General features: G+C 70.0%; 52 protein-coding genes and 1 pseudogene (2 of these 53 running past the window's edge). 25 read left to right on the top strand and 28 right to left on the bottom strand.

Translation table 11 applies throughout. From position 1 onward, the window contains the following. The 3 genes in view from G6N64_RS04455 to G6N64_RS04445 are tightly spaced (at most 55 nt apart) and all read right to left on the bottom strand, a layout consistent with a single transcriptional unit that may run on beyond the window. Positions 1 to 823: the 5' portion of a methylenetetrahydrofolate reductase gene (locus G6N64_RS04455; protein ID WP_163795785.1), read on the bottom strand. 161 nt of this gene lie to the left of the window's left edge; only the first 823 of its 984 coding nucleotides appear in the window; it begins with the start codon at positions 821 to 823; the stop codon falls past the left edge of the window. A gap of 55 nt (positions 824 to 878) precedes the next feature. Beyond that, positions 879 to 2195 (bottom strand): DUF2252 domain-containing protein, encoded by a 1317-nt coding sequence (locus G6N64_RS04450; protein ID WP_163795784.1) that lies wholly within the window; start codon positions 2193 to 2195, stop codon positions 879 to 881. A 19-nt stretch (positions 2196 to 2214) separates the two neighbouring features. Next, on the bottom strand, positions 2215 to 3108 hold the full coding sequence (locus tag G6N64_RS04445; RefSeq protein ID WP_163795783.1) for a helix-turn-helix transcriptional regulator: 894 nt from the start codon (positions 3106 to 3108) through the stop codon (positions 2215 to 2217). A 101-nt stretch (positions 3109 to 3209) separates the two neighbouring features. Here G6N64_RS04445 and G6N64_RS04440 point away from each other — a divergent pair, with 101 nt between their 5' ends. The 3 genes from G6N64_RS04440 to G6N64_RS04430 all read left to right on the top strand — a co-directional run bounded on the left by G6N64_RS04440 (position 3210) and on the right by G6N64_RS04430 (position 6011). Continuing rightward, positions 3210 to 4094: an aldo/keto reductase gene (locus tag G6N64_RS04440; RefSeq protein ID WP_163795782.1), complete on the top strand. Its 885-nt coding sequence runs from the start codon at positions 3210 to 3212 to the stop codon at positions 4092 to 4094. Positions 4095 to 4096: 2 nt separating this feature from the next. Next, positions 4097 to 5083 (top strand): aldo/keto reductase, encoded by a 987-nt coding sequence (locus tag G6N64_RS04435; protein ID WP_163801434.1) that lies wholly within the window; start codon positions 4097 to 4099, stop codon positions 5081 to 5083. Between the two features lie 124 nt (positions 5084 to 5207). Then, the gene (locus G6N64_RS04430; protein ID WP_163801433.1) at positions 5208 to 6011 is read left to right on the top strand and encodes an MOSC domain-containing protein; all 804 of its coding nucleotides are present in this window, start codon (positions 5208 to 5210) and stop codon (positions 6009 to 6011) included. A 9-nt stretch (positions 6012 to 6020) separates the two neighbouring features. On the opposite strand, the gene G6N64_RS04425 is transcribed toward G6N64_RS04430, so the two are convergent. The 6 genes from G6N64_RS04425 to G6N64_RS04400 form a co-directional block, all read right to left on the bottom strand. Beyond that, positions 6021 to 6866, bottom strand: coding sequence for an SMP-30/gluconolactonase/LRE family protein (locus tag G6N64_RS04425; protein ID WP_163795781.1), 846 nt, complete (start codon positions 6864 to 6866; stop codon positions 6021 to 6023). 43 nt (positions 6867 to 6909) lie between these two features. Further along, positions 6910 to 7371, bottom strand: coding sequence for a GreA/GreB family elongation factor (locus G6N64_RS04420; RefSeq protein WP_163795780.1), 462 nt, complete (start codon positions 7369 to 7371; stop codon positions 6910 to 6912). Between the two features lie 83 nt (positions 7372 to 7454). Continuing rightward, entirely contained in the window at positions 7455 to 8708 is a 1254-nt protein-coding gene (locus G6N64_RS04415) for an NAD(P)/FAD-dependent oxidoreductase (protein WP_163801432.1), read from the bottom strand. 87 nt (positions 8709 to 8795) lie between these two features. Further along, positions 8796 to 10334, bottom strand: a complete 1539-nt coding sequence (locus tag G6N64_RS04410) for a PucR family transcriptional regulator (RefSeq protein ID WP_163795779.1) — start codon at positions 10332 to 10334, stop codon at positions 8796 to 8798. A 41-nt stretch (positions 10335 to 10375) separates the two neighbouring features. Next, on the bottom strand, positions 10376 to 10831 hold the full coding sequence (gene cynS, locus G6N64_RS04405; protein ID WP_163795778.1) for a cyanase: 456 nt from the start codon (positions 10829 to 10831) through the stop codon (positions 10376 to 10378). Beyond that, positions 10828 to 11685, bottom strand: coding sequence for a formate/nitrite transporter family protein (locus G6N64_RS04400; RefSeq protein WP_163795777.1), 858 nt, complete (start codon positions 11683 to 11685; stop codon positions 10828 to 10830). The genes cynS and G6N64_RS04400 overlap by 4 nt, the downstream gene beginning before the upstream one ends. Before the next feature lie 226 nt (positions 11686 to 11911). On the opposite strand from G6N64_RS04400, the gene G6N64_RS04395 reads away from it, so the two are divergent. Next, on the top strand, positions 11912 to 13474 hold the full coding sequence (locus G6N64_RS04395; protein WP_163795776.1) for an alanine/glycine:cation symporter family protein: 1563 nt from the start codon (positions 11912 to 11914) through the stop codon (positions 13472 to 13474). A gap of 76 nt (positions 13475 to 13550) precedes the next feature. Here G6N64_RS04395 and G6N64_RS04390 read toward each other — a convergent pair whose 3' ends face one another. From G6N64_RS04390 to G6N64_RS30455, 4 genes are all read right to left on the bottom strand, one after another. Next, positions 13551 to 16082, bottom strand: a complete 2532-nt coding sequence (locus G6N64_RS04390) for a DEAD/DEAH box helicase (RefSeq protein WP_163795775.1) — start codon at positions 16080 to 16082, stop codon at positions 13551 to 13553. Positions 16083 to 16128: 46 nt separating this feature from the next. Then, positions 16129 to 16290, bottom strand: a complete 162-nt coding sequence (locus G6N64_RS04385; RefSeq protein ID WP_163795774.1) for a hypothetical protein — start codon at positions 16288 to 16290, stop codon at positions 16129 to 16131. 133 nt (positions 16291 to 16423) lie between these two features. Continuing rightward, positions 16424 to 17350, bottom strand: coding sequence for an NAD(P)/FAD-dependent oxidoreductase (locus G6N64_RS04380; protein WP_163795773.1), 927 nt, complete (start codon positions 17348 to 17350; stop codon positions 16424 to 16426). A 99-nt stretch (positions 17351 to 17449) separates the two neighbouring features. Then, entirely contained in the window at positions 17450 to 17575 is a 126-nt protein-coding gene (locus tag G6N64_RS30455; RefSeq protein WP_264002166.1) for a hypothetical protein, read from the bottom strand. A gap of 86 nt (positions 17576 to 17661) precedes the next feature. Here G6N64_RS30455 and G6N64_RS04375 point away from each other — a divergent pair, with 86 nt between their 5' ends. The 4 genes from G6N64_RS04375 (at position 17662) to G6N64_RS04360 (ending at position 21219) form a co-directional block, all read left to right on the top strand. Continuing rightward, entirely contained in the window at positions 17662 to 18141 is a 480-nt protein-coding gene (locus G6N64_RS04375) for a DUF4383 domain-containing protein (RefSeq protein WP_163795772.1), read from the top strand. 19 nt (positions 18142 to 18160) lie between these two features. Beyond that, on the top strand, positions 18161 to 18877 hold the full coding sequence (locus tag G6N64_RS04370) for an NUDIX hydrolase (RefSeq protein ID WP_163795771.1): 717 nt from the start codon (positions 18161 to 18163) through the stop codon (positions 18875 to 18877). An 81-nt stretch (positions 18878 to 18958) separates the two neighbouring features. Next, positions 18959 to 19792 (top strand): cutinase family protein, encoded by an 834-nt coding sequence (locus G6N64_RS04365; protein ID WP_246230939.1) that lies wholly within the window; start codon positions 18959 to 18961, stop codon positions 19790 to 19792. 53 nt (positions 19793 to 19845) lie between these two features. Beyond that, entirely contained in the window at positions 19846 to 21219 is a 1374-nt protein-coding gene (locus tag G6N64_RS04360) for a type II NADH:quinone oxidoreductase Ndh (protein ID WP_163795770.1), read from the top strand. A 22-nt stretch (positions 21220 to 21241) separates the two neighbouring features. On the opposite strand, the gene G6N64_RS04355 is transcribed toward G6N64_RS04360, so the two are convergent. Both G6N64_RS04355 and G6N64_RS04350 read right to left on the bottom strand, forming a co-directional pair. Then, the gene (locus tag G6N64_RS04355; protein ID WP_163795769.1) at positions 21242 to 21790 is read right to left on the bottom strand and encodes a hypothetical protein; all 549 of its coding nucleotides are present in this window, start codon (positions 21788 to 21790) and stop codon (positions 21242 to 21244) included. An 85-nt stretch (positions 21791 to 21875) separates the two neighbouring features. Next, the gene (locus tag G6N64_RS04350; RefSeq protein ID WP_163795768.1) at positions 21876 to 22904 is read right to left on the bottom strand and encodes an NAD(P)H-dependent flavin oxidoreductase; all 1029 of its coding nucleotides are present in this window, start codon (positions 22902 to 22904) and stop codon (positions 21876 to 21878) included. 77 nt (positions 22905 to 22981) lie between these two features. Between G6N64_RS04350 and G6N64_RS04345 the strand changes: the two genes are divergently transcribed. Together G6N64_RS04345 and G6N64_RS04340 are read left to right on the top strand one after the other, a co-directional pair. Continuing rightward, positions 22982 to 23965, top strand: coding sequence for an AEC family transporter (locus tag G6N64_RS04345; protein ID WP_163795767.1), 984 nt, complete (start codon positions 22982 to 22984; stop codon positions 23963 to 23965). Positions 23966 to 24101: 136 nt separating this feature from the next. Continuing rightward, on the top strand, positions 24102 to 24752 hold the full coding sequence (locus G6N64_RS04340; protein WP_163801430.1) for a cutinase family protein: 651 nt from the start codon (positions 24102 to 24104) through the stop codon (positions 24750 to 24752). On the opposite strand, the gene G6N64_RS04335 is transcribed toward G6N64_RS04340, so the two are convergent. From G6N64_RS04335 to G6N64_RS04305, 7 genes are all read right to left on the bottom strand, one after another. Next, complete coding sequence (locus tag G6N64_RS04335; RefSeq protein WP_163795766.1) at positions 24749 to 25708, bottom strand: DNA polymerase domain-containing protein; 960 nt, start codon at positions 25706 to 25708, stop codon at positions 24749 to 24751. The two genes, G6N64_RS04340 and G6N64_RS04335, sit on opposite strands and share 4 nt — an antisense overlap. Positions 25709 to 25727: 19 nt before the next feature. Then, positions 25728 to 27488 carry a BCCT family transporter gene (locus G6N64_RS04330; protein WP_163795765.1) on the bottom strand — a complete coding sequence of 587 codons (1761 nt, stop codon included), beginning with the start codon at positions 27486 to 27488 and terminating at the stop codon, positions 25728 to 25730. A 145-nt stretch (positions 27489 to 27633) separates the two neighbouring features. Further along, positions 27634 to 28398: an IclR family transcriptional regulator gene (locus G6N64_RS04325; RefSeq protein ID WP_163795764.1), complete on the bottom strand. Its 765-nt coding sequence runs from the start codon at positions 28396 to 28398 to the stop codon at positions 27634 to 27636. A 60-nt stretch (positions 28399 to 28458) separates the two neighbouring features. After that, positions 28459 to 29625 (bottom strand): aromatic ring-hydroxylating oxygenase subunit alpha, encoded by a 1167-nt coding sequence (locus G6N64_RS04320; RefSeq protein ID WP_163795763.1) that lies wholly within the window; start codon positions 29623 to 29625, stop codon positions 28459 to 28461. After that, positions 29622 to 30764 (bottom strand): N-methyl-L-tryptophan oxidase, encoded by a 1143-nt coding sequence (gene solA, locus G6N64_RS04315; protein ID WP_163795762.1) that lies wholly within the window; start codon positions 30762 to 30764, stop codon positions 29622 to 29624. Before solA ends, G6N64_RS04320 begins: the two co-directional genes overlap by 4 nt. A 69-nt stretch (positions 30765 to 30833) precedes the next feature. After that, entirely contained in the window at positions 30834 to 33275 is a 2442-nt protein-coding gene (locus tag G6N64_RS04310; RefSeq protein WP_163795761.1) for a GcvT family protein, read from the bottom strand. 105 nt (positions 33276 to 33380) lie between these two features. After that, on the bottom strand, positions 33381 to 34097 hold the full coding sequence (locus tag G6N64_RS04305) for a TetR/AcrR family transcriptional regulator (RefSeq protein WP_163795760.1): 717 nt from the start codon (positions 34095 to 34097) through the stop codon (positions 33381 to 33383). Positions 34098 to 34170: 73 nt separating this feature from the next. Here G6N64_RS04305 and G6N64_RS04300 point away from each other — a divergent pair, with 73 nt between their 5' ends. Then, positions 34171 to 34431, top strand: a complete 261-nt coding sequence (locus tag G6N64_RS04300; RefSeq protein ID WP_163795759.1) for a hypothetical protein — start codon at positions 34171 to 34173, stop codon at positions 34429 to 34431. Here the strand turns inward: G6N64_RS04300 and G6N64_RS04295 are convergent. Then, a complete protein-coding gene (locus G6N64_RS04295; RefSeq protein ID WP_163795758.1) occupies positions 34403 to 35389 on the bottom strand; it encodes an aldo/keto reductase in 987 nt (328 codons plus the stop codon). The genes G6N64_RS04300 and G6N64_RS04295 overlap by 29 nt on opposite strands. A gap of 142 nt (positions 35390 to 35531) precedes the next feature. On the opposite strand from G6N64_RS04295, the gene G6N64_RS04290 reads away from it, so the two are divergent. Next, positions 35532 to 36626, top strand: coding sequence for an alpha/beta hydrolase fold domain-containing protein (locus G6N64_RS04290; protein ID WP_276017588.1), 1095 nt, complete (start codon positions 35532 to 35534; stop codon positions 36624 to 36626). Here G6N64_RS04290 and G6N64_RS04285 read toward each other — a convergent pair. Then, a complete protein-coding gene (locus tag G6N64_RS04285) occupies positions 36623 to 37075 on the bottom strand; it encodes a Rieske (2Fe-2S) protein (protein ID WP_163795757.1) in 453 nt (150 codons plus the stop codon). The genes G6N64_RS04290 and G6N64_RS04285 overlap by 4 nt on opposite strands. A 71-nt stretch (positions 37076 to 37146) precedes the next feature. Between G6N64_RS04285 and G6N64_RS04280 the strand changes: the two genes are divergently transcribed. Continuing rightward, a complete protein-coding gene (locus G6N64_RS04280) occupies positions 37147 to 38223 on the top strand; it encodes an NAD-dependent epimerase/dehydratase family protein (RefSeq protein WP_163795756.1) in 1077 nt (358 codons plus the stop codon). After that, positions 38224 to 39342, top strand: coding sequence for a flavin-containing monooxygenase (locus G6N64_RS04275; RefSeq protein ID WP_163795755.1), 1119 nt, complete (start codon positions 38224 to 38226; stop codon positions 39340 to 39342). On the opposite strand, the gene G6N64_RS04270 is transcribed toward G6N64_RS04275, so the two are convergent. After that, positions 39321 to 41546 carry an MMPL family transporter gene (locus G6N64_RS04270; protein WP_246230937.1) on the bottom strand — a complete coding sequence of 742 codons (2226 nt, stop codon included), beginning with the start codon at positions 41544 to 41546 and terminating at the stop codon, positions 39321 to 39323. The genes G6N64_RS04275 and G6N64_RS04270 overlap by 22 nt on opposite strands. Before the next feature lie 68 nt (positions 41547 to 41614). Here G6N64_RS04270 and G6N64_RS04265 point away from each other — a divergent pair, with 68 nt between their 5' ends. Genes G6N64_RS04265 through G6N64_RS04255 form a run of 3 tightly spaced genes read left to right on the top strand, consistent with a single transcriptional unit; the run spans position 41615 to position 43682 of the window. Continuing rightward, complete coding sequence (locus G6N64_RS04265; RefSeq protein WP_163795754.1) at positions 41615 to 42706, top strand: aldo/keto reductase; 1092 nt, start codon at positions 41615 to 41617, stop codon at positions 42704 to 42706. A 49-nt stretch (positions 42707 to 42755) separates the two neighbouring features. After that, a complete protein-coding gene (locus G6N64_RS04260) occupies positions 42756 to 43241 on the top strand; it encodes a MarR family winged helix-turn-helix transcriptional regulator (RefSeq protein WP_163795753.1) in 486 nt (161 codons plus the stop codon). 24 nt (positions 43242 to 43265) lie between these two features. Then, positions 43266 to 43682: a DUF5313 domain-containing protein gene (locus G6N64_RS04255; RefSeq protein ID WP_163795752.1), complete on the top strand. Its 417-nt coding sequence runs from the start codon at positions 43266 to 43268 to the stop codon at positions 43680 to 43682. A gap of 7 nt (positions 43683 to 43689) precedes the next feature. On the opposite strand, the gene G6N64_RS04250 is transcribed toward G6N64_RS04255, so the two are convergent. Together G6N64_RS04250 and G6N64_RS04245 are read right to left on the bottom strand one after the other, a co-directional pair. Then, the gene (locus G6N64_RS04250) at positions 43690 to 45255 is read right to left on the bottom strand and encodes an acyl-CoA carboxylase subunit beta (protein WP_163795751.1); all 1566 of its coding nucleotides are present in this window, start codon (positions 45253 to 45255) and stop codon (positions 43690 to 43692) included. A gap of 17 nt (positions 45256 to 45272) precedes the next feature. Further along, the gene (locus G6N64_RS04245) at positions 45273 to 46979 is read right to left on the bottom strand and encodes an HNH endonuclease signature motif containing protein (RefSeq protein WP_163795750.1); all 1707 of its coding nucleotides are present in this window, start codon (positions 46977 to 46979) and stop codon (positions 45273 to 45275) included. Between the two features lie 267 nt (positions 46980 to 47246). Between G6N64_RS04245 and G6N64_RS04240 the strand changes: the two are divergent. The 7 genes and pseudogenes from G6N64_RS04240 (at position 47247) to G6N64_RS04210 (ending at position 54604) form a co-directional block, all read left to right on the top strand. Further along, a pseudogene (locus tag G6N64_RS04240) lies at positions 47247 to 48528 on the top strand (integrase core domain-containing protein). Between the two features lie 339 nt (positions 48529 to 48867). Further along, complete coding sequence (locus tag G6N64_RS04235; RefSeq protein WP_163795749.1) at positions 48868 to 50079, top strand: metallophosphoesterase; 1212 nt, start codon at positions 48868 to 48870, stop codon at positions 50077 to 50079. 58 nt (positions 50080 to 50137) lie between these two features. Then, complete coding sequence (locus tag G6N64_RS04230; RefSeq protein WP_163795748.1) at positions 50138 to 50629, top strand: SRPBCC family protein; 492 nt, start codon at positions 50138 to 50140, stop codon at positions 50627 to 50629. Positions 50630 to 50640: 11 nt separating this feature from the next. Then, positions 50641 to 51807 carry a zinc-dependent alcohol dehydrogenase gene (locus tag G6N64_RS04225; protein ID WP_163795747.1) on the top strand — a complete coding sequence of 389 codons (1167 nt, stop codon included), beginning with the start codon at positions 50641 to 50643 and terminating at the stop codon, positions 51805 to 51807. Between the two features lie 59 nt (positions 51808 to 51866). Beyond that, positions 51867 to 52310: an SRPBCC family protein gene (locus tag G6N64_RS04220; RefSeq protein ID WP_163795746.1), complete on the top strand. Its 444-nt coding sequence runs from the start codon at positions 51867 to 51869 to the stop codon at positions 52308 to 52310. A gap of 4 nt (positions 52311 to 52314) precedes the next feature. Further along, the gene (locus tag G6N64_RS04215; RefSeq protein ID WP_163795745.1) at positions 52315 to 53490 is read left to right on the top strand and encodes an acyl-CoA dehydrogenase family protein; all 1176 of its coding nucleotides are present in this window, start codon (positions 52315 to 52317) and stop codon (positions 53488 to 53490) included. A 7-nt stretch (positions 53491 to 53497) separates the two neighbouring features. Further along, a complete protein-coding gene (locus tag G6N64_RS04210) occupies positions 53498 to 54604 on the top strand; it encodes an acyl-CoA dehydrogenase family protein (protein WP_163795744.1) in 1107 nt (368 codons plus the stop codon). Here G6N64_RS04210 and G6N64_RS04205 read toward each other — a convergent pair. Then, entirely contained in the window at positions 54594 to 55280 is a 687-nt protein-coding gene (locus tag G6N64_RS04205) for a potassium channel family protein (RefSeq protein ID WP_163801427.1), read from the bottom strand. The two genes, G6N64_RS04210 and G6N64_RS04205, sit on opposite strands and share 11 nt — an antisense overlap. Positions 55281 to 55424: 144 nt before the next feature. Between G6N64_RS04205 and G6N64_RS04200 the strand changes: the two genes are divergently transcribed. Beyond that, positions 55425 to 56242, top strand: partial view of a potassium/proton antiporter gene (locus G6N64_RS04200; protein ID WP_163795743.1) — the 5' portion only. It continues 679 nt past the right edge of the window; 818 of the gene's 1497 nt are visible here — the first part of the coding sequence; the start codon lies at positions 55425 to 55427; its stop codon lies off the right edge, out of view.

Raw genomic sequence — 56242 nt, 5'->3', positions numbered from 1 at the left:
CCCCGACCGGATCGGAGTGGTGCACCACGGATGCCACCACCTCCGGATCGAGTTCCAGCCCCGGCAGCCCCTGCAGGACGGCGGCCGACACCTCGTCGGTGAACACGGCGACCGCTGCCAGCACCGGGATCCGCAGCCCCAGCAGCCGCGCCGCAGCCATGAACTCGGCGACCATCGCCGGTGACGTGACGTGGTTGAGCACTGCGAGTCCGGCACCGGCGCGCTGCTTCTGCACGAGCCGAACCGGTCGCTGGTCGACCGGCGGCGCGGTGGGGGTCTCGGGAACGGCGGCGCACAGGCCGAGCGACGCCGCCAGCGCCGTCAACCGCGGGCCGTCGAGGTCGAAGGTCTGGGTGACGTCGGGCCGCACGTCGTAGCCGCGGCCGTCACCCGTGACGCAGAAGACGGTGTCGATGCCGAGCCACGCGAGTCCGCGGAGTTCCTGCTCGAGCACGATGCGGTTGCGGTCCCGGCAGGACAGCGTGATCCACGGCGTCGTCCCGCCGTCGAGAAGCAGCCGGCCCATCAGCGTGGGCGGGAAGTCCGGCCGATTTTGATGCTCGCCTACGAGCACCGCGTCGCAGGACGGCCCCAGGATCGCCGCCGTGGCGAGCACCTCGGCGGGATCGAAGGGGGTGCAACTGAAGTCGGTGAGGATCAATGGCGCCCGGACCGGCGGCGCGACCGACTCGGGCTCCGGCCACGGCACCGCCGCGTCGAACGTGCACGGACCCGGCCGCATCTCGCACTGGTGATCGGGCCGCACCCCGCCGCACGGCCCGTAGTCCATGCGCTTGGGGCACGCGAGGTCGGCGACCGTCATGGGGACGCGGTACCCGTTCGGGAACGACGCAATCCGGACCCGTCGTGCCGAGGGCCTACGTCGCGGTCACGCCCGGGATGCGGCCCTCCCGGAACGCCTCCACGAAGTGCCGGTGGTCGTCGCGGACCACCGAGGCGTACTCGAGCCCGAACGCCGCGACGTCGGCGGCGAAGGCCGACTCGTCCTCGCCGATCACCGCCACGATCGCGTCCTCGGTCTGGAAGGGCACCAGCGACTGGTCGCTGTCGGAGTCGCTGACGCAGTGCACCTTCGCGACCGCCTGCCCCAACTGCTCGATCACCTCAGCCAGCTCGTCCGGCTCGGTCAGCTCCGTCCAGTCCAGATCCGCTTCGTACGGGGAGATCTCGCTGACGACGAAGCCGACGCCGTCGATGGTCGTGTAGCCCAGCAGCGGATCGGCGTGGGCCTGCAGCGCGCGCTGGGACACGGCCGTCCGGTGACCCTGGTGCTCGAAGTAGCCGTGCACCTCGGGGTCGACGACCACGCGACTCGGGGCAGCCACGTTGCCCTGCTTCATCGACAGGATCACGTCGTTGTCGAGCGCCTGGTTGAAGCCCTCGATCAGCACGGTGTACGCGGGCAGGCCGGCACTGCCGATCCCGAAACCGGTCTTCGCGATGACGTCCTTGACGTCGTAGGCGATCCCGTGGAAGCGCTGCGCACGGGGGATCGTCTGCAGGTAGGTCTCGAACGCCGCCTCGACCTTCGCCCGCTCGTCGTCGTCGAGACGTCGGACGCCGGGCAGATCCCGGAACCTCCGGTCGAAGTCGTCGACCACGGTGATCCGGTCGAGCATCGCCGCACGGGTGGACAGTCGCGCCGAGTTCAGCGCCGATCGGACGGCCCCACGGGAGGTCTCGAGGTCGAGGGCGAACGTCGAGTCGTCCTCCACGGTCACGAACCACCGCACCTGCCGGACGTAGGCGTCGACGAACACGCCGATCAGCCTGGTGATCGCCTGATCGGAAAGCGCCTTCTGCCAACACATCAGCGCGATGCTGGCGGCGAACCGCTGAAGGTCCCAGGTGAAGCGCCCGACGTAGGCCTCGTCGAAGTCGTTGACGTCGAAGATCAACTTGCCCGCACCGTCCATGTAGGTGCCGAAGTTCTGCGCGTGCAGGTCGCCCTGGATCCAGACCCGGCTGGTGCGCTCGTCGGCCCAGCGGTCGTCGCGGGCCGCGACGTCGGCGTAGAAGATGCAGGCGCTGCCGCGGTAGAAGGCGAATGGATCGGCGGCCATCTTGCGGAACTTGGTGCGGAACGAATCCGGATCGGTCGCCATCAGATCCGAGAAGGCGTCGACCAGTGAGGCGACGATGAACGCCTCACGGTCGTCCTGAGTTGTGGACATGCCACACCATACGGTCGCGTCAGCCCCCGGCGGCGGCCCGTTCGGTGGGGAGGTGGTCCTGGCTCGCCGCCCAGGAGGCCAGTAGCGCCAGGCCGTCGGCGGTCGGGGTGCCCGAGGGGGCGGTGTAGACGTTGAGCTGCAGGCCCGGATCGCCGGGTAGCTCCAGCGATTCGAAGTCGAGGTCGAGCTGGCCCACCACGGGATGGCTTAGCCGCTTGCGTCCGGAGCGGTGGAGATGAACGTCCTGGGACGCCCACCGCTGCCGGAACAGCTCACTGCGCGTGGACATCTCACCGACCAGCGCGATCAGGTCCTCGTCGTGCGGGTTGCGGCCGGCCTCGAGGCGCAGCATCGCCGCCGCGTCGCGGGTGATCGTGTCGTAGTCGACGAAGAACTCCGCGGCGGCCTCGGGCTGCAGGTAGACGAACCGGGCGGTGTTGGCGGGCCTGCGCGGATCGGCGAGTACGGGGGCGTAGAGCGCGCGGGCCAACTGGTTCATCGCGAGGACGTCGTGGCGGCCGTTGCGGATCCAGGCCGGTGCGTGGGTCATGGCGTCGAGCACCTGCTGCAGGGCGGGCCGCACGGTCGTCGACGTCCTGCGCCTGCGGCGGGCGGGCTGCGGACCTGATTGCCGCGCGAGGTGGAAGAGGTGGTCGCGCTCGGCCTCGTCGAGCCGCAGTGCCACGGCCAGGCTGTCGAGCACCCCGTCGGACGCGCCGGCGAGGCTGCCGCGCTCCATCCGCACGTAGTAGTCGACGGAGACGCCGGCGAGCATCGCCACCTCCTCGCGGCGCAGGCCCTTCACCCGGCGGTTGCCGCCGTACGCGGGCAGGCCGGCGTCCTGCGGGGCGATGCGCGCCCGCCGCGAGCTGAGGAACTCGCGGATCTCGCTGCGCAGGTCCATCGTGGCCACGACACCACGGTAGGCATGCCCGACGGCTGGTGGGAGGTACTGCCGGTACCCCGTTCGACAGACACTCCCAGTGCCCAGGTTCCGGGCCTACCGTCGAGGACATGAGCATTCCCACCTTCACCCTCAACAACGGGGTCGAGATACCCGTCCTGGGCTTCGGCGTCTTCCAGTCCGCGCCCGAGGAGACCGTCGCCGCGGTGACCGCGGCGCTGGAGACCGGCTACCGCCACGTCGACACCGCGGCGGCGTACGGCAACGAGCGCGAGGTCGGTGAGGCGATCCGCCGCTCCGGGCTCGACCGCGACGAGGTGTTCGTCGAGACGAAGGTGTGGATCACCGACTTCGGCTACGACGAGACGCTGCACGCGTTCGACAAGGCGGTCGGCAAGCTCGGCGTGGAGCGGCTCGACCTGCTGATCCTGCACCAGGCGCTGCCCGACGAGTTCGAGCTGACCATCGGCGCGTACAAGGCGCTGGAGAAGCTGTACGCCGACGGCCGTGTCCGTGCCATCGGCGTCTCGAACTTCATGCCCCGTCACCTCGATCGACTGCTGGCCGAGACCGAGGTGGTGCCTGCGATCAACCAGATCGAGGTGCACCCCTACTTCCGGCAGTCCGAACTGCTCGCCGTCGACGACGAGCACGGCATCCTGAACCAGGCGTGGGCACCGATCGGCGGCATCACGTTCTACCGGGAGGGCCCGCACGCCTCCACCCTCGACAACCCCGTCATCGGCGAGATCGCGGCCGCGCACTCGAAGACGCCCGCACAGGTCATGCTGCGCTGGCACATCCAGCAGGGCCGTCAGGTGATCCCGAAATCGGTGACGCCATCGCGGATCGCCGAGAACTTCGACGTCTTCGACTTCGAACTGAGTGCGGAGCAGTTGGCCGCGATCGACGCGCTGGACACCGGCAACCGCGGCGGACCGGAACCCGAGGACATCACCCGCGAGAACTACGGCATCGAGATCCCGGAGGCATGAGCATGCACACACGCACACTTGGTCGGGGACTCGAGGTCTCGGCCATCGGATTCGGCGCCATGGGGATGTCGCAGGGCTACGGCCCCAACCCCGGCGACCGCGACGACATGATCGCCGTGCTCCGGTACGCCGTGGAAGCGGGCATGACGTTCGTCGACACCGCCGAGGTCTACGGGCCCTACGTCAACGAGGAACTCGTCGGCGAGGCGCTGGCACCGGTGCGCGACCAGGTGGTCATCGCCACCAAGTTCGGCTGGGACATCGCCGACGGGAAGATGGTCGGCACCGACTCCCGGCCCGAGCAGATCCGCCGGGTGGCCGACGCGTCGCTGCGGCGGCTACGCACCGACGTCATCGACCTCTTCTATCAGCACCGCGTCGACCCGGACGTGCCGATCGAGGACGTCGCCGGGACGGTCGGCGAGCTGGTGGCCGCGGGCAAGGTGCGTCACTTCGGCCTCTCGGAGGCCGGGGCGGATACCATCCGGCGCGCACACGCCGTCCACCCGGTCACCGCCCTGCAGAGCGAATACTCCCTGTGGACAAGGGATCCCGAACCCGAGGTGCTGCCCACCTGCGCGGAACTCGGCATCGGATTCGTGCCGTTCAGCCCGTTGGGCAAGGGCTTCCTCACCGGCACCGTGACCGGTTCGACGGCGTTCGGCACCGGCGACATCCGCAGCTCAATCCCGCGGTTCACCGCGGACAACATCGGCGCCAACGAGGCGCTCGTGGGCCAGGTTCGGGCGCTCGCCGAGGGGAAGGGGTGCAGCCCGGGACAGATCGCGCTCGCGTGGTTGCTGGCCCAGCAGCCGTGGATCGTGCCCATCCCGGGCACCCGCCGCCGGGAACGCATCGACGAGAACGCCGGCGCCACCTCGGTCGCACTGTCCGCCGACGAGGTCGCCGACCTCGACGCGCTCGCGGCCCGGGTGGGCGTCCAGGGCGACCGGTACAACCCGGCCGGCATGGCGATGGTGGGGCTGTAGCGCTGGGCGCCGAGTGTGCACTTGGGTCACGCGAATGGCGATTTCGCGTCGCAGAAGTCCACGCTCGGTGCCGTGGTCGACGGGCTACCGTGGACTCGTGACCGCCGCACACGCCACCTCGCCGATGCACGTCGGCAGCCTGCACCGCTACCCCGTCAAGTCGATGCTCGGTGAAGACGTCACCACGTTGACCGTCGCCTTCGCGGGGGCCGACGGCGACCGTCGGCTGGCGTTCATCGACCAGGAGACCGGCCGGGTGGCCAGTGCCAAGCAGGCCCGGCTGTGGCGGAATCTGCTGAAATGCACCGCGGGAACGGATGACGCTGGGCGCGTTCACGTTCGGCTGCCCGACGGCACCCGGATGGCGACCGACGACGACGACTTCGACGACGTGCTGTCCGGCTTGCTGTCGCGGCCGGTGCGGCTGTCCGAGCACCGGTCACCGGGCGCCACCCTGGAGCGCGCCGACCCCGAGCAGGTCCTGCGCGACGGCCTGGATGCGGAGGTCGATGCGCCGCTGCTCGAATTGGCGGAGGGGACGCCCGGGGACTCCTTCGTCGATCTCGCACCGCTGCACGTCATCACCACCGCGACGCTCCGGCGCATCGGCACCGAGGCCGCGCGCTACCGGCCCAACATCGTGATCGAGACCCCGCAGGACTACCCGGCGTACGACGAGAACGGGTGGACGGGCCGCACGCTGTCGGTGGGGTCCGTCCGGCTGAGGGCGATGGGGCCGACGCCGCGGTGCGTGATCCCCACCCTCGAGCACGGCGACCTCGGCCGGGCGACCCACGCGCTGCGCACCCCGGCGGTCGAGAACCGCGTCGAGTCCTTCGGGCTGGGCGAATTGCCCTGTGCCGGAGCCTACTTCGAGGTGCTCATGGAGGGCGACGTGCACGTGGGCGACGAGGTCACGCTCGACTGAGTCGCAGGCTCAGCCGGCGAAGGCCTTGGTCGGCAGGCCGCTGACGCCGGGACGGGCGCTGAACAGCGAACCGGCGAGCGGGTCCTCGCCCGCGTCCAGACCCTCGCGCGACGTCGTGATGAACAGGGTGGCCAGGTCGTCGCCACCGAACGTGCATGCCGTGACCTGGCCGGCGGGGACGTCGATCACGGCGTCGAGGACGCCCCGATCGGTGTAGCGGTGGACCGCACCGCCGCCGAACAGCGCCGTCCACACCCCGCCCTCGGCGTCGACGGTGAGGCCGTCGGGCGATCCCTCGTCGGGAATGGTGACGAAGGGACGCCGGTCGTGCAGCCCGCGGTCCGGGTCCCAGGAGAAGACGTCGATGCGGTGGGTCGCGGTGTCGTTGTAGTAGGCGAGCGCGCCGTCCGGGGACCACTCGATGCCGTTGGACACGGTGACGTCGGTGAGGACGACGGACACCTCGTGGTCGGGATCGAGGCGGTAGAGCGATGCCGCTCCCGGGCGCTGGTCGTAGGCCATCGAGCCGCAGTAGAAGGATCCGTCTGGGGCACAACCGCCCTCGTTCATCCGGATGGTCGGGTCCGACCACACGGGCGGCAGCAGCAACGTGGTGCCGTTGGAGTCCTCGAGGAGGAAGCCACGTTCGACGGCGATGACCACGCCGCCGGACAGCCGGGGCCGTACCGCGGCGGCGATGCGGTCGACGTGGGTGCGGTCGACGTCGCCGCTGGGAGCCAGCGCGAGGACGTCGCCCGCGGTCATGTCGACCCAGCGCAGACCGCCCCAGCTGGTCGACCACACGGGGCCTTCGGCGTGCTCGGCGATGGGGTCAGTGACCTGGTCGGCGTTCACGCCACCCGAGTCCCCGCCGTCGACCGGTCGCAAACGGGCGGCGTCACGCGTCCTGGCGATGCATTCCGTAGGGGACCGCCCCGATGAGCGTCACGGGCATGGATTCGCCACTGGGCACGGTGTACTCCCGTCGGTCGCCCACCCTGGCGCCCAGCAGCGCCAGACCCAGCGGTGACCGCACCGAGTAGACCTCGACGTCGCCGTACTCGGCGCCGCGGACGCCCATGAGGAACGTCTCGGTGTCCCCGGTCCGGTCGAATCGGACGGTGAGCACCATGCCCGGTTCGGCGACGCCGTCGTCCGGTGGGCTCTCGTCGACGACCGCGTACAGCAGCCATTCGAGGATCTGCTGGATGCGGGCCCGACGGGCCGCCCGGACGGCCACGGCGTTCTCCTGGACGTCGTCGGGCCCGTCTTGGGCGACCAGCGCCTGCAGTGTCGCCAGCTCCTCCTCGAGGCGGCGGTAGGCGGCGGGTGTCATCCAGATCGGTGGGGAGACGGTCATGGTCGTCCTTTCGGGTGCACGGGGGTCGTCGTCAGGGGCGGGCGGGGTGCCTCCGCCCCTGACGACTCGATGCGGGTCTCGGGTCAGCGGAGTGGATCGACTGTCCACAGCGCCGCGGGTTGCTTGCCGGTCGTGATCTGTTCTGTGAGCAGTCGCCCGGTGATCGGACCGTGCGCCAGTCCCCACATGCCGTGGCCGCCCGCCACGAAGACGCCGGCGGCGACCTCGCCGATCAGGGGCCGGCCGTCGGTGGTGACGGGTCGAGGACCCACCCACTCGTCGGTGCGTTCGGTCCACCGCACCCCGCCGAGCAGCGGCGTCGCGGCGGCGACGATCGCGTCGAGGCGGGCGGGTTCGCCTGGCTCGTCGGGTCCGCGGAACTCCATGGTGCCCGCGACGCGAAGCCCGCCCCGGTACGGCGTGCAAGCGACTCGCGCCTCGGGGAGGTAGAGGGGACCGGGCACCGGACGGTTCACGGGGACGGTGAACGAGTAGCCGCGCCCCGCCCGTACCGGCGTGCGGACCCACCGCGACGCCAGCCGTGACAGCCAGGCGCCGGTCGCGATCACGGCGGCATCGGCGGTCAGCGGGTCGGCGCCGTCGACGTCGACCCGCACCCCGTGGCCGCTCGGCCGGACGTCGAGGACCGTCGCGGTGCGGATCGATCCGCCGCGGTCGGCCACCGCCTGGGCCAACGCGTGCGTGAAACGGCCCGGGTCGACGAAGCGCTGGTCCTCGACGCTGACGCCCAGCGCGACGTCGTCCGACGCGAGCGGCGCCGCGTCGCGGAGGCTCGGTCCCTCGAGGGTCCGGTAGCGAAGCGGTTGGCCGACGCGACGGAGCCCCTCCAGTTCGTCGATCAGATGGGCGGCGTCCCGTTCCGTGGCGAACAGTGCGGTGATCGGGCCGTCGGTGGTCGGCGCGTCGACGCCGTTGCCGGTCAGGACGTCGAACGCCTCGAGGCACTCGGCGTTGAACGGGACGTTCGCACTCGCCGCGCGGTCCCACGCGGAGCGGCGGCAGTTTGCGGCGAAGCGGGCCAGGAACGCCCACAGGCCGACGTCGAAGCGCGCCGGAACATGCAGCGGCGCAGCGGGATCCGTCAGTGACCGCAGTCCGTGCGCCAGCGCCGACGGGTGGTTGAGCGGAATGGTCAGGGCGGGCGACACCCACCCCGCGTTGCCCCACGACGCACCGGCCGCGATGCCGCGCCGGTCGACGACGGTCACCGCCACGCCGCGTTCCTGTAGGAACCACGCGGTGGACAGGCCGACGATGCCGGCGCCCACCACGATCGCCGATCGCGGCCCACCGTCGAAGCGTTCGTCGGCCATCATCACGCCACCTCCTGGAGTTCTCGTCTCCTTCGATGGTGGCGGAGAACCGCCGTCGGCGATTGCTGAGATCCGACAATCCGACCGGTCCTATCTGTCGTCTCCGAACAACACCGTCATGTCGTCGTCGGTGGCGGCCAGTTCGATGGTCATCGCCAGGCGCTTGCGGCCGTCGGTGAGATCGAGGACGGTCAGCTCAGCCATCTTCCGCAGCCGGTACCGCACGGTGTTCTCGTGCACCCCGAGGCGTTCGGCGGCCTCGGGGAGGTCACCCTGGGCGGCCAGCCACGCGCGCAGGGTGTCGACGTATCGGGTGCCCTTCGCGTCGTCGTGCCTGCGGAGTTCGGCGATGGGACCGCGCTGCGGGGCTCGGCCGACCCGCGTCGCGATGCGCAGGCGGCGCAGCACGACGTCGTCCCACGACTCGTCGTAGGCCGGGGCCGCGCCGCCTGCGTTCCGCAGCTCGTGCAGCGCCAGGCACTCGTCGGCCTCGTCACGGGCCGTGCGCAGCTCGAGGATGGTGGCGACGCTACTGATGCCGGCCACGACGCCCGTGCGTTCGGGGAGCGCGGCCCGCAGGTCGTCGACCCAGCGGCGGGCGGCGACCACGTCGTCGCTCGGCAGCACCGTGTAGATGGTGTTGTCTGCCAACGTCGTTCGCCCGGGCCGCGACCAGCCGAAGCCGGTGGTCGCCTGCTCGAAGGCCAGCAGCAGGGCGGCGTGCAGCTCGTCGTCGAGGCGCGCCCGCAGGGCGATGACGCGCAGCCCGGACGGCGGCAGTGCGAGCCTGCTCATCACCGTCCCCGCCTCGACCGTGCCGTCGAGCAGCCCGATCACCAGGTCGGATTCGACCTGGCGTTCCAGGTCGGCGCTGGCGCGGGACCGCAGCAGGTGCAGGGCGACCAGCCGGGCACCGTCGGTGAGCGCGGCCAACGGCTCGCCGGTCAGTTCGGCCGCACACGCGACCCAGACCGAGCCGAGGAGTTCGCGACCGGTGCGGGCGGCCACCACCATCCGTCCGGCCAGGCCCTCGTCCGGCGCCGGCGGCACGAAGAGCGGGCCCTCGGACGACGCGAGGTGGGTGGTGACGCCGCGGGCGGCGAACAGCGTCCGCAGCCGGTCCGGGGTCTCCCGGCCGAGGATCGTCTCGGCGCGGGCACCGTCTGCGTGCTGCTGCCGTCTCGAATACGCGAGCACCCGCCAGTGGCGGTCCTCGATGGTCACCGCGCCGCCGATGGCGTCGGCGAGGCTGTCGGCGAGGGCGAACAGGTCGGTCGGTCCGCGGCCCGATTCGGTTTCGCGACCCTCCAGGACCAGGCCGAACACGACGGCGGCCAGCTCGCTCCACGACACCTCGCGGTCGACGACGAGCACGGCGGGGCCGTTCGGGACCGTGGTCGTGCCGGTGTCGTCGTCGCGGACCAGCACCGCCACGGCCCGCGCGGCCCGCGCCCAGGCGAGGGCGGTGTCGATGGAGTCGGCGTCGACGGCCAGCAGGACGTCGCCCACCACGTCGCGCTCCTCGTGCAGGACGACGGAACGTAGTTCGGTCGTGCGCGGCGCGGCACCCGTCTTCAGCCGGACGCCGTAGCCCCCGAGGACGTTGACGAGTCGGTCGAGTGTGACCACTGAGACTCCCCACGCCGGCCGTCGCCGCCCAGCCTAGGGGGTCAGTCGTCGGCTGACGTCCAGGCGTAGGGGAGGAACTTGCCGTCCAGCGTCACGACGACGCGGTCACCGTCGGGATGTGGCTTGCGCGCGACGTCGAGGCTGAAGTTGATGGCGCTCATGATGCCGTCGCCGAACTCCTCGTGGATCGCCTCCTTGATGGCGCCGCCGTAGACCTGCAGCACCTCGTAGAACCGGTACACGGTGGGATCCGTCGGCACCGCGGTGGGCAGCCCGCCGCGAACGGGGACCGCGGCGAGCACCGGCACGACCGATTCGTCGAGTCCCAGCAGCTCGGCCAGCACGGCACCCTGCTCGGCCGGGATCGGATGCTGGCCCAGCAGTGCGGCGATGGTCCACGTCAGCGGCCGGTCGACCGCGTCGGCGAGTTGGCGCCAGCTCAGTCCCTTCGCCAGCCTGGCGTTGACGATCTCGGCGGTGATCCGTTCGCGTGTCACGCGTTCACCTTGGTGGGGATCTCGAAGTCCTGCAGGGGGGTGCTGGGACGTCGCCACTCGCCGCCGGTACGGGCATGGGTCGCGTACAGCGTGAGACCGACGAACGCCAGGCCGCCGACGAGATTGCCGATGACCGTGGGGATCTCGTTCCACAGCAGGTAGTCGGCTATCGAGAAGTCGCCGCCCATCATCAGGCCGGACGGGAACAGGAACATGTTGACCACGGAGTGCTCGAAGCCCATGTAGAAGAACAGCATGATGGGCATCCACATCGTGATGACCTTGCCCGACACCGACGTCGACATCATCGCGGCGACGACGCCCGTCGATACCATCCAGTTGCAGAGCACGCCGCGGATGAAGAGCGTCAGCATGCCCGCCGCGCCGTGTTCGGCGTAACCGACCGTCCGGGTGGAGCCGATCTCGCCGAGCCGCTGACCGACTTCGTTCGGGTCGACGGTGAATCCGTAGGTCAGCGTGACGGCGATCATCACCGCCACCGTGACGGCGCCCAGGAAGTTGCCGACGAACACCAGACCCCAGTTGCGCAGCATCGACCGGACGGTCACGCCGCGCCGCTTGTCGAGCAGTGCCAGCGGTACGAGCGTGAACACGCCGGTGAGGAGGTCGAACCCCATCAGGTAGAGCAGGCAGAAGCCGACCGGGAAGAGCACCGCGCCGAGCAGGGCGTTGCCGGTCTGCACGGTGATCGTCACCGCGAACGCCGCCGCCAGCGCGAGGATGGCACCGGCCATGTAGGCGCGGATCACGGTGTCCCTGGTCGACATGAACACCTTCGACTCTCCGGCGTCCACCATCTTCGTCACGAACTGTCTCGGGTCCACATAGGACATGGCGAGGCTTCTTTCGTCGTCGGGGGTGGTGAGTGCGTGCCAGCGTGCAGGTCGGCCATGACGTCGGTGTGAAGTGGCTGAGAGGGCCCTGTGACGAACTCTTCACCGGTGGGGACCGGGCGTTGTGAGGTCGGGTCTTGCAGACGTCACGCGGACGGCGCGAACCTGTGAAACCATCTCCCGACCCCGACGACGCACCCGACCGACGATCGAACGGAGAGCCAGCGTGAGAGATCTACTCGAGACGATCAACGGTTACATATTCAGCAACGCGCTGGTCTACCTGTGCCTCGGCGCCGGCCTCTACTTCTCGATCCGGTCACGGTTCGTGCAGGTGCGCCAGGTCAGGGAGATGGTGCGGCTGATGCTGAAGGGCGAGAAGTCGCCGTCGGGGGTGTCCTCCTTCCAGGCCCTCACCATGTCGTTGGCCGGTCGCATCGGGACGGGCAACATCGCGGGCGTTGCGACGGCGATCGCTTTCGGCGGTCCCGGCGCACTGTTCTGGATGTGGGCGGTCGCCTTCCTGGGCGCATCGACGTCCTACGTCGAGTGCACGCTCGGCCAGGTCTACAAGACCCGTGACAACCTCAGCGGCGAATACCGTGGTGGCCCCGCCTATTACCTGAGTCGAGCTATGGCCCACACCCGTGCTGCGGGCGCGTTCAAGGTCTACGGCCTGGTCTTCGCCGCGGTCACCATGCTCGCCTGCGGAATCCTGCTTCCCGGCGTGCAAGCCAACTCGATGGCGTCGGCGATGAGTGGCGCGTGGGGCGTCTCGCCGTGGGTGATCGGGGTCGCGACCGTCATCGTGCTGGCGTTCGTCATCATCGGGGGCGTCAAGCGGATCGCGGCGTTCGCCTCGGTGGTCGTGCCGTTCATGGCCATCGTCTACATCCTGCTCGCACTGATCATCGTCTTCGCCAACGCCGGCGAGCTCCCCGGCGTGCTCAAGCTGATCTTCGAGAGCGCCTTCGGCCTCGATGCCGGCTTCGGTGCGATCGTCGGGTCGGCGGTGCTGTGGGGCGTCAAGCGTGGGGTGTACTCCAACGAGGCCGGCCAGGGCACCGGCCCCCACGCCGCTGCGGCCGCCGAGGTCTCCCATCCCGCCAAGCAGGGCCTCGTGCAGGCGTTCGCCGTCTACATCGACACCCTCTTCGTCTGCAGCGCAACCGGTTTCCTCATCATCTCGACGGGCGCCTACCGCGTCTTCGAGGGCGAGAGCGAGACCGGGGCGGTGCTCTCCGAGGGCGGCAACATCCTTCCCGTCGATGCGGCGGTCGGACCGTCCTACGCGCAGGCAGGATTCGACACCCTGTGGAACGGAGCCGGATCCTCGTTCATCGCGGTCTCGCTCGCGTTCTTCTGCCTCACCACGATCATCGCCTACTACTACATGGCGGAGACGAACCTGCGCTTCCTGCTCGGCAAGTTCAACACCGTGGTCATCCCCGGCATCCGCAGCACGCTCGGCGGCACCGCGACCCGCGTCCTGCAGGCCGTGATCCTCGCCGCCGTCGTGCAGGGTGCGGTGTCCACCGCAACCGAAGCGTGGACCCTGGGCGACATCGGCGTCGGACTCATGGCCTGGCTCAACATCATCGGCATCATCATGCTGCAGCAGCCTGCCTACAAGTGCCTGCGCGACTACGAGCGCCAGAAGAAGGACGGGCTCGACCCGACGTTCGACCCGATAGCCCTCGGCATCAAGGGCGCCACGTTCTGGGAGAATTACGACCCGGCGACGGGCAAGGATCGCGTCCCGGCTGGGGAGCGAGAGGCACCCTCCTAGTCGCCGAGTGTGCAGTTACGTCACGCGAAACGGCGTGTGGCGTGGCATAAGTGGACACTCGCGGCGGCCGGCGTGACTAGGAACGCCCCGCGTCGACGACCCGCAGCACCGCTGCGCCCTCCTCGTCGGACGCCTCGAGGTCGACCTCGACGTCGATGCCCCAGTCCTTGTCCCCTGCGGGGTCGTCGAGGATCTGCCGCACCCGCCACACGCCGGGCTGCTTGTCGATGATCAGCAACCCGGGCCCGCGGGCATCGGCCCCGATCCCGACGTCCTCGTGCTCGTCGAAGTACGCGTCGACGACGTCGCGCCAGCGCTCGGCCGTCCAGCCGGAGCCGCCGTCGAGTTCGCCGAGGTCGTACCAGCGGCCGCGCGCGAACAGTTCGACGCGGCGGAACAGCGCGTTGCGGATCATCGCGGCGAAGGCGCGCTCGTTGCCGGTCAGCGGGCGCGGGCGGGCGGGCACCGTCACCGGCGCGTCCAGCGGCTGGTCGGGACTGGTGAGCTGCTCCCACTCGTCGAGCAGGCTCGAATCCACCTGTCGCACCAGCTCTCCCAGCCACTCCACGACGTCGGTGACGGCCTCGGTCCGGGCGGACGCCGGTACGCCGGAGCGCAGCGCCTTGAACGCGTCCGACAGGTAGCGCAGCACTGCGCCCTCGGAGCGGGTCAGCCCGTACAGGCTGATCAGCTCGCGGAACGTCAGCGCCTTCTCCCACATCTCCCGCGCGATGGACTTCGGCGACAGCCGCGCGTCCGCCGCCCACGGGTTGCTCTGCAGGTACATCTCGAACGTGGCCGCCAACAGCTCGTCGAGCGGTTTGGGGTAGGTGACGTCGTCGAGCAGTTCGATGCGCTCGTCGTACTCGATGCCCTCGGCCTTCATCGCGGCGACGGCCTCGCCCCTGGCCTTGTTCAGCTGTGCGGCGAGGATCTGGCGGGGGTCCTCCAGCGTCGCCTCGATCACCGAGACGACGTCCAGCGCATACGTGTCCGAGTCCGGATCCAGGACGTCGACGGCGGCGAGCGCGAACGTCGACAGCGGCTGGTTGAGCGCGAAGTCGGGCGGCAGGTCGACGGTGAGCTGGTAACGCTTGTGGCCGGAGGGTTCGGTGACGCGCTCGAGCACACCGGCCTGCAGCAGCGAGCGGGCGATGCCGACGGCCTCGCGCACGTGCTGCAGCTGGCGCCTGCGCGGCTCGTGGTTCTCGGTGAGCAGCCGTCGCATCGCGACGAAGGGATCGCCCGGCCGGTCGACGACGTCCAGGATCATCGCCGTCGACACTCGCATGTTGCTGGTCAGCGGTTCCGGTGTGGCGTCGACGAGCCGCGTCATGGTCGACTCGCTCCACGGCACCATGCCCTCGGGAACCTTGCGCCGCACAAGCTTCCGACGCTTCTTCGGGTCGTCGGCGACCTTGGCGAACTGCTTGAGGTTCTCCACCTCGTGGTCGGGTGCCTGCACGACGACCGTCCCCGCGGTGTCGAATCCTGCGCGCCCCGCACGTCCCGCGATCTGGTGGAACTCGCGCGCGCTGAGCAGCCGGGTTCGGGTGCCGTCGTACTTCGACAGCGCCGAGAACACGACGGTCCGGATGGGGACGTTGATGCCGACGCCGAGGGTGTCGGTGCCGCAGATGACCTTGAGCAGCCCGGCCTGCGCCAGCTGCTCGACCAGGCGCCGGTACTTCGGCAGCATGCCGGCGTGGTGCACCCCGATGCCGTGGCGCACCAGCCGCGACAGCGTCGTCCCGAACGCCGAGGAGAACCGGAATGCACCGATCAGGTCGGCGATGGCGGCCTTCTCGTCCTTCGTGCTGACGTTGACGCTCATCAGGGCCTGCGCCCGCTCCAGCGCGGACGCCTGGGTGAAGTGGACGACGTAGATGGGCGCCTGCTTGGTGTCCAGCAGGTCGCCGATGGTCTCGTGCATCGGCGTCGTGGCGTAGGAGAAGTACAGCGGGACCGGACGCTCGGCGTTGGCCACCAGCGCGGTGGTCCGGCCGGTGCGCCGGGTCAGGTCGTCGCGAAGGAAGGTGACGTCGCCGAGCGTCGCCGACATCAGCAGGAACTGGGCTCGCGGCAGTTCCAGCAGCGGCACCTGCCACGCCCAGCCGCGGTCGGGATCGCCGTAGAAGTGGAACTCGTCCATCACGACGAGACCGATGTCGGCGTCGGCCCCCTCGCGCAGCGCGATGTTGGCCAGCACCTCGGCGGTGCACGCGATGATCGGCGCGTCGGAGTTCACCGAGGCGTCGCCGGTCAGCATGCCGACGTTGGCCGCGCCGAACACGTCGCATAGGGCGAAGAACTTCTCGCTGACCAGGGCCTTGATCGGCGCGGTGTAGTAGCTGGGCCTGCCTGCCGCCAGCGCGGCGTACAGCGCGCCGGTGGCCACCAACGACTTGCCCGAGCCCGTCGGTGTCGCCAGCACCACGTTGGCCCCGCTCACCAGCTCGATCAGCGCCTCCTCCTGCGCGGGGTAGAGGGTGGTGCCGTTCGCCTCCGCCCAACCGGCGAAGGTGGCGAACAGCTCGTCGGGGTCGGCGCCCGCGGCACGCAGGCCGCTCAGGTCACCGGCGTCGTCGAGCAGGGGGGTGGCGGTCATGTCGGTCACCAGCCTGCCTGACGGCCCGACGCGCACCGCCCTCAGGTCAGTGGCGCTGGTCCTCGACGGCGTCGCTCTGCGAACTCGTGACGACGAACGGCCGGCCCTCGGTGACGTCGGCATCCTCCAGCGCGAGGCCGAAGACGATCAGTACGGCGGTCGGTAGTCCGACCACGCAGAGCAGGGTCTTGATCATGAGGGCGTCCATTCGTGTCTCCGTCGTGCGCTCGTCGCGCCGACTGACTGGGCGCTGACATCGATCGTGTCGAGCGCGAGGCCCCTCTGGCATCCGCCGAACGGACGATGGACCGGTGGGTCCGGCTGTCCCCCGAACGGAGGACTCAGGCCAGTCGGGCCGCCAGCGCGGCGCCGAGACGGTGGCCCGACAGCCACGCCGACTCGACGCGCGGTGCTCCCGACGGGCACCACGAGTCGCCGCACAGTCCGAGCGGGCGCCCCTGGTGATCCGTCAGTCCGAACGGCTCGTCACCATGCGTGTCAACGGGTTTCGCGAACGTCCACCGGTGGGCACGAGTCCACTCCGGCGCGTCGGTGACGTCGAGCAGGCGCCGCAGCGCGTCCAGGACCGGTGCGACGGCGCCGTCGGGCTGATCGAGGTGCCGACGTGCGCGGTCCGCGGTCGTGTGGGCGACGAGCACCGCCGCGCCGTCGCCGCGTCGCGCGCCGTCGTCGGCGATGAAGCCGACGTCGGCGTCGTCGTTGACGAACGCGGCGTCGGTGATCGGCCAGCGTCGATCGGCCCAGCCCGCGGCCACCGCTATCACGGGTTCGTAGGTCACCCAGTCCGCGGCGTCGGGGGCCAGTCGCGCGGCCTGCGGATCCGGCATGGCGAGGACGACGGCGTCGTGGTCGAGGTCCTGGAGGTCGGCGATCTCGACCGCGGTGCGGACGTCCTCGGTGACGGAGTGCTCGACCAGCGATCGAAGCCCACCGGGTGCCGCGTACCGCACCGGACCGGACGTGGTCCTGCGGCCGTCGGGTGACACGACGTCGAACGTGTCGGTCCAGGGCTTCGCGAGTCCGGCCCCGACCCAGTCATCGACGACGGCGACGAACTCCGGTTCCTTGGCGGTGAAGTAGGCGGCGCCGAGGTCCACGCGGCGGTCGTGGACGAGCGGCGACGCCATCCGCCCGCCCGGTCGACGGCCTCGGTCGATCAGATCGACCGTGATCCCGTGGTCGCGAAGCGCGCGGGCGCAGGCCGAGCCGGACAGTCCTGCACCGATGACGGCGACGCGTGGCGACATGGCACCACGGTAGTCAGCGCGGTCACGCACGCGAGTGGCCACTTACGGCGCGGTTGTCAGACGATTGCGCCACGTAACTGGCCACTCGAGCCCGGAAGGCTAGTCGTCGGCGTCGGGGATGCCCTCCGGCGGCGGCGTTCCGTAGGCGGGGGCGGCGGGCGGCACCTCCAGCGGCTGGCCGTCCTCGGACTCCGAATCGTTCTCGTGCTGTTCGGGATTGGTCATCGATCAGCTCTACCCGGTTCCGGCTCACAGTATCCACACAGCGAACGTCGTGTTTGGACGCCCGTCGGCCGGATATGTGGCGCCGCATGGCAACTCCAGGAACTCAAGGATCACCCGCTGCGGCACCGACGTCGGGCCGCTCCGCCGTCCAGTGGGCCGCCATCGCGGTCGGGGCGGTCTTCCTGCTCGTCGGCATCCTCGGCTTCATCCCGGGCGTCACCACCGACTACGACACGATGACGTTCGCCGGCCACCACTCCGAGGCCAAGCTGCTCGGCCTGTTCAACGTGTCGGGTCTGCACAACGCCGTGCACCTCCTCTTCGGAGTCGTGGGTCTCGCGCTGTCCGGCACGTTCAGGGCGGCCCGCTGGTACCTGGTGGGTGGCGGCATCGTGTACGCGGTGCTGTTCGTCTACGGCCTCGTGATCGACCACGACTCGTCGGCGAGCTTCGTCCCCGTGAACACCGCCGACAACTGGCTGCACCTCGGTCTGGCCGTGGGGATGCTGGCGCTGGGCATCGTGCTCGGTCGCGTCGACGCCCCTCGGGACGTCCGCCACACCTGATCCTGCCTATGGTCGAGCGGTGACGATCAGCTACGACGACGCGCTGCGCGACCGGATCCGGGACAACCTGGCGGGCCACCGCCGCCGCGTGGTGACCGATCCCACGAAGCGGCACGCCGCCGTCGCGGTGGTCCTCGTCGACTCGCAGGAGGGCGAGGACCGCGTCGACCCCGCGCCGGTCGACGACTGGATCGCGGGCCGGCCGATGGAGGCGGGCCTGGACGGGCGGATGGTCGGGGTGTCCGGCGGTGCGGCGTTCCTGCTGTGCCGGCGCGCGTCGCGCCTCAGTTCGCACTCCGCGCAGTGGGCGCTGCCGGGCGGCCGGCTGGACCCCGGGGAGACCGTCGAGGTCGCCGCGCTGCGCGAACTCGAGGAGGAGGTCGGCGTCACGCTGCCCGAGTCGGCCGTCCTCGGCCTGCTCGACGACTACCCGACCCGGTCGGGCTACGTCATCACGCCGGTGGTCGCCTGGGGTGGCGGGCGGCTCGACCCGCGGCCCTCTCCCGACGAGGTGGTCGCGGTCTACCGGATAGGCCTGCACCAGCTGCAACGCGAGGACTCCCCGCGGTTCATCGCCATCCCCGAGAGCGCCCTGCCCGTCGTGCAGATCCCGCTCGGCAACGACCTGATCCACGCACCGACCGGCGCCGTCCTGCTGCAGCTGCGGTGGCTGTGCCTCGAGGGCCGCGACGACCCCGTCGACCAGCTCGAGCAGCCGGTGTTCGCCTGGAAGTAACGCCGGAGGCGTCTGCGGGCGAAGTACCAGCTGAAGCGTCGGACACGTGGACCGTCCGCGCGGGGTTGGAGGGAACCTACTGTGAGCCGTCGTCTGAACACCCGTCTTCTGGGGCTGACCGCCGTGGTCGCCGCCGTCGCAGCAGCCGGGCTGTCGACCGCCGGGACCGCCGCGGCGGTGCCCGGTTGCGCCGACTACCACTGGATGGGTGCCGCGGGCTCGGGCCAGCGCGATGGCGCCGGCCTGACCCAGAACGGCGGCATGGGTGGTGTCGTCTACCAGTCCTACCTGCAGCTCAGCTCGGAACTCGCCGCGAGCGGACGGACCATCACCGCCGAGGCCGTGCAGTATCCCGCCGCGCCCGTCCCGCTGGAGGGCGGCATCGGCGGCTGGATGGGCTTCATGGACAGCGTGAAGGTCGGCGCCGACGCGACGGCCGAGCAGCTCGAGGCGTTCACCGCGCGCTGCCCCGACACCATGGTTGTGCTCGCCGGCTACTCGCAGGGCGCGATGGTGATACACCGCAACCTGTACGACGTCGCCGACGACTACCCGAACGTCGTGGCGGCCCTGCTGGTCGCCGACGGCGACCGGCTGCCCGTCGACACCACGATCAACCTCGGTTCGACCGCGGTGACGCCGGGGATCGGCAAGGGCGTCGCGCAGGAGCACTCGTTCCTCGCCTCCACTGACACCTCGCCGCTGCCGCCCGCGATGGGCGCCCGCACCATCAGCGTGTGCGACGTCGGTGACCCGGTGTGCGACTACGACCCGGACGCCGACGAACTCGCCCCCGCGGCGCTGGCCATCCACACGTCCTACGCACCGGCGGCCAGCGGGCCGCACGCCTGGGGTTCCCCGCTCTACCAGCTGGTCAGCAGCGCGGTCCCCGCGTCCACCGTCCCGGCCGAGTAAGTCGCCCACATCCGGGGTAACTCACGCGCATGGCCGTCGTGAAGGAGTCCCGGATGAGTGTCGCCCCACACCCAGCGCAGCGGAGGCACCAGGTCGTCGTCATCGGCTCGGGCTTCGGCGGGCTGAACGCGGTCAAGGGATTCAAGCGGGCCGACGTCGACGTCAAGATGATCGCCCGCACCACCCACCACCTGTTCCAGCCGCTGCTCTACCAGGTGGCGACGGGCATCATCTCCGAGGGCGAGATCGCCCCGGCCACCCGGATGATCCTGCGCAAGCAACGCAACGCCCAGGTCCTGCTGGGCGACGTCACCCGCATCGACCTCACCCGCAAGGTGGTCGTGTCGGAGTTGCTCGGCCACGTCTACGAGACGCCGTTCGACACGCTGGTCGTCGCGGCCGGGGCCGGCCAGTCGTACTTCGGCAACGACCACTTCGCCCTGCACGCGCCCGGCATGAAGACCATCGACGACGCGCTGGAACTGCGCGGCCGCATCCTGGGCGCGTTCGAGCAGGCGGAGCGGTCCAGTGACCGGGAACGCCGCCAGAAGCTCCTCACCTTCACCGTCGTCGGCGCCGGGCCGACGGGCGTCGAGATGGCCGGGCAGATCGCCGAACTCGCCGACGAGACCCTGCAGGGCAGCTTCCGGCTCATCGACCCCACGGAGGCGCGGGTCATCCTGCTCGACGCCGCGCCCGCCGTCCTGCCGCCGATGGGCGAGAACCTCGGCAACAAGGCGCGCGCCCGGCTCGAGAAGCTGGGCGTCGAGATCCAGCTCAACGCGATGGTGACCGACGTCGACCGGAACGGCTTGACCGTCAAGGACTCCGACGGTTCGGTCCGGCGCATCGAGTCGGCGTGCAAGGTGTGGTCCGCCGGGGTCGCGGCGAGCCCACTGGGCCGCGACCTCGCCGAGCAGTCCGGCGTCGAACTCGACCGTGCCGGCCGCGTGCAGGTGCTGCCCGATCTGTCGATCCCCGGCCACCCGAACGTGTTCGTCATCGGCGACATGGCAGCCGTCCCGGGCGTTCCCGGCATGGCGCAGGGCGCGATCCAGGGTGCGAAGTACGTGACGAAGAACGTCAGGCGCGAGCTGAAGGGCGCCGATCCTGCTGCGCGCAAACCCTTCTCGTACTTCGACAAGGGCTCGATGGCGACGGTGTCGAAGTACAACGCGGTGGCCAAGATCGGGCCGATCGAGTTCGGCGGATTCCTCGGCTGGCTCGCGTGGCTGGGACTGCACCTGGCGCTGCTCGTCGGGTTCAGTTCGAAGGTCGCGACCCTGCTGGCCTGGACGGGCACGTTCATCGGTCACAGCCGCGGACAACTGGCGATCACCGAGCAACAGGCCTATGCGAGAACACGTTTGGAGACGCTGGCCGAGGTCGCCGAGCAGGCGGGCATCGAGGAACGCGCCGCCGGGTGATGCCCGGCAGCGCGTCCACGAGTCAGGCCAGCAGACGCTGCAGCGCGCCCCTGCCGACCTCCTCGGGCCGGTACTGCTCCGCGGCGAAGGCGCCGATCGCGACCAGTGCGCCGGTCGTCGCGGGCACCACCCACTGCAGCAGCTTCAACTGCCGCTGAGCGGCCGCGACCTCGGGCGGCGTGGTCGAGGTGGGCGTGGTGCCGTCGGCCGCAGGCACCGCGCGGTGGTCCGAGACCCTGCGGCCGAGGATTCGGCTGTACCCGGTGACACCCAGTGCGACGAGGGTGAGCGCGGTCTTGGTGACGGCCATCGACGGCACGCCCTGCTGCACCTTGGCGCGACCCATGTCGTGCTTGACCAGGCCCGCCGCTCCGATCAGGTGCACGCCGATCGCAGCGGCGTTGACCGGCGTCCAGCGATCCCAGGCGTCGTTCGTGACGGCGCCGACGCTGGCGGCGTCGCCCGCGGCGGACGCGGCGGGGTTGAGGGCCACCGCGTTGGCCAGGGTGCCGCCGAACCAGGCGGCCAGGCCGAGGTCGTGCATCTGGTGGACGAGTGTTGCGCGTGCCATGAGATCTCCTAGGTGAGGTTGCGGATGTTCCGCCGATACCCCGCCGCGGGCACGCGAAACGATCCGCACCGCAAGAGATCTGGCGCTACGCCTCGCCGGCGAGGCGACGCATGACCGCTGCGGTCGGTTCCTGGCGCGCCTCGCGGTAGCCGGTCCCGGCCCACAGGTGCACGAGGTCGGCGTCGCCCGCCGCTGCGGCGGCCTTGCGCAGCGGACTCGTGAGGTGGTGGATGGCGGGGTAGCCGAGCGGCGCCGAGGCGTCGTGTCGCTCGATGAAGTCGTTGCGCAGTCCGCGTGCGGGCCGCCCGGTGAACGCCCGGGTGAGGACCGTCTCCGTGCGATGCGGGTCGGTCAGCGCCGCGCGATGGGTCGCCGAGGCACCGCTCTCGTCGGAGAGCAGCAGAACGGTTCCGACGGCGACGGCCTCGGCGCCCGCGTCGAGCACCGCGGCGACGGCGCCCGCGGTGGCCAACCCGCCGGCCGCCACCACGGGTAGCGACGTGCCGTGCACGACCTCGGCGACGAGATCGGCGAGCACGACGTCGGCCGGTGGTCGGTCCGGCGTCAGCGTGCCCGAGTGGCCGCCCGCGCCGATGCCCTGCAGCACCAGCAGGTCCACCCCTGCCGCTTCGGCCGTCGCCGCCTCGCGCAGGGACGTGACGGTCTGGCCGACGATGGTGCCGGCCCGCCGCAGGCGGGCGACGACGTCGGGATCGGGGATGCCGAACGTGAAGCTGACGAGCGGAACGGGTTGCGCGAGCAGCAGTTCGATCTTCGCCGCGAAGTGGTCGTCGTCGTCCACCACGTCGTCCGGAAGCGTCAGACCGTAGCGGTCGGCGTCGCCCTGGACCGCCGACCGGTAGGCGCGGTAGTCCTGCGGGGTGATCGGCACGGGGTTGGGCGCGAACACGTTGACGCCGAACGGGACGCCCGCCGCGCGCACGGTGTCGATCGCGCCGGCCAGTGCCTCCGCGGTCTTGTAGCCGGCGGCGAGGAAGCCGAGGCCGCCGGCCCCGTGCGCGGCGATGACCATGGCAGGCGTGGTGCCGCCGCCGGCCATGGGCGCGGCGACGACGGGGATGGTGAGGCCGAGGTCGGCCAGGGGGGACGTCATCTGAATCCCTTTCCGTGATGCAGCCGGAGTACGTGTCCGTCCTCGGTACAACGATCCTCGGCGGTCGGGCTTCCGCGATGCAACGACCGATCTCCTCGCTGCTGCGAGGGCCCGCCTACCAGCCTGACAGGATCGTCGGCATGCTCGCCGTACTCGAAGCCTTTGCGGTCATCGGCGTGGTGATCGCGGTGGGAGCGATCGTCGGCAGGACGGGCGTGCTGGGCGACAACGCCCGGATGGTGCTCAACCGCGTCGCGTTCCACGTCGGAGTGCCTGCGCTGCTGCTGCTCAGCCTCTCCGAGGCGACGCTGACCCAGATCTTCTCCCTTCCGCTGCTGATCTCGGCGGTCGCGACGCTGCTCGTGTTCGCCGGGTGCTTCGCCGTCGTGGCGATGGTGCGCAGACGCAACCGGGGCGACTCCACCATCGCCTCGTGGACCGCCTGCTACGTCAACGCGGGCAACCTCGGCATCCCGCTCAGCGTCTACGTCTTCGGCAGTACCACCGAGATCTCGGCGCTCATCCTGTTCCAGGCGACCGTGATGGCACCGATCGGCATCGCGATCCTCAACTCCGCCGCCCGGCCGCGGCGCTCCGCGGGACGTCAGGTCATCGCGCTGGTGACCAACCCGATCATCGCGGCCAGCGCGGTCGGGCTGGTGTTCGCCGGCACCGGCGTCGATCTGGGTGGTCCGGTCGCGGATCCGCTGCGGTTGCTCGCCGACCTCGCCATCCCGACGGTGCTGCTGGCGTTCGGCATCTCGCTCAGCAGTCGCGCGGAGCGCACCCCGCCGTCCGACCGCGTCGACCTCGGGCTGGTCGTGGTGTTCAAGACCGTGCTCATGCCGGCGCTCACGTTCGTCCTCGCCCGCTGGGTGTTCGGTGCGTCGGTGGAGCAGACACTCCTGGTGACGGTATTCGCTGCACTGCCCTCGGCGCAGAACATCAACACCTACGCAGCGGTGTACCGCAGCAACGAGTCGTTGGCCCGCGACGCCACCCTGATCTCGACGCTGGTGTCGGTTCCGGTCATCTGCGCGATCGTCGCCGTGCTGGGGTAGCGGTTTGCCAGACGGTTGCCAGGGTATGGGTTCGGTGGCGGCGGACGTCGTCACGAAGAAGGGTGGACCCAGCGTGAAGTCGAAGGTAGTCAGCAAGGTGCTCCGGACCGGTGTCGTCGTCGCGGCGGGAACGTGGATGGCGCTCGCGGGTTCCGTCGTCCCCCAGGCCGCGGCCCAACCGGCCTGCCCGGACGTCGAGGTCGTCTTCGCCCGCGGAACCGGTGAGGCCCCGGGTGTGGGCGGCATCGGACAGGCGTTCGTCGACGCGGTCCGCGCCCAGGCCGGCGCGAGGACGGTCGGCGTCTACGCCGTGAACTACCCCGCCAGCGGGGATTTCGACAACCGCGAGGCGTTCGCCCGCACCGTCGTCGACGGGATCCGCGACGAGGGCGGCCGCATCCAGCAGATGTCCGTCGACTGCCCCAACACCCGCATGGTGCTCGGCGGCTACTCCCAGGGCGCGGTCGTGACGGGCTTCGCCACCTCCGACGTGGTGCCCAGTGGCGTGCCCGCCGACCAGGTGCCCGCGCCGCTGTCGACCCAGGCCGCCGACCACGTCGCCGCCGTCGTCCTGTTCGGCACGCCGTCGGGTCAGTTCCTGAGCAAGTACGGCGCCCCGCAGATCACCATCGGGTCGCGGTTCGCGGACAAGACCCTTCAGCTGTGCGCACCCGGCGACACGATCTGCGACGGCGACTTCACCGGTGCGCCGTCGGTGGCGCACGCCCTCTACGGGGTCAACGGCCAGGTCAACGAGGGCGCGGCGTTCGCCGTGGGCAAGCTCTAACCCGACTGCTCCCGGCGCGCCCGGGCCCGCCGCTTGCCCTCGTGCATCGCGGCGACCCGGGCGACGGGGATGGTCCGGCCCTGGTCGATCAGGTCGTCCGGCAGACGCTGCGGGCCGGGCATGGACTCGCGCCACGGGTCCTTGCCCGCCAGCGCGTCCAGGGCGGTGTGCACGGTCATCGCAGCGGGGTCCACATCGTCGAGGTCGGCCCAGTCGACCGGGAACGACACGGGCAGTCCCGGACGCAGCCGCGGGGTGTAGGCCGCGGCCACGGTGTTGCCACCGGATCGGGTCGAGTCGACGAACACCTTGCCGTCGCGCTCGTCGAGGACGTACTTCGTGGTCGCCAGTGCGGGGTCCAACGCCTCGGTGCGGACGGCCAACGCGCGTGTCGCCGCGGCGACGTCGTCGGGCGGGGACGTGCCGTCGATCGGAACGAACACGTGGATGCCCTTGGCGCCGCTGGTCTTGACCGCACCGGCCAGACCACTGTCCGCCAGCGCCCGGTGCACCAGGTGGGCCACGGCGACCACGGCGTCGAAGCCGGCGTCGGCGGGCGGGTCGAGGTCCAGGACGAGGTGGGTCGCCCGGTACACGTCGTCCGCGAGGCCCAGCGCCGGGTGGTATTCGATGGCGCGCTGATTCGCCAGCCAGAGCAGCGTGCGACGGTCGTCGCACAGCGGGTAGCGCACCTCGCGGTGCGACGCGTCCGCCCAGATCGTCGTGGTCCGGACCCAGTCGGGCGTGTACTTCGGCGCGTTCTTCTGCATGAACGGCGCCCGGCCGCGCAGCGCCCGCAGCACGGTCAGCGGGCGGCCCGCGAGGCCGGGCAGCATCCGATCGGCCACGCCGTCGAGGTAGTCCACCAGATCGCGCTTGGTGGCCCCCGCCTCGGCGGTCAGTGGCTGGTCGAGGTTGGTGAGGTCGACCCCGTCGCGCTGTTCTGCGGCGCCCATCGGCCCAGCCTAGGCCGGGCTATTTCGTCGGTGTCTCCGGTTCGTGGTACTCGGTGACGAGGTCGAAGTGCTCGCCGTGCTCGCCGGCACCGGTGACCACCGCGCGTTCGACCAGCTCGGTGCTGCGCCGGTCGAGGGTCACCAGCCGATCGGTCCGCAGGTCGCGGTACAGCGCCACGCACAGCAGCACCATCACGAACACGAACGGCACGGCCGCCACGATCGTCAGGTTCTGCAGCCCCGTCAGCGCTTCGCCTTCACCACCGCCGATGACCAGCATGATCGCGGCGACGGCGCCGGTGAGCGCCCCCCAGAACACGACGGTGCTCCGCCGTGGATCGTGGGAGCCCTTCTCCGACAGCGACCCCATCACGATGGACGCGGCGTCGGCGCCCGAGACGAAGAAGATCGCGACGAGCACCATGACCAGGACGGTCGTGATACCGGCCAGCGGCATGGTGTCGAGGAGCCGGAACAGGGCGCCGGTGCTGTCGACGGCGCCGTCGGCGTCCACCATGTCGCCGATGGTGCGCTGCCGGTCGATCGCCGAGCCGCCGAAGACGGCGAACCACACCAGGCTGACCAGCGTCGGCACCAGCAGCACGCCGGTGACGAACTGCCGGATGGTGCGGCCGCGACTGATGCGGGCGATGAACATGCCGACGAACGGCGTCCACGACACCCACCAGGCCCAGTAGAAGATCGTCCACCCGGACAGCCACGCGGCCAGGGCCTCGTCGCCGTTGGCGTCGGTGCGGGCGCTCATCGCGACGAAGTCGCGGACGTAGTCGCCGAGTGCGCTCGGGACCAGGTTGAGGATCAGCAGCGTCGGTCCCGCGACGAAGACGAACACCGCCAGGGTCAGGGCGAGCACCATGTTGATGTTCGACAGCCACTGGATGCCGCGGGCGATTCCCGAGACGGCGGACAGGATGAAGGCGACGGTCAACACCGCGATGATGACGACGAGGATCGGGGTGCCGACCGTGCCGACCCACCCGTTGAACTCCATGCCCTGGCCGATCTGCAGCGCGCCGAGGCCGAGCGACGCCGCGGACCCGAACAGCGTCGCGAAGATCGCGAGGATGTCGATGACCTTCCCGGCCGGACCGTTGGCGCGGTCACCGAAGAGCGACGTGAACGCCGCCGACAGCAACCCCGGCCGGCCCTTGCGGAACATGCCGTAACCGATGGCCAGCCCGACCACCGCGTAGATGGCCCACGGGTGCAGTCCCCAGTGGAACATCGTGGTGGCCATGGCGGTCTGGAAGGCCTCGTCGGTCTGCGCCTGGCTGGTGCCGGGAGGCGGGGTGACGAAGTAGGTCAGCGGCTCGGCGACGCCCCAGAACATCAGGCCGATGCCCATGCCCGCGCTGAACATCATCGCGATCCACGACGTGGTCCGGAACTCCGGTTCCTCGTCGTCGGCGCCGAGCGGGATGCGGCCGTACTTGCTGGCCGCCAGCCACAGGACGTAGATGACGAAGAAGCTCGCCGCCAGGACGAAGAACCAGCCCAGCCCCTTGATCAACGAGTCCTTGGCGCCGGCCGACACCGTCGACAGGCTCTCCTTGCTCAGGATGCCCCACAGCACGAAGGCGATGGCCAGCGTGCCGGTGACCCCGAACACCACCCAGTCCCTGCCGGGGTTCCGGTCGGCCGGTTCGACCCGGTTGACGATCGGTGCCAGCGGGTTGTGCCCCACCTTGGGCTTGACCTTGGGCGCAGCGGGGTCGGGATCCGCGGCGGACGTGCCTGAACTGTTCACATCGAGCGACATGTCGGGTCTCCTCGCCTCGTCCATCGGCTATCGGCGCACACGTGCGTATTAGACAGCACCCGTGGTGGTCGTGCTGAGCGAATGGCCAAACCGGCCCGCGCGTCCACCGGGTGTATTCGCTTGTCAGGCAATGGTTTGGACGGCCTCACCCGGTGTATCCGAGCCGTCGGCTGACGGCGGCGGCCGCTGCCACGGCCATCTCGGCCACCACCTCGAATCGAAGGGGCTCCAGCCGGTAGGCCGGACCCGAGACACTCAGTGCGGCAACGACATTGCCGGTGCTGTCGCGGACCGGGGCGGCGACGGCGTTCAAGCCAATCTCCAGTTCCTCGCGCACGCTTGCCCATCCGGTGTCCCGCACCGTCGCCAGCTCGTCGCGCAGTGCCGCCAGATCACGAATCGTGTTGGAGGTGTACACCGTCAGCGGATCGTCGACGAGATCGTCGACGTCGCCGGGTTCGAGCCCGGCCAGGAGGATCTTGCCGCTGGACGTCGCGTGCGCGGGGCAGTTCTGTCCCACCCAGCTGCGCAGCGTGATCTCCGCGGGCCCGTGGGCCTCGACGACGTTGATGACGCGGTCGTCGTCGAGGATCGCGAGGTTCGTGGTCTCGCCGCACTGATCGGCGAGCCGGTCGCAGATCGCCTGACTCTCCTTCGCCAGGTCCATCCGGGCGCTGGTCGAACCCGCCAGCCGCACGATCGCGAACCCCAGCTGGTACTTGCCGCGGTCGGACAGCTGTTCGACGAAACCGCGCGACTCCAGCACCGCGATCAGCCGGGACACCGTCGACTTGTGCACGCCGAGTTCCGTCGCGATCTCGGTGACGCCCGCACTACCGAGTTTGCCGACGATCTCGAGGACGGTCAGCGCGCGGTCGACGGACTGCACCGCCGCTACTGACTTCTGCATGTTCCGGCCAGTGTAGGCAATCGTCTGCACCGTTGCTCACCCCCCTTCCCCGTGCACGGCTCAGCCGCGGACCTTGTCGGCGACCCAGTCGTGGAAGTCGCCGATGTGGTGTTCGGACGGAACCAGCACGCCACCTGCGCGGTAGGCGCGCGACGACATCGCCGGCTGGGTCCGTTCACACGCGTCGAAGTCCTGCACGTTGACCCGGTGGAAGAGCTCGACGGAGCGGTCGAGGTCCATGCCGCGCTCGACGACGTCCGGCACGTAGAGCCAGTCGCACTCCACGATGGTCCGGTCGGCGGCCATCGGGTACATGCGGTGGAAGATCACGTGGTCGGGGACGAGGCTCACGAACACGTTCGGCCGCACGGTGATCGCGTAGTAGCGCCGGTCCTGGTCGGCCGACACGCCGGGGATCGGGTCCACGCCGGCACTGCCGTCGATGGTGAATCCCTGCACCTGCTCGCCGAACAGCGCACCGTGCCCGACGAAGTACTGCGCGGCCAGGCCGTCGGCGAACTCGGGCAGGACCTCGGTGAGTTCGGGGTGGATCGTGGCGCAGTGGTAGCACTCCATGAAGTTCTCGATGATGAGCTTCCAGTTGGCCTTCACGTCGTAGACCACGCGGCGGCCGACGGACAGCCCTCCCACGCCGTAGTTCTCGACGGCGTCGGCGTCGCCCAGGCGTGCGCTGACGGTGCCGACGACGTCGGTCTCGAACGACGGCGGTTCGTCGGCGAGGCACACCCAGGCGTAGCCCAGCCATTCGCGCAGCGCGACGGGGACGAGGCCGTACTCGGTCCGGCTGATCCGTGCGCCGTTCGCGTCGGTGAGCGATCCGAGGTTCGGGGCCGCCTTGAGCTTGCCGTCGAGGTCGTAGGTCCAGGCGTGGTACGGACAGCGCAGATGGCGATTCACGGTGCCGGCGTCCTCGGTGCAGAGCATGGCACCGCGGTGGCGGCACACGTTCAGGAACGCGTTGAGCGCACCGTCGCGTCCACGTACCACCAGCACGCTCTCGCGTCCGACCTGGACCTTGCGGAAGGCGCCGGGGCTGGCGAGGTCGGCACCTCGGGCGGCGCAGAACCACATCTGCTCGAAGATGCGATCCTGTTCGGCCTCGAATATGGCTGGGTCGCAGTAGTACTGGCCACCCAGCGTGGGGACGAGGGTGCCCGCGTTGGCCGCGGGGGCGGCGGCGGGTCGGGGGTCATCGATGGTCGTCACGTGGTCACCAGCCGGCGGGGGTCGAAGAGTCCGATGGGATGAGTGGTCGATCCGTCGGTGGCGAGATCCGCGAGGACCTCACCGACGACGGGGACGAACTTGAAGCCGTGGCCCGAGAATCCGCACGCCACGGTGACGTTGTCGAAGTCGACGGGCCGGGTGATGACGAAGTGCTCGTCGGGCGTGTTCGAGTACATGCACGTGGCGGTGTGCACCGCCGGACCGTTCAGCGCGGGCACCAGGCGCGTCACTCGGTCGCGCATCTCGTCGATCTCGGCGGGGTACACGGTGCGGTCGATCGTGTCGGGAGTGCAGACCCGGCCCTTGCGGAAGAACGCCGTCTTGACGCCACCGGCCGGCCCGTCGATCGCGGGGAACCCGTAGATCTGCTCGTCGAATTCGTTTTCGTAGATGTAGATGGGGTGGTCCTCGAAGGGCGCGACGCCACCCTCGGCCTCCAGCCAGTAGAGGACCTGACGCTCGATCGTGATCGGTATCCCCAACGTGGACAACAGACTCGGCGCCCACGCGCCGGGACACACCACCAGCTGGCCTGCGGTGTAGGTGCCGCGCGCGGTGGTCACCGTGACGCCGCGCGGTCCGTCCGCCCAGTCCAGCACCTCCTCGTCGAAGTGCAGGGTGGCACCCTCGCGTGCGGCCAGGTCGAGATGGGCCCGCACCGTCGCCTCGGGGCGTGCGAAGCCTGCCTTCGCCTCGTACAGGGCCACGTCGCCGGGTGCCGGAGCGAGGGTCGGGAAGCGCCGCCGGATCTCGCCGGCGTCGAGCATCTCGTGCGGCAGCGACCACTCTTGGGCCGCCCGCAGACTGCCTGCGACGGTGAGGCTTTCGGGCGGCCCGATGAAGAGGCCGCCCGTGAGCCGGTGCACCTCGATGCCGGTGTCCCGGGTCAGCTCCGCCCACAGCTCGTAGGCGCGCAGCAGCAGCGGGACGTACGCCGGATCCTCGAAGTACGACTGCCGGATGATGCGCGAGCCGCCGTGACTGGAGCCGCGGTCGTGGGCCGGCCCGAACTTCTCCAGCCCGAGCACCCGCACACCGCGGCGCGCCAGATGGTAGGCGGCCGCGCTGCCCATGCCGCCCAGTCCGACGACGATGACGTCATATGCGTTGTCGCTCATGGTCTATCGCCTTACCTTCTGCTCTTCGCGCAAGCGCTCATCGGTGCTCGATCCTCTTCGCGCAAGCGCTCATCGACGAATCAGCTTCATCTCGGGATCCACCAGGGGCTCCTCGCTCACCGTCGCGCCGTACGTCTCGGTCAGGTAGTCGACGCGTACCGCATCGCCGATCCCGACGTCGGCGGGCAACCAGGCGTAGGCGATGGGCCGCCCGATGGTCGCGGAGTACCCGCCGCTGGTCACGTATCCGATGGCCGCGCCGGACGCGTCACGGACCGGTTCCTTGCCCAGCACGACGGACGTCGATTCGTCCATGACGATGGTGCGCAACACCGTCGACGGCGGTCCCGCCGCGTCGAGTGCCGCCTTGCCGACGAAGTCGCCCTTCTTCGCGGACACCGCGAAGCCGATGCCTGCGGCCACCGGGTGATGCTCGGTGGTCATGTCGGTGCCCCAGGAGCGGTAGCCCTTCTCCAGGCGGAGGCTGTTGAAGGCGATGCGACCCGCGGCGATGGCCCGATGGTCACGGCCCGCCGCGAAGAGCAGGTCCCACAGCTTCGGCCCGTGCTCGGCCGAGGCGTAGATCTCCCAGCCCAGTTCGCCGACGTAGGACACCCGCATCATCGTCACCGGCACCGAGCCGATGAACGTGCGGATGGCCTTGAAGTACCCGAACGCGTCGTGCGAGATGTCGGCCGCACACAGCGGCGCGACCAGGTCGCGGGCCCGCGGTCCCCACACCCCGACGCAGCACGTTCCGCCGGTGACGTCGCGCACCGTCACCCCCGTCTCCGGCAGGTGGCGGGTCATCCAGTCGATGTCGAGCGGGCCGTTGGCGCCCACCTGGAACAGGTCGTCGGCGAGGCGGGCGACGGTGAGATCGCTTCTGATGCCGCCGGTCTCGTCGAGCATCAACGTGTAGGTGACCGATCCGGTCCGCTTGTCCACGTTGTTGGTCGTGAGCCGCTGCAGGAAGTCGCACGCGCCGGGTCCGCTCACCTCGTAGCGGGTGAGTGGCGTCATGTCGTAGAGCGCGACGTGGTCACGCGTCCACCGCGCCTCGGCGATCGAGATGGGCGAGTAGAACCGCGACGACCAGTCGTCGCGCTCGGGGAAGGTGACCCCGTCGGCGACGAGTTCGGTCACCAGATCGGCGTTGGCCTCGTACCAGGCCGGCCGTTCCCAGCAGGCACCCTCGAAGAAGAATGCGCCGAGGTCCTCCTGCCGCGCGTGGAACGGGCTCACCCGCAGGTTGCGTGGCTCCTCGCGGTACTGGTGCGGGTGCAGGATGTCGTACACCTCGACGAACGCCTGCGAACTGGTCTTCAGGATGAACTCGGGGCTCTTCGCCGGTTCCTCGAACCGGTAGAGGTCGCACTCGTGGACGTCGGTGGACGGCGCGCCGTCGAGGATCCACTCCGCCATCGCGTGGGCGACGCCGGCGGAGTGGGTCACCCAGACCGCCTCGGCGACCCAGAACCCGGACAGCTCGCGATGTTCGCCCATGATCGAGAATCCGTCGGGGGTGAACGAGAAGATGCCGTTGAATCCCTCGTCGACCTTCGAGTCACGAAGGGCGGGAAGCAGTTCGGTGCTCGCCGTCCATCCGGGGGCGAAGTCGGATTCGGTGAACGGCAGCATCGACGGCATCGACTGCGCCGCGCTGTCGTCCATCAGCGTCGCCATGTCGACCGGCATCGGGCGGTGGCCGTAGTAGCCGATGCCCAGCCGGTCGCCGTGTTCGCGGTAGTAGAGGTCCTGGTCCTGGTGGCGCAGGATCGGCAGCCGCGCCTCGGTCCCGGTGGAGCCGTTGCCGCGCAGTTCGGCCAGCTGCCCGGTCTTCGCGTACTGGTGCGCCATCGGAACCAGCGGGACGGTGAGGCCCACCTTCGCGCCGAGTTGCGCTCCCCAGAAGCCCGCGGCCGACACGACGACGTCGGCGGCGAACTCCTCGCCCGCGGCGGTGCGCACGCCGACCACCCGGCCGCCGCGTTCGAGTACGTCGACCACCTCGTGGTCGCCGAGGAACCGGGCGCCGCGCGACGTCGCGCGGTCGGCCTGCGCGGTGGCGGCGCGCACCGCGAGGGCGAGGCCGTCGGACGGCGTGTGGAAGCCACCCAGTACGCGGTCGCGGTCCAGCAGCGGGTGCAGTTCGACGCAGCGGTCGGCGTCGACCAGTTCACCACCGATGCCCCAGGAGGACGCCCATCCGTGCCTGCGGTGCAGTTCGGTCCAGCGGGCCTCGGTGGTGGCCACCTCGAGACCGCCCACCGGGTTGAAGGCGTCGAGACCGACGAACTTCTCGACCGTGTACCGGGCGAACTCGGTCATGGTCTTGCTCGCGTTGGTCTGGAAGACGAGGCCGGGGGCGTGTGAGGTGGACCCGCCCGTCTCGAACATCGGGCCTCGGTCGAGGACGGTGACGTCGGTACATCCGCGTGCGGTCAGTTCGTAGGCCAGTGAGGTGCCGACGATTCCGGCGCCGATGACGACGACCTTGGGCTGGGTCATGTGTCCGTGCTCCTGTTGCGTCTTGAGCAACCAATGCGTGCTGCGCAACAGTATGGGGTCGCCGGGGCACCGCCGCAATCCCTGATCCGATGTGCGACGGGGGCGCTACGAGCGTGGTGAGGCGACCAGTCCGCGCATCACGAGTTCCAGGGCGTCGTCGAAGGACGACTCCTGCATCAGCGTCCGCAGGTGCGCGGCCACCGACTCCGTGTGCGGCGCGTTTGCCGTGGCGAGACGGTCGGGGAGGTCGTCCCATACGGCGTGGTCGGCCAGCTGGATGTCCGACGGCAGCGCGGCGAAGGCGCTCTCCATCATCGCCTGGCCGAGGAGGAAGTCCGACAGCGAACGGAAGCACCGCGCGGCACCCGCCTCGTCGAACCCGCCGTCGCGCAGCAGGCCGATGGTGATCTCGACGGCACGGATCTCGTTCGCCAGTCCCGTCGTGCGGACGGCGGTCGCGTATCCGACGAGCGGGAACTCCCGGGCGTAGACGTGGTAGAGCGCCCTGGCGAGGGTGCGCAGCGACGAGACCCAGTCGTCGCCGTCCGGGGTCCACCGGTCCAGCGCGATCCCGATCATCCGGTCGGCCACCGCACGCAGGACGTCGTCGATGCCGGTGAAGTACCTGTAGAGGGCAGTTGCGTCGGCGCCCACCGCCGTACCCAGCGTGCGGGCACTGAGGACTGCGGCCCCGCGGTTCTCGATGAGGTGGACCGCGGCGTCGACGTACGTCTCCCGGGACAGCTCGATGCCCGTCTGGGTGCGTCGCCGCCTGCGCCCGGCGGCGGGTTGCCTGCGCGGCTGCCCGTCCCTCGACGTCATCCCGTCCCCCTTATGTCAACACCGTTGACGTTACGCCGCTCATCCCCGAGTCTGACGATCGGAGGAGGCGGGTGTGGAGGTAGCGGGGGGACGCGTGCGGCGGATCGAGAGGGTTCCCGGTGCGGGCGGACACGTGGACTATCACGTAGACGTCCACGCCGACGGATTGAGCAAACGATTGGTGTTCAGCGGCAACATCTTCGTCGGGCCCGTGGTGCTCACGGGAACCGACGAACGGGGTGGCCGCTGGGACGAGGTGATCGACGAACCCCGGAGGTACGGGGAGTTCGCCACGGCGGACTGGATCAGTCGGTTCCTCGACCGCCGCCACTGATCCGTTCCCTCAGGGTGTCGGTCAGGAAACGCGACGCCGAGACGGGCCGGAACTCGCGCGCGGCCCGCGTGAGTGCATCGCGCGCCTCGACGCTCAGCTCGACGTCGGCCGCGGCGACGTTGAACTCCAGCTGCTCGACGGTCGACGCACCGGGAATGGCGACAACTCCCGGCAGGCTGATGAGCCAGGCCAACGCCACCTGCGCGGGCCGGGCACCGACGTCCTCGGCCACGTCGCGCAGCGTCTGAAGCAGCGGCTCGGCGCGGCGCAGGTTCTCGGTCCCGAACAGCGGGTTCAGTGCGCGTACGCCGCCAGGGCGGTTGTCCGGGCCGTACTTACCGCCCAGCAGCCCCTGGGCCAGCGGGCTGTAGGCGATGATGACGCGGTTCTCCCGCTCGGCGAACGGGACGAGATCCTTGAGCGCCTGTGGATGGGCCAGCGAGAAGTGCACCTGATTGCTAATGACGGGCCTACCGAGCGCGGCGTCGGCCTTCTGCCACCGGGCCAGCGAATAATTGGAGACGCCGACCGCGCCGATGGTGCCGTCGTCCAGGAGGTCGCGCATGCCCGGCATGATCACCGAGTCGGGGACCAGCGGGTTGGACTGGTGGATCTGGTAGAGCGGGATGTGGTCGACGCCCAGACGCTTCGCGCTGGCATGGGCGCGCTGCCGGACCACGGCCGGTAGCGGGGCGACCGGCATGATCTTGCTGGCCACCGCGACCCGCGTGCGATCGTCTCCGAGCGCTTCACCGAGGATGCGCTCGCTCTTGCCGAGGCCGTAGACCTCCGCGGTGTCGAAGAGGGTGACGCCCAGAGCGAGCGCCCGCTGCACGATGTCGCGTGCGGGGCCCAAGGCGTAGTCGTCTCCGTACCCCCACTCGCGGGAGCCGAACTGCCAGGTCCCCAGGCCGATGCGGCTGACCGTGCCGATTCCGGCGACGTCGAGAGATTTCATGACTTCCACGGTACGGTTTCGAGACGGGGACCGTGGGGTACAGCAACCTCTGCGCTGCAGACCAGCCGGCGTCGTACTCGTTGTAGCCCCGACCCGGCCAAGGTGGTAGATCGTGCTCGACATTCCCCGCGCACTGAATCCGATGGACATCGCACTCGCCGCGACCCGGATGTACTCGACGCTCCCGGTCGTCGGCAAGCACCTCGAACCGTTCGCCGGCCTCACGGCCATGGCGCTGTACGGCGGTCACTATGCCCCCGCGGCTCTGAAGGCTGCGATCAGCCGCCGCGCCGGTACCGGCGCCGAGGTGCAGGTGCCGGTCGAGGCGCCGGGCGAGGACGTCGAGGCCATCAACGGCAGCCTGGTGCCGCCGTTCCTGCGGTCCCGCGCGCAGAAGCGCCGCTACCTGGACCGCGGCTCCGTCCGCTACGGCGACCACCCCTCCCAGCTGCTCGACGTGTGGCGCAGGCCCGACCTGCCGCCGGACGCACCGGTGCTGCTGTTCGTCCCCGGTGGCGCCTGGGTGCAGGGCACCCGCGTGCTGCAGGGCCACACGCTGCTGGCGCACCTGGTCCGCAAGGGCTGGGTCTGCCTCACCATGGACTACCGGGTCTCGCCGGTGCACCGCTGGCCCCGCCACGTCGCCGACGTCAATGCGGCCATCGCCTGGGCGCGCGCCAACGTCGATCGCTTCGGCGGTGACCGGAACTTCGTCGCCATCGCCGGCTGCTCGGCCGGTGGACATCTCGCCACCCTGGCGGGGCTCACCCCGGGCGACGAGCGGTTCCGCGGCGAACTGACCGACGACGCCGACACCTCCGTCGACGCCGTGGTCGGCATCTACGGCCGGTACGACTGGGAGGACCGGTCGACGACGTCGCGCAAGAACTTCCAGGGCTTCCTCGAGCGGGTCGTCGTCGGACGCAAGCAGTCCCGTCACCCCGAGGTGTTCGAGGCGGCCTCCCCGATGGCGCGCATCCACGCCGACGCGCCGCCGACGCTGCTGATCGACGGCGAGCACGACGCCATCATTCCGGTGCAGGAGGCGCGCGACTTCCATGCCGCCCTGGGCGCGGTGTCGCGCAATCCGGTTCGGTACTGCGAGGTGCCGCGTGCCGGCCACGCCTTCGACCTTGTCGACACCTCCCACGCGCGACGCTGCGCAACCGAGGTGTCGAAGTTCCTCACCTCGGTGCACGCGGCCCGCGACCGGCAGCACACGGCCGCCGCGGTCTAGTCCCGCAGCCAGATGGCCCCGTCGCGCACCTCGACGGGAAACGTCCGGAGCCTGAACGCGTTTCCCACGGCCTTGAACGCTGCCGAGTACGGCTTGAAGCCGAAGATTCGCCCCTTCGGGCCAGCGGTCATCGCTCCGGTCCGTACGTTGAAATCGGCGCGATGCCAAGGGCATTCGAGGCAGCCGTCGTCGGTGACGCGTCCGCGTCCGAGCTTGGCGTACTGGTGACGGCAGACGTTGCTCGTCGCGAATGGGACGTCGTCGGCGGTGACGCCCACGGCGAGCACGCCGTGTTCGGCGGTCTCGACCTCGACCACCCGACGCTCGTCGAGGTCGGCCACGGCGACGAGGCGGTTGCCCTGGGCGCGGACGGGATGGTCGTGGGTGACGGGGGGAAGGATGCTCGCGGTGTCGACGCCGCGGCCGTGCGGATCATTTCGGAGGTTCATCGACCCCCGATACCCGGGGTCATCCGGGGCAAACCGGGTTTGACATCCGGCGACGCGGCAACCCGCATCCAATGCGCATCGTGATCACCGGAGCCTCCGGCAACGTCGGTACGGCTCTGCTCCGTCGCCTGTCCCGGGCCGACGCCCACCACGAACTGATCGGTGTCGTCCGTCGGCCGCCCGAACCCACCGGGTTGTACGCCGGCGTCCGGTGGCATGGCGTCGACCTCGCCGAACCCGCTGCCGCAAGCGAACTCCGCACCATCTTCGAGGGCGCCGACGCAGTAGTCCACCTGGCGTGGGGCTTCCAACCCACGCGCAACACCGAGTACCTCACGAAGCTCGGCGTCGGCGGTACCACCGCGGTGCTGAAGGCGGCCCACGCCGCGAGTGTCGGGCAGTTGCTGCACATGTCCTCGGTGGGCACCTACGCGGGCGGTCGCTACGGAGAGCGCGTCGACGAGTCGTGGTCGACGAGCGGCATCCCGTCGTCGCCCTACAGCCGGGACAAGTCCGCCGCCGAGGCGGTCCTCGACGGCTACGAGAACGAGTACGGCGACGAAGGCGTCGGGATCACGCGCATGCGCCCCGGTTTCATCGTCCAGAGGGCGGCGGCGAGCGGCCTCATGCGGTACGCGCTCCCCGGGTGGGTGCCCATGCTCGCCGTGCCACTGCTCCCGGTGCTGCCCCTGGATCGCAAGCTGTGCATCCCGCTCGTCCATGCCGACGACGTGGCCGAGGCGTTCTCGAGCGCGATCGAGCGACGCGCGACCGGTGCGTTCAACCTCGCCGCCGAGCCGCCGATCGGCCGGGCCGAGGTGGCGAAGGTTCTGGGCGCCAAGCAGATTCACGTGCCCTCCGGAGTGCTGGGCAAGCTGGTCGACGTCAGCTGGCGGCTGCGCGCGCAGCCGATCGACCGCGGCTGGCTCGACCTCGCGTTCAGCGTTCCGCTGCTGGACTGCTCGCGGGCCCGCACCGAGCTGGAGTGGCAGCCGCGGTGGACCTCGACGGAGGCGCTCGCGGACGTGATCTCGGGCGTGGCCGAGGAGGCTCACACCGACAGCCCGCCGCTGCGCCGCCGGTCGATGGTCGAGCAGCTGCACCGCGACCTCACCGAGGGTTTGATGACCACGAGACACCTGCCGTAGATGAGGGCCGAGCGGGTCGTCGTCGTGGGCGCCGGCCCGTCCGGACTCGCCATCGCCCGCCAACTGGCCCACCGGGAGGGCGTCGACGCCCTCGTCGTCGACCGCGCGGCGACGCCCGCGTCGTCCTGGCGTGGGCGGTACGACGGGTTCCGGCTGAACACCTGCGGCTACTGGTCGCATCTACCCGGCCAGCGGATACCCCGCCGCCACGGTCGCTGGCCGTCGCGTGACGCGATGGTGGAGTACTTCGACGACTACGCACGACGCCAGGGGCTGCGGCTGCGCATGGGGGTCGCGGTGCTCCGGATCGACCGCGACGGCGAGCGCTGGCGGGTCGACACGGATCACGAAACACTCAGCGCCGCAGCGGTCGTGGTCGCAACCGGCAACTACCACACACCGGCGATCCCGCCGTGGCCCGGGATGGAGGGCTTCGGCGGCGATCTGCTCCACTCGCAGGACTACCGCAACGCCTCGCCGTACGCGGGGCGCGACGTGCTGGTGGTCGGCTCGGGCAACTCGGCCACCGACGTCGCCCTGCAACTCGCTGCGCACGGTGCACGCCGCATCCGGATGTCGGTGCGGACCCCGCCGCACCTGGTGCCACGGTCGGCGGTCGGCGTTCCCGTCGACGCGTTCAGCCCCGCGTTCGTCCACCTGCCGGTGCCGGTGCTCGACGGCGCCGCCGCGGTCATGCGGCGACTGCGGTTCGGCGACCTCGCCGACGCGGGACTGGCCATGCCGCACAAGGGCATCTACACCGCTCTGCTCGAGGACGCGCAGATCCCCACCATCGCCGACGAACTCGTGCCGCTGGTCAGGACGGGCCGCATCGAGATCGTCGCCGCCGTGGAGTCCTTCGACGGTGACCGCGTCGCACTGGCCGACGGAACGGTCGCCACCCCCGACGCCGTCATCGCCGCGACCGGGTACCGACGCGGGCTCGAGTCGATGGTCGGTCACCTCGGGGTCCTCGACGACGACGGTCACCCGACGAACGCAGCGGGACTGTGGTTCTCGGGCTACGAGGAACCGCTGATCGGTCCGCTACGGGCGATGCGCAGACAGGCCGCGCCGGTGGCACGCGCCATCGCCCGTCACCTGGACGACGTGGAGTAGTCGGCGTCGCGCTCGAGCGCAGTCCCCTCGATGTCGACGTCGGGCACGTACTTGTCGAACCACCGGGAGTGCGCCCACGCCTTGTCTCCGAGCATCGCCAACACCGCGGGGATGAGGGTCAACCGGACGACGAATGCGTCCAGGAAGACGCCGACGGCCAGGGTGAGACCCACCGACTTGATGATCGGATCGCCGCCGACCAGGAACGCGATGAAGACCCCGAACATGATGAGCGCGGCCGCGGTGACGACGCGTGCGGACAGGCCGACGCCGACGCGGATCGCCTCGAGGGCGTCATCCTGTTTGGCGAGTTCCTCCTTGATCCGCGACACCACGAACACCTGGTAGTCGCTGGACAGGCCGAACACGATGGCCAGCACGATGATCGGTAGGAAGCTGATCGTCTCACCGGGCGTGACGCCGAGAATCCCTGCTGCCCAACCCCACTGGAAGATCGCGACCTGCACGCCCATCGCCGCGAACACCGACAGCAGGAAGCCGACAATGGACGTGATCGGCACCAGTGCCGCGCGGAAGGCGATGGTGAGCAGGACGAACGCCAACCCGACGACGACCACCAAGAAGATCGGCAGGGCGGCGGCCAGCTTGTCGGAGGTGTCGATGTTCGACGCGGTGGTGCCGCCGACCTGGATCGTCGCTCCCGTGCCCGCGGTGATGGCGTCCCGGTCGGCGCGGATGCGCTTCACCAGGTCGGCCGTGGCCGTGTCGTTGGGGCCCGTCTCCGGGATGACCTGGATGACGGCGGCGCCGTTGTCGGCCATGGCGGGGGCCGCGGTCACGACGCCACTCTCGCGGCCGATGTTCGCCGCGATCGTCCGAACGGCAGCCGGATCGGACGACTTCGAGGTGTCGGCGACCACCAGCAGTGGACCGTTGAAGCCGGGGCCGAGGTGCGCAGCGGTGATGTCGTAGGCCCGCCGCGAGGTGTTCGACTCGGCCTGCGTGGCACCGCTGGGCAGGCCCAGGTGCATGTCGAAGGTCGGGAGCCCGATGAGGATCAGGCCAGCGACGCCGATCAGCAGGACGGGCCTGCGGAACCGAACGACCGTGCGGGCCCACTTGGCGCCCATCGTGCGCTGCGGCGTGTAGGCCGCGACCTGGGCGACCTCCTTGGCCCGTCCCGGTTGCAGCGGCGTCCTGATGAACTTGGCGATCCGTCCGCCCGCGAAGCCGAGCAGCGCGGGCAACAGGGTCAGTGCGATCAGCAGCGCCACCAGGACCGAGACGGCGGCGGCCAGACCCATGTAGGTGAGGAACGGGATGCCGACGACCGCGAGGCCGCACAGCGCGATGATCACGGTGAGGGCGGCGAACACGACCGCGCTGCCCGCCGTCCCTACGGCCAGTCCGATGGACTCCTCGCGCGGCCGCAGCAGCAGCAGGTTGGTCCGGTAGCGGTTGAGGATGAACAGCGCGTAGTCGATGCCGCACGACAACCCCAGCATCAGCGCCAGCGACATTGCGGCCGAGGGCATCTCGACGAACGCGGCGACGGCGAAGATGCCGAGGGCACCGATGCCGACGCCGACGCACGCGGTGATGATCGGCATTCCGGCGGCGAGCAGGGACCCGAACGTCACGACCAGGATGAGGAACGCGACGGCGATGCCGATGATCTCGGGGAGTTCTGGCACCTCGACCTTGTAGTCGGGGAACACGCTGCCCGAGTACTCGACCTGGACGCCGGCGTCGACGGCCGGAGCCATGGCCGTCTCGAGTTTCTCCAGTGCCGCGTCGTCGACCTCGCCGGGAGGCGCCCGCCACTGCACGGTGCCTAGGGCCACGCGGCCGTCGGGCGAGGCCAGCCGGGTCTGCGCCGGTCCGGCTGCCATCGCGACGTCGGGGATCCTGCCGACCTCGGCGACGGCCCGGTCGATGGCGGCCGCGGTGGCCGAGTCGGAGAGCGTGCGGTCGCCCGTCGCGGCGAACGTTACCTGCGTCTGCGCACCCCCGAACGCGGGGAGCTTCTGCTGCAGCTGCTCGACGGCCTGCTGCGACTCCGTGCCCGGGATGCTGAAGCTGTCGCTCGGCTGCCCGCCCAGGCCGAGGCCGGCGCCCGCCACCCCGGCGAGCACCGCCAGCCACGTCACGAGTACCAGCCACCGCTTGCGATAGCTGAAGCGTCCGAGTGCGTACAGGTAGCGCGACATGACGGTCGTCATGCCCGCTCGCGGCCCGTCCATGCCTGTGACGTTGCTTTCACCGGCGTCTGGACTTGCGGGTCCAAAAAGTTGAGGGAAGCGTGGCTGTCATGACACTCGATCAGTACTATCTGCTGGGCCGATCCGGACTCCGGGTCAGCCGACTCTCGCTGGGCACGATGAACTTCGGGACGTCGGGCTACCACGCCGCGTACGGCAAGGGCATCGACGACGTCCGCCCCATCTTCCGGCGCTACGTCGAGGCGGGCGGCAACGTCGTCGACACCGCGGACTTCTACACCGCGGGGGAGAGCGAGACGATCCTCGGGACGTTGATCGCCGAAACGCGGGTCCGTGACCGCCTGGTTCTCACCACCAAGTTCACCAACAGCGTCAGTCCCGGTGATCCCAACGCGGGCGGCAACGGCCGCAAGCACATGGTCCGTGCGCTCGAGGACTCGCTGCGCAGGCTCGGCACCGACTACGTCGACCTGTACCTGCTGCACACGTGGGACCGGCTGACGCCCGTCGAGGAGGTGATGCGGACGTTCGACGACCTGGTGCGGGCCGGCAAGATCCGCTACGCCGGGTTCTCGGACGTGCCGAGTTGGTATGCGGCACAGGGGCAGACGTTCGCCGTGGCCAACGGGCTGGCGCCGGTGGTCAACCTGCAGCTGCCCTACTCGCTCGTCGAGCGGACGATCGAGACCGAGCACGTCGACATGGGCCGGACGCTGGGGATGGGCATCTCCGCGTGGAGCCCGCTGGCAGGCGGCTTCCTGAGCGGAAAGTACCGGGCCGACGGTGCCGGGCTGGCCGGTGACGGTCGACTGGCGCGCGACGGCGCGGCGGGTTCGGTGCGCTCGGAGCGGGAGTGGCGGGTCCTCGCGTCGCTGGCGAAGGTCGCCGACGACCTGGGCGTGACGATGGCGCAGGTGGCGATCAACTGGGTGGCGACGCAGCCCGGCATCGCGTCGGCGGTCATCGGTGCCAGCAGCGTGGCCCAGCTCGACGCGACGATCGCCGCGCTGGACGTCGAGCTGCCCGCTGGGTCGCGCGCCGAACTGGACGAGGCCAGCGCCGTGCCACCCGAGTCGCTGTACCGGATGTTCACCGCCGACTACCAGCACCAGCTGGTCAGCCCGGGCGTGGAGGTCGCCGATCATCCCGCCGGGTACGCCCCGGGTGTGCGCAACTGGTGAGCACGGTGACATTCGTTAGTGCCCTAACCATTCGTGTACCATCAGTGGGGTGACGGCGACGACGCAAACGGAGATCGACCCGCTCGCACTCGAGCAGCAGGTGTGCTTCGCGCTGGCCGTGACCAACCGCGCGGTGCTCTCCGTATACCGGCCGCTGCTTGAACCGCTCGGGCTGACGCACCCGCAGTACCTGGTCATGCTGGCGCTGTGGGACCACCAGAAGGCCGGCGCGGACGCCCCGCTGTCGGTGAAGCAGATCGCCGCGGCGCTGCAGTTGGATTCCGCGACGCTCTCCCCGATGCTGAAGCGCCTCGAGTCGCTCGGCCTCGTAACGAGGAGCAGGAGTGCCGCCGACGAGCGCACCATCCGCGTGGAGCTGACCGAGGCCGGCGCGGACCTACGCGCCCGCGCGCTGCGGATACCGCTTACCGTCGTGTCCAAGCTCGGTGTCGACCTCGACGAATTGATCGAGCTGCGCCGGGCACTCACACGCATCAACACCGCTGCGCTCGCCGCAGGCGCACTCGACAGCTGACACCACTCACCGACAGGAGTCACCATGGCCCACGACAGGCCGAACGCCCTGCAGTACATCGCCTACTCCTACGGTCGCCGGCTGCCCCCGTCCATGAACCGCTGGGTGGCCGAGGACCTTGCGGGCCAGGGCGCGGTGCGCAGGCACGTCATCCGGATGGCCATACCGCCGCTGCTGGTGCTCGGGCCGCTGTGGCTGATCCCCGCGTCGTTCTACGTGCACCTCGAGATGACCGCGCCCATCTACGTGTGGGCGGTGCTCATGGCGGTGGCGCTGAACAAGGTGTGGCGCAGGCACCGGCTGGGTCAGCACGGTCTCGACCCCAACCTGGTCGACGTCATCAAGCGCAAGCGCGACGCCCACATCCACGAGGACTACGCCCGCCGCTTCGGCGAGCGACCCGAAGAGGCCAAGTGGCAACAGAACAGCAGCCCGTTCTAACGTCGAGCTACCACGTGTCGACGTAACGCCGTCTGCCGTCCCTCCTTCCCGGCGGGGCCGCCGCGAGCGTGTTGGCGATGAGGTTCCGAGTGTCGGCGGGATCGATGACGTCGTCGATCTCGAACATTGCGGCCGCATTGATCGCCTTCGCGTTCTCCTGTGCTGCGGCCGTGGCCTGGCGGACGACTTCCTCGCGTTCGGCGTCGTCGGCGATCGCCTCGAGTTCCTTCCGCATGCCAAGGCGCACGGCACCTTCGAGGCCCATCGGCCCGAGGTGGGCGCCCGGCCACGCGACGGTCAGCAGCGGTTCGTGCAGGCTGCCGCCCGCCATCGCCTGCGCGCCCAGGCCGTAGCCGCGACGGAGCACCACGGCGATCAGCGGGACCGTCAGCGCAGCACCCGCTACCAGTAGCCGAGACCCGCGCCGCACCAGCGCGTCGGCCTCGGCGGCGGGGCCGACCATGTAGCCCGGGCAGTCGATCAGCGAGATCACCGGCAGGCCGAACGCCTCACACAGCTGCAGGAACCGCGCCGCCTTGTCCGCCGCGTCAGCGGTGATCGCGCCGGCCATCACGCGGGTGTCGTTGGCGATCACGCCGACGGGCCTGCCCTCGATGCGCGCGAACGCGGTGACCATCTCGCGGGCGAAGCGCTCGCGGAGGAACGTGACCGTGCCGGTATCCGCAAGGGTTTCGACGATCGGGCGGACGTCGTAGGCGCGGCGTGCCCGCTCCGGGACGAGCGTGCGCAACGAGGTCTGGTCGGCGACCGCCCCCGGCGACGTGGTGCCCTGGAAGTACCCGATGAGCGTCTTCGTGACCGCGACCGCCGCCGCCTCGTCGGCGACCACCACGTCGACGACGCCGTTGGGTGCCTGCGTCGAGATCGGACCGACGTCGTCGGGGCGGACGTCGCCGAGGCCGCCGCCCGCGATCATCGCCGGCCCGCCCATGCCGATGGACGCGTCCTCCGTGGCGACGATCAGGTCCGAACACCCTGCGATGACGGCGTTTCCGGCGAAGCATCGGCCCTTCACGATCGCGATCCGCGGTACCAGACCTGACAGGCCCGCCCACAGTGCGAAGGCGCGGACGTCCAGCGACGAGACGACCGGGTAGTCGGTGTCGCCGGGCCGACCGCCGCCGCCCTCGGCGAAGAACACCGTCGGCAACTGCATCCGCTCGATCACCTCGAACAGCCGGTCCTTCTTGCGGTGACCGAGGACGCCCTGCGTGCCCGCCAGCACCGTGTAGTCGTAGGAGAGCACGGCGCAGGCGCCACCGTTGATGCGAGCGGTGCCGGCGATCAGGCCGTCGGCGGGGGTGCGGGCGATCAGGTCGTCGAGGTCTCGGCGCTGCCGTTGCGCGGCGATCGCGAATCTGCCGTATTCGACGAAGGATTCGAGGTCGACGAGGTCGGCCACGTTCTCCCGCGCGGTGCGCCCGCCGGCCGAGTGTCGACGCTCGACGGCGTCGGGTCGGGCGTCGTCCTCGGTGAGCGCCCGCCGGTGCAGCAGGTATCGATGGTCGTCACGGAGGGTGTCGTCGGGCTCGCCGGCGTTCTGCTCGGTCATGGTGTCTCGCACTGTAGTCAGCACGTCGGGGTGGCTTTGCGTTGCCAGCGTTCGACGTGTGGGGCGTTGAGGGTGCGTTCGTGGTGGATGCGTTGGGTTCGGTCGTGGGTGCGGGTGTGTTGGCGTGTGGGCATGGGGAGGGTGGACGTCGGTGTCGCGTCCCTCGCGGCTGCTGCTGCTTGGTGAATGGCGGGGTCGAGGGGTGCGGTGGGGTGGCAGAGGGCGGGGAAGAGCAGCCGGCTGCCGGGGGTGGTGGTGTAGGTGCTCTGGTCGGGGCCGGTCCAGACGACTGTCCCGTCGGGGAGTTGTCGGTCTCGCCAGCCGCCGGCCCCGCCCCAGAAGGTCTTGAGGAGGTGGTGTCGGCGGCATAGTGCCTTGAGGTTGGAGGCCTGGGTGGGCCCGGTGGGGTGGGGGATGGTGTGGTCGAGGTCGCATCCGGTGGCGGGGACGTCGCAGCCAGGGAATCGGCAGGTGAGGTCGCGGCACCGCACGAACGCCGCGAGCTTGGCCGAGGGGGTGTAGCGGGGTTCGGGTGGTGTGTCGCGGGGGTGGATGACGCGGCGGATGGTGGCGGTGAGGGCGATGCGGCGGGTGATGGCGCCGGGTAGGTAGGGGCCGCCGATGATCTGGCCGGGTCGGGTGGCCGCGGGCTGGCCGGGGTCGTCGTTGGTGAGCATCTCCTGCAGGGACCGTTCCCAGGGATGCTTCTCGGTGGAGGACGCAGGCGTCTCGCCGGTGGCCGTTGTCGAGGTGGTGGGCGCCTCCGCCTGCTGGTGGGCGGTCTCACGCTGGGCGGTCTGTTGTTGTGCGGCGTGGTGGGCGTCGCGGTCTCGGCGTAGGGCGATGAGGTCGATGCTGGTGTCGGGGGTGGTTCCGTCGAGTGCGGCGTCCTGGCTAGCGTCGGCGGGGGTGGTGTCGTCGAGGGTGTCGTCGTTGACGACGACGTAGACGACCGTGGACGGTGTCGGGGCTGGTGGGGTGGCGGTGCAGTCCTGGGTTGCGCAGAGGCAGGGGAGGTGGTCGGTGCCGGCGAGGAGCGCGCCGACGGCGTCGGCGCGGCGTTGATTTTTGGTGCGTGGGTCGGCGGGGCAGGTGGTGTCGGCGAGGGCGTTGAGGCGGGTGTCGAGGGCGGCGGCGTCGGTGGCCAGCAGGACTCCGAGCAGGGTGGCGCAGCCGTTGCCGTCGGCGTCGACGTCGAGGTAGCGCGACCGGGCGGTGACCTGGGAGCGGCGTACGGCGTAGGGGTCGTGGGTTTCGACGATGGCGTCGATCGCGACCGTCAGCTTCCGTTTGGACATTGGCGGCCACGTGCGTAGGGCGGCGGCGATCTCGGCGTCCACCGCGGCGAGTGCGGTGGGGTCGGTGATGGCGAAGGTGCGGTAGGCGATGGTGGACACGGTGGCGTAGGTGAGCAGGCCTTGGGCGAACACGGCGCCTACGTGGGGGAGGCGGGTGCGCAGGGCGTGGGCGATCAGTAGTTGGGCGCCGGCGGCGTCGGGGGTGGTGTTCTGGGCGGCGCCGATTTCGGCGGCGACGGCGGCCCAGTTGTCGAGGTACCACTGTTCGCGGTTGTCGGAGTCCGCGCCGGCGCGGCGGGCTTCCAAGAGGTCGGCCATCGCGGCGAGCCGGCGCGCGCTGGCGGCTGATTCGACGCGTGCCCAGGCGGCGACCGCGCCGCCACCGGTGCGGTGGTGGGTGGTGTCGGCGACCAGCGAGTCGAACATGTATTCGATTTTAGGTGCCGTGAGGCGGGTGTGGATGGATGGATTCGGCTCCTGTGGATGAACCGGTGTCTGGGGATAACCGTGTTGCGGGGCAACGTATTTGTCGGACCCAGGTGGTAGGTGCACGGCGGCGGGCAGGAAAGGGCGTGAAGGGGCGGCGGTTGAAGGGTTGTCATCTCTTAGGACATGGGTGACAGTTCTGCATCAGGACATCGGTGACGTTTCGGTTGGTCTTGGTGGTGACACTTCTGCACCGAGGCTGCCGGGGTGGCTGTCAATGAACCCATCGATCCTCGCGTCCGGTTGGCGATCTCGCAGTGGCCCGATGACGCGCCGCGGGGTGCGGTCTCGACGTTCTGCGCCGAGCACGGTATCTCAAGAAAGTCGTTCTACGCGTTACGTCAACGCGCGATAGCCGACGGGCAGGCCGCGGTGCTGCAACCGAGGACACGACGACCGAAGTCGAGTCCGTCGAGGTTGAGTGATGAGGTCAAGGCGCAGGCAGTGGCGGTACGTGCTGCCCTGGAGGCCTCCGGACTGGATCACGGGCCGATCAGTGTGCACGACAAGATGCACGCGATGGGCCTGCCGCGGGTGCCGTCCACGGCGGCGCTGGCGCGGATCTTCCGGGAGGCCGGCGTGGCTCGGCTCGAGCCGAAGAAAAAGCCCCGTTCGGCGTGGCGACGGTTCGTCTACCCGGCACCGAATGCGTGCTGGCAACTCGACGCGACCGAGTACGTCCTCAGCGGCGGGCGCACGTGCGTGATCTTCCAGCTCATCGACGACCACCCGCTACGCGGTCGCCTCCCACGTGGCGTGGTCTGAGACGGCCCAGGCCGCCATCGCAGTGTTCGACAAGGCCGTCGCCGATCGTGGTGTACCCCAACGACTGTTGTCCGACAACGGGGCCGCGCTCAACCCGTCCCGGCGCGGACACCTCGGCCGACTCGTCAGTCATGTGGGCGCCCTAGGCGTGCAGACCATCACCGGCAAGCCCTACAAGCCGACCACCCAGGGCAAGAACGAACGCTTCCATCAGACCCTGTTCCGCTACCTCGACAAGCAACCGCTCGCCGGATCGCTGGCCGAACTCCAAGCCCAGGTCGACGCATTCGACCACCTCTACAACACCGAACGCCCCCACCAGGGCCTGCCCGGTCGCATCACCCCGCAGACGGCGTGGGACGCCACCCCCCACGCCGATCCGCCCCGTCCCCAGCCGGACCGGCCGATCTACCCAGCGCCCGTTCCGATCGCCTACCGCAGGCCCCGCACTCCGCCACCACCGAACCTGCCCGCCAACACCCGTGCCAGAACGATCAGCACTGCGGGGACCATTCATCTGGACACGGTCACCTACCGAGTCGACGCACAACGCGCCTTCGAGCAGGTCCTCGTCGTCACCGTCGACGACCAGGTCATCATCACCGACCTTCAGGGCGAAGTCCTCGCCGAGCACACCCGACCCGCACCCGGTATTCGATACGTCGGCAACGGTCGACCACGGGGCCCACGCCCCAAAACCGACAGACCGTCACCGAAGTCCTGACACATCAACTGTCACCGAAGTCCTGATGCAGAACTGTCACCTATGTCCTGAGACATCACACGGCGGTTGAAGGGGCGCAGGCGGCGGGTGGAGGCGGCGCGGGCGACGGGGCGGCGGGTGAAGGAAGGGCGCGCGCGAAGGGCGAGGCAAAGGGCTGGGCAGAAGGCGGGGCGAGCTGAGCGGACCAAAGGCGCAGAGAAGAAAATAGGTCCGCCAGGGACTTGCGACGGACATGGGAAAGGGTTGAAGCGGCGTGGGCTGACTAGGAGGCTGGTCCAGCAAGCCGGCACCAAAGCCAACCCCCAAGACACCCGCCCACCCGCAGGTACGCTCGAGAAAGTGTCGGAGATCCCCGCTGAAACCCCCGCCGCCGAGGTCGACGCGGCCACCAAACCCCACAGGCCCGCCCGTTGGCGCCGCCTGGCACTGGTCGGCACCATCCTGCTGCTGCTCTTCGGCGTCCCCTGGCTGACCGTCGTCGCCGTAGGACCGCAGTGGCCGACGATCGGCACCGTCATCGGGACGCTGCTTTTCGCGGCGGCACTGATCGCGCTACCCCTGTCGATGTGGATGGGCCACGGTCGCAACCACTCCGACCGTGCGGCGGTCACCGGCGACGCACTCCTCGGCGCGGCGTGGGTGCTGTTCGTCTGGTCGGTGCTCTCCCTGCTCCTGCGGCTAGCCCTGTACCTGGCGGGCGTCGAGGACCCGACGCGCTCGCGGATCGTCGCGATCGCCGTCCTGGCAACGGCCGCAACGTTGCTCGCGTGGGGCCACTTCGAGGCGATGCGGGTGCCGCGCATCCGGCGCGCCGACGTCGCGATCGAGAACCTCGGCCGCGGCCTCGACGGCATGACGGTCGCGATGATCACCGACACGCACTACGGACCCATCGACCGCGCGGGCTGGTCGGCTCGAATGATCGACCGCGTCAACGAGATCGACGCCGACGTCGTCTGCCACGTCGGTGACATCGCCGACGGCACGGTCCAGGTGCGCGAAGTCCAGTCGTCCCCGCTGGCGACCGTCAGGGCCCACCTCGCCCGCGTCTACGTCACCGGCAACCACGAGTACTTCAGCGAGGCGCAGGGCTGGCTGGACTACATGACCCGCATCGGCTGGGACGCCCTCCACAACCGGCACATCGTCGTCGAACGGGACGGCGCCCGGCTCACCATCGCCGGCGTCGACGACGCCACCGCCAAGGGCTCCGGGCTGGCCGGACACGGCGCGAATCTGACTGCGGCGCTGCGGGACGCGGACCCCGGCGTCCCCGTCCTCCTCCTGGCCCACCAGCCCAAGCAGATCCCGCAGGCCGTCGCCGCGAACGTCGACCTGCAGATCTCCGGGCACACCCACGGCGGCCAGATCTGGCCGTTCAACTTCCTGGTGCGTCTCGATCAGCCCGTCGTGCACGGCCTGAGCCGCCACGGTGCGCGCACCCAGCTCTACACCAGCCGCGGCACCGGGTTCTGGGGCCCACCGTTCCGCGTCTTCGCCCCGAGTGAGATCACGGTGCTGACCCTCCGCACCGCCCCGCGCGCCGACTGACGTTTTACGCCCGAATCGAGGGGTAGCCGCCGCGCCACCACCACGATCGGAGAGGCGAATGAACGTACTCGACACAGCAAAAGCTCAGGTCAAACAACTCGTCGAGAAGGTGACCGAACGTCCGGCGTCGACGACGCAGGCCGTGACCATCGGGAAGCCGCGCGACGACGTCAAGTCACTCCTGCACGACGCCGACCGCCTCTCCCAGGTCTTCGGTGACGTCGCCGAGGTCCGCGAGACCGGACCCGACAGGCTGCGCTGGACCTTCGGCGACGACGGGCCCACCTGGGACTGCATCGTGTCCTCGGAGGCGGACACGATCCGCTACGTCGACGTTCAGGCCGACAGCAGCGCGGACATCGTCGTCGACCTGCGCGACGCACCAGGTGGACGCGGCACGGAGGTGATCGCCCGGATCAGCACGCCTGCACCGGGTGTGCTGACCGGCGTGCTGCTGTACAAGGCGCTCTACAGGGCGCGGGCACTCCTGCAGACCGGGGAAGTGCCCACCCTGCAATGCAATCCAAGCGCACGCGACTCGACACGGTAGGAGGACACGACATGAGAGCACTCGTCTGGAACGGCGTCAACGACCTCGCGGTGGAGACCGTCGACGATCCGAAGATCCTGAACCCCCACGACGTCATCGTCGCGGTCACGCTGACCACCACCTGCGGGTCGGACCTGCACTTCATCGACGGCTACCTGCCCGGCATGCGCGCGGGCGACGTCTTCGGGCACGAATTCATGGGCGTCGTCACCGAAGTGGGTGGCGAGGTGACGCAGACCAAGGTCGGCGACCGCGTCGTCGTCCCGTCCTTCATCGCCTGCAATCACTGCTGGTACTGCGACCACGACATGTACTCGCTGTGTGACACCACCAACCCGAACGCCGATCTGCAGCAGACGGTCCTGGGCGCGCCGACCGGTGGGATCTACGGCTACACGCACCCGTTCGGCGGTTACGCGGGCTCGCACGCGCAGTACGTCCGCGTGCCGTTCGGCGACGCCAACTGCTTCGCCGTGCCCGACTACGTCACCGACGAGCAGGCGCTGTTCATGTCCGACGCCGTGCCCACGGGCTACATGGGCGCCGACTTCTGCGACATCTCCGCGGGTGACGTCGTCGCGGTGTGGGGTGCCGGCGGCGTCGGACTCATGGCGGCCCGCAGCGCGCTCCTCAACGGCGCCGAACGCGTCATCTCCATCGACCGCGTCCCCGAGCGGCTGGCGCTGGCGAAGAAGCTCGGCGCCGAGACCATCGACTACGCCACCACGGACAGCGTCCAGGAGGCGCTCCGCGAGGCGACCGGTGGCCGCGGACCGGACTCGGTGATCGACGCCGTCGGCATGGAGGGCCACAGCTTCGGCGTCCAGGAGGCCTACGACCGGGCCAAGCAGCTGCTGCGGCTGGAGACCGACCGCGCGAGCAGCCTGCGGGAGGCCATCCTGGCGTGCCGCAAGGGCGGCGTCGTGTCGGTGCTCGGCGTGTACGGGCTGACGGACAAGTTCCCGATGGGCGTCGTGCTCAACAAGGGGCTGACGATCCGGTCGGCGCAGCAGCACGGTCAGCGCTACGTCCCGCAGTTCTTCGACTACGTACAGCAGGGCGACCTGGACCCGTCGATCCTCATCACCCACGACCTGCCGCTCGAGGAGGGCGTGCGCGCCTACGACATGTTCAAGAACAAGACCGACGGGTGCATCAGGGTCGCATTGCGCCCCTAACCGGCCACTTCGACTAACCGCCCGGTTTGGGTGCGGCTGCTGCTGGCTATCGTGTGGGCATGGCCGTCACCGAGACCCGCGAGGTCACCATCGAGGCAACGCCCGAGCAGATCATGGACGTGCTCACCGACCTCGAGTCGCTGACCGAGTGGTCGTCGGCCCACCAGGAGATCGAGATCCTCGAACGCGACGACCAGGGCCGGCCCAAGCGATCGCGCCAAGTGGTGAAGATCGTCGGCGTCAACGACGAGCAGGTGCTCGACTACACGGTGCACGACGACGGCGTCAGCTGGACCCTGGTCAGCTCGAAGCAGCAGCGTGCGCAGGACGCCCGTTACACGCTGATCCCGGACGGCGAGCACACCACGGTCCGCTTCGAGCTGACCGTCGATCCGACCGTGCCCATCCCCGGGTTCCTGGTCAAGCGCGGCGCGAAGAGCCTGATGGACACCGCGACCAAGGGACTGCGTGACCGCGTCCTGAAGATCACCAAGGAAGGCTGAGACCATGCAACTGGCGCTGAGCGAAGAAGACGCCGCCTTCCGCGAGGAACTGCGGACGTTCTACCGGACCGAGATCCCCGCGGATCTCCGCGAGCGCATCCAGTCCGGCCACGGGAACTTCCCCGAGGACATGGTGACGACGCAGCGCATCCTCAACGCCAAGGGGCTCGCTGTCCCGAACTGGCCCGTCGAGTGGGGCGGCAAGGGCTGGTCGCCTCTGCGCCAACAGATCTGGCTAGACGAGATGCAGTTGGCCGGCGTGCCGGAGCCGCTCGCGTTCAACACCAAGATGGTCGGTCCCGTGATCGCGCAGTTCGGTTCCCAGGAACTCAAGGAGCGCTTCCTGCCGCCGACGGCCAACCTCGACATGTGGTGGTGCCAGGGCTTCTCCGAGCCCGAGGCGGGTTCCGACCTGGCGTCGCTGCGCACGACGGCCGTCCGTGACGGCGACTCCTACGTCGTCAACGGGCAGAAGACGTGGACGACGCTCGGCCAGCACGCCGACTGGATCTTCTTCCTCGCCCGCACCAACCCGGACGCCCCGAAGCGGCAGGCGGGCATCTCGTTCCTGCTCGCCGAGATGTCAACGCCTGGAATCACATTGCGCCCGATCAAGCTGATCGACGGCGGGTACGAGGTCAACGAGGTCTTCTTCGAGGACGTCCGGGTGCCCGCCGATCAGCTCGTCGGCGAGGAGAACCAGGGCTGGACCTACGCGAAGTTCCTGCTCGGCAACGAGCGTTCGGGCATCGCCCGGATCGGCCTGACCAAGCTGTGGCTCTCGCAGGTCAAGGAGCACGCCGCGCAGATCAAGGTCGACGGGGCCACCCTGCTCGACGACCCGCTGTTCGCCGCGCGGGTCGCCGAGATCGAGAACGGCGTGCTCGCACTGGAACTCACGCAGCTGCGCGTCAGCGGATCCGATGCCGACGGCAAGCCGAACCCGGCGTCGTCGATCCTGAAGCTGCGCGGCAGCCAGCTGCAGCAGGCGGCCACCGAACTGCTCGTCGAGGTCGCCGGGCCGGATGCGCTGCCGTTCGGCGCCGCCGACGGCGTCGACGTGCCCGCATGGGCGCAGGACGCCGCACCGCGCTACCTCAACTACCGCAAGACGTCGATCTACGGCGGCACCAACGAGGTGCAGCGCACCATCATCGCGTCCACCATTCTGGGATTGTGAGCCACACGTGAACTTCGACCTGACCGAAGAACAGCAGCTGCTGCGCGACGTCACCCGTGACGTCCTGGCCCGCAGCTACGACGTCACCAAGCTGAACGAGGTCGCCGAGGGCGATCTCGGGTGGCGCCGCGAGGTGTGGGAGCAGCTGGCCGAGGTGGGCCTGCTGGGGCTCGGGTTCGACCCCGAGGAGGCCGGCGCGATCGAGCACATGGTCATCCTCACCGAGGCCGGCAAGCGCCTCGCCCCGGAGCCCATCGCCGACGCCGCGCTGATCCCGGGCGGCCTGATCGCCGAGCTGGGCACCGACGAGCAGAAGGCGATCCTCGACGACGTGGCCGCCGGGCAGGTGCTGCTCGCGTTCGCACACGGTGAGCCCGGCGTGCGCGCGGCGTCGACCGACGTGCAGACGACGGCGACGCAGGACGGCGACTCCTGGACCGTCACCGGCCGCAAGCGCCCGGTGGCCGCGGGCGACTCGGCGGACAAGGTGATCGTCAGCGCCACGCTGCCCGACGGCGGCGTCGGCCTGTTCCTGGTCGACGGTGCTGCGGCGGGCAAGCACCCGTACCGCACGTTCGACGGCAGGCGCGGCGCGCAGATCGATCTCGACGCCGTGGCGGCCGAACCGCTCGGCCAGGGTGGGGACGCGACCGAGTACGTGCGGCGCACCCTGGTGCGGCAGCAGTCCGCGCTGTGCGCCGAGGCGGTCGGCGCCATGGAGGAGTCGCTGCGGTTGACCACCGAGTACCTGACCAGCCGCAAGCAGTTCGGCGTTCCGCTGAGCAAGTTCCAGACGCTGACCCAGCGCGCGGCGGACATGTACGTGTCGCTCGAGCTGGCCCGCAGCATGAACTTCTACGCCGCGATGTCGATCGCGGACGGCACCTTCGACCCGGTCATCGCGGCCAGGGCGAAGCTTCAGGTCGGCCGGTCCGGCCGGCACATCGCCCAGGAGGCGATCCAGCTGCACGGCGGCATCGGCATCACCGCCGAGTACCCGGTGGGTCACTACGCCGCCCGGCTGACGGCGATCGACAACACGCTCGGGACCGCCGACGACCAGCTGCGCGTCCTCGGCGCGCAGGTCGGGTCCTACGAGACCGTCACCCTGTGATGGGGTGCGGATCGGGTTCCGAGCTGTGGATGGCCTGCCTGATCGCCCGTTGAATCGTGCTGTCGGCGACGAAGAGCATCTCGTCGCCGGCCACGAAGACGTCGTCGGGGCTGGGCATGATCACCTCGCCCGCGCGGAGCAGCGTCACCAGCGCGGCGTTACCGGGCAGCGTCAGATCGGAGACGCGCTGCCCGACGAGTGGATTGTCGTGCGGCAGGGTCAGTTTCGCGAGGTCGGCGCGGCCCTCGCGAAGACCCATGAGCCGCACCAGGTGACCGACGTCGATCGCGCCCTCGATGCCGGCGACCAGCGCGCCGGGCGTCGAGACGGCGACGTCGATGCCCCACTCCCTGCTGAACAGCCACTCGTTGCGCACCTCGTTGATGCGGGCCACCACGCGGGGCACGCCGAACTCGGTCTTGGCGAGCAGGCCGACCACCAGGTTCGACTTGTCGTCGCCCGTCGCGGCGATCAGCACGTCACAGGTCTGGGCGCCGGCCTCCTCGAGTGCGGTCAGCTCGCAGGCGTCCGCATTCAGCCAGTCGGCGCCCGGGACCGTGGCGGGTTCGAAGCGGCGACGTTCGCGCTCGATCAGCAGCACCTTGTGCCCGTACTCGAGCAGCTCGCGCGCCACCGAGCGCCCGACATTGCCCGCTCCGGCAATGCCGACCCGCATGCCGACCCGGCCCGTGCGCTCCGCCACCCTGCCATCTTCGCCCATCGCGGCGAGGCGCGTCACGGGTGAGCGCCCGGTGCGGGCGGCCCGCGCCTGAAATACTGGCGACCGCACCGTGACCATCACGTCGGACCGGGGACCCCAATGACTCTGCAGCAGCTGTACCTCGCGCTGCTCGTCGGCGGGTTGGTGCTGCTGGCCAGCATCGTCGGGACGCGGGTCGCGACGCGGATCGGCTTCCCCAGCCTGCTGTTCTTCCTCCTGGTCGGCGTCGTCCTCGGGGAGGACGGCATCGGCGTCGACTTCGACGACGTCGAGATGGCCCGCAACATCTGCACGGCGGGGCTGGCGGTGATCCTCGTCGAAGGCGGTCTGACGACGAAGTTCTCCGACATCCGCAAGGTGCTCGCGCCGGCGGGTGCGCTCGCCACCATCGGGGTGGTCGTCAGCACGGCGGTGACCGCCGTGGGCGCCCACGTCCTGCTGGGCATGGACTGGCAGCTGGCGGTGCTGGTCGGCGCGATCGTGTCCTCGACCGACGCCGCCGCGGTCTTCTCGGTGCTGCGGGTGCTGCCCCTGCCGCGCCGCGTGGCGGGGCTGCTGGAGGCGGAGTCGGGCTTCAACGACGCCCCCGCGGTCATCCTGGTGCTGACGTTCAGCGTCGTGCCCTTCATCTTCGAACCCGAGCACGCGGTCACCGAGATGGTCTACGAGCTGGGCGCCGGCTCGCTGATCGGCCTGGGCGTCGGCTTCCTCGGTGCGGCCACGCTTCGCCGGATGGCGCTGCCCGCGTCGGGGCTCTACCCGATCGCGACGTTCGGACTCGGCCTCGTCGCGTTCGCCGCGGCGGGTAGCGCGCATGCCAGCGGCTTCATCGCCTCGTACCTGGCGGCGGTCGTACTCGCCAACTCGGGACTCCCGCACCGGTCGGCCACCCGGTCGTTCGCCGAGGGACTGGGCTG

The organism is Mycolicibacterium sediminis, assembly GCF_010731735.1.
GTDB lineage: Bacteria > Actinomycetota > Actinomycetes > Mycobacteriales > Mycobacteriaceae > Mycobacterium > Mycobacterium sediminis.
The sequence above is the reverse complement of the archived record's forward strand: the minus strand, read 5'-3'. Positions and strand labels throughout refer to the sequence as shown.

Excerpts from the sequence above, each read along its gene's own strand:
- G6N64_RS04450 (WP_163795784.1), bottom strand. The coding sequence starts at position 2,195 with ATGTCCACAACTCAGGACGACCGTGAGGCGTTCATCGTCGCCTCACTG.
- G6N64_RS04440 (WP_163795782.1), top strand. The coding sequence starts at position 3,210 with ATGAGCATTCCCACCTTCACCCTCAACAACGGGGTCGAGATACCCGTC.
- G6N64_RS04435 (WP_163801434.1), top strand. The coding sequence starts at position 4,097 with ATGCACACACGCACACTTGGTCGGGGACTCGAGGTCTCGGCCATCGGA.
- G6N64_RS04430 (WP_163801433.1), top strand. The coding sequence starts at position 5,208 with ATGCACGTCGGCAGCCTGCACCGCTACCCCGTCAAGTCGATGCTCGGT.
- G6N64_RS04420 (WP_163795780.1), bottom strand. The coding sequence starts at position 7,371 with ATGACCGTCTCCCCACCGATCTGGATGACACCCGCCGCCTACCGCCGC.
- G6N64_RS04415 (WP_163801432.1), bottom strand. The coding sequence starts at position 8,708 with ATGATGGCCGACGAACGCTTCGACGGTGGGCCGCGATCGGCGATCGTG.
- G6N64_RS04400 (WP_163795777.1), bottom strand. The coding sequence starts at position 11,685 with ATGTCCTATGTGGACCCGAGACAGTTCGTGACGAAGATGGTGGACGCC.
- G6N64_RS04390 (WP_163795775.1), bottom strand. The coding sequence starts at position 16,082 with ATGACCGCCACCCCCCTGCTCGACGACGCCGGTGACCTGAGCGGCCTG.
- G6N64_RS04385 (WP_163795774.1), bottom strand. The coding sequence starts at position 16,290 with ATGGACGCCCTCATGATCAAGACCCTGCTCTGCGTGGTCGGACTACCG.
- G6N64_RS04380 (WP_163795773.1), bottom strand. The coding sequence starts at position 17,350 with ATGTCGCCACGCGTCGCCGTCATCGGTGCAGGACTGTCCGGCTCGGCC.
- G6N64_RS30455 (WP_264002166.1), bottom strand. The coding sequence starts at position 17,575 with ATGACCAATCCCGAACAGCACGAGAACGATTCGGAGTCCGAGGACGGC.
- G6N64_RS04375 (WP_163795772.1), top strand. The coding sequence starts at position 17,662 with ATGGCAACTCCAGGAACTCAAGGATCACCCGCTGCGGCACCGACGTCG.
- G6N64_RS04360 (WP_163795770.1), top strand. The coding sequence starts at position 19,846 with ATGAGTGTCGCCCCACACCCAGCGCAGCGGAGGCACCAGGTCGTCGTC.
- G6N64_RS04355 (WP_163795769.1), bottom strand. The coding sequence starts at position 21,790 with ATGGCACGCGCAACACTCGTCCACCAGATGCACGACCTCGGCCTGGCC.
- G6N64_RS04350 (WP_163795768.1), bottom strand. The coding sequence starts at position 22,904 with ATGACGTCCCCCCTGGCCGACCTCGGCCTCACCATCCCCGTCGTCGCC.
- G6N64_RS04345 (WP_163795767.1), top strand. The coding sequence starts at position 22,982 with ATGCAACGACCGATCTCCTCGCTGCTGCGAGGGCCCGCCTACCAGCCT.
- G6N64_RS04340 (WP_163801430.1), top strand. The coding sequence starts at position 24,102 with ATGGCGCTCGCGGGTTCCGTCGTCCCCCAGGCCGCGGCCCAACCGGCC.
- G6N64_RS04335 (WP_163795766.1), bottom strand. The coding sequence starts at position 25,708 with ATGGGCGCCGCAGAACAGCGCGACGGGGTCGACCTCACCAACCTCGAC.
- G6N64_RS04330 (WP_163795765.1), bottom strand. The coding sequence starts at position 27,488 with ATGTCGCTCGATGTGAACAGTTCAGGCACGTCCGCCGCGGATCCCGAC.
- G6N64_RS04325 (WP_163795764.1), bottom strand. The coding sequence starts at position 28,398 with ATGCAGAAGTCAGTAGCGGCGGTGCAGTCCGTCGACCGCGCGCTGACC.
- solA (WP_163795762.1), bottom strand. The coding sequence starts at position 30,764 with ATGAGCGACAACGCATATGACGTCATCGTCGTCGGACTGGGCGGCATG.
- G6N64_RS04310 (WP_163795761.1), bottom strand. The coding sequence starts at position 33,275 with ATGACCCAGCCCAAGGTCGTCGTCATCGGCGCCGGAATCGTCGGCACC.
- G6N64_RS04305 (WP_163795760.1), bottom strand. The coding sequence starts at position 34,097 with ATGACGTCGAGGGACGGGCAGCCGCGCAGGCAACCCGCCGCCGGGCGC.
- G6N64_RS04295 (WP_163795758.1), bottom strand. The coding sequence starts at position 35,389 with ATGAAATCTCTCGACGTCGCCGGAATCGGCACGGTCAGCCGCATCGGC.
- G6N64_RS04290 (WP_276017588.1), top strand. The coding sequence starts at position 35,532 with ATGGACATCGCACTCGCCGCGACCCGGATGTACTCGACGCTCCCGGTC.
- G6N64_RS04285 (WP_163795757.1), bottom strand. The coding sequence starts at position 37,075 with ATGAACCTCCGAAATGATCCGCACGGCCGCGGCGTCGACACCGCGAGC.
- G6N64_RS04280 (WP_163795756.1), top strand. The coding sequence starts at position 37,147 with ATGCGCATCGTGATCACCGGAGCCTCCGGCAACGTCGGTACGGCTCTG.
- G6N64_RS04275 (WP_163795755.1), top strand. The coding sequence starts at position 38,224 with ATGAGGGCCGAGCGGGTCGTCGTCGTGGGCGCCGGCCCGTCCGGACTC.
- G6N64_RS04270 (WP_246230937.1), bottom strand. The coding sequence starts at position 41,546 with ATGGACGGGCCGCGAGCGGGCATGACGACCGTCATGTCGCGCTACCTG.
- G6N64_RS04265 (WP_163795754.1), top strand. The coding sequence starts at position 41,615 with ATGACACTCGATCAGTACTATCTGCTGGGCCGATCCGGACTCCGGGTC.
- G6N64_RS04255 (WP_163795752.1), top strand. The coding sequence starts at position 43,266 with ATGGCCCACGACAGGCCGAACGCCCTGCAGTACATCGCCTACTCCTAC.
- G6N64_RS04250 (WP_163795751.1), bottom strand. The coding sequence starts at position 45,255 with ATGACCGAGCAGAACGCCGGCGAGCCCGACGACACCCTCCGTGACGAC.
- G6N64_RS04245 (WP_163795750.1), bottom strand. The coding sequence starts at position 46,979 with ATGTTCGACTCGCTGGTCGCCGACACCACCCACCACCGCACCGGTGGC.
- G6N64_RS04230 (WP_163795748.1), top strand. The coding sequence starts at position 50,138 with ATGAACGTACTCGACACAGCAAAAGCTCAGGTCAAACAACTCGTCGAG.
- G6N64_RS04225 (WP_163795747.1), top strand. The coding sequence starts at position 50,641 with ATGAGAGCACTCGTCTGGAACGGCGTCAACGACCTCGCGGTGGAGACC.
- G6N64_RS04220 (WP_163795746.1), top strand. The coding sequence starts at position 51,867 with ATGGCCGTCACCGAGACCCGCGAGGTCACCATCGAGGCAACGCCCGAG.
- G6N64_RS04215 (WP_163795745.1), top strand. The coding sequence starts at position 52,315 with ATGCAACTGGCGCTGAGCGAAGAAGACGCCGCCTTCCGCGAGGAACTG.
- G6N64_RS04205 (WP_163801427.1), bottom strand. The coding sequence starts at position 55,280 with ATGCGGGTCGGCATTGCCGGAGCGGGCAATGTCGGGCGCTCGGTGGCG.